General features: G+C 74.6%; 35 protein-coding genes and 3 pseudogenes. 22 read left to right on the top strand and 16 right to left on the bottom strand.

All coding sequences use genetic code 11. The features are described 5' to 3' along the window. The 7 genes from ACIRYZ_RS40175 to ACIRYZ_RS40145 form a co-directional block, all read left to right on the top strand. Window positions 1-441: transposase (locus ACIRYZ_RS40175; protein WP_402953603.1), on the top strand; the 441-nt coding region annotated here is incomplete at its 5' end. A gap of 104 nt (window positions 442-545) precedes the next feature. Then, on the top strand, window positions 546-944 hold the full coding sequence (locus ACIRYZ_RS40170) for a MarR family winged helix-turn-helix transcriptional regulator (protein ID WP_402953604.1): 399 nt from the start codon (window positions 546-548) through the stop codon (window positions 942-944). Next, window positions 941-2395 (top strand): MFS transporter, encoded by a 1455-nt coding sequence (locus ACIRYZ_RS40165; protein ID WP_402953602.1) that lies wholly within the window; start codon window positions 941-943, stop codon window positions 2393-2395. Before ACIRYZ_RS40170 ends, ACIRYZ_RS40165 begins: the two co-directional genes overlap by 4 nt. A gap of 183 nt (window positions 2396-2578) precedes the next feature. Beyond that, window positions 2579-3754, top strand: a complete 1176-nt coding sequence (locus ACIRYZ_RS40160; protein ID WP_402953601.1) for an AAA family ATPase — start codon at window positions 2579-2581, stop codon at window positions 3752-3754. Continuing rightward, on the top strand, window positions 3751-4224 hold the full coding sequence (locus ACIRYZ_RS40155) for a hypothetical protein (RefSeq protein WP_402953600.1): 474 nt from the start codon (window positions 3751-3753) through the stop codon (window positions 4222-4224). The genes ACIRYZ_RS40160 and ACIRYZ_RS40155 overlap by 4 nt, the downstream gene beginning before the upstream one ends. Next, complete coding sequence (locus ACIRYZ_RS40150) at window positions 4221-5888, top strand: hypothetical protein (RefSeq protein ID WP_402953599.1); 1668 nt, start codon at window positions 4221-4223, stop codon at window positions 5886-5888. The genes ACIRYZ_RS40155 and ACIRYZ_RS40150 overlap by 4 nt, the downstream gene beginning before the upstream one ends. Next, a complete protein-coding gene (locus ACIRYZ_RS40145) occupies window positions 5888-8956 on the top strand; it encodes a bpX6 domain-containing protein (RefSeq protein ID WP_402953598.1) in 3069 nt (1022 codons plus the stop codon). Before ACIRYZ_RS40150 ends, ACIRYZ_RS40145 begins: the two co-directional genes overlap by 1 nt. Window positions 8957-8996: 40 nt before the next feature. Here the strand turns inward: ACIRYZ_RS40145 and ACIRYZ_RS40140 are convergent, their stop codons facing one another. Next, on the bottom strand, window positions 8997-9734 hold the full coding sequence (locus ACIRYZ_RS40140; protein ID WP_402953597.1) for a TioE family transcriptional regulator: 738 nt from the start codon (window positions 9732-9734) through the stop codon (window positions 8997-8999). Between the two features lie 92 nt (window positions 9735-9826). Between ACIRYZ_RS40140 and ACIRYZ_RS40135 the strand changes: the two genes are divergently transcribed. Further along, a complete protein-coding gene (locus ACIRYZ_RS40135; RefSeq protein ID WP_402953596.1) occupies window positions 9827-10972 on the top strand; it encodes an erythromycin esterase family protein in 1146 nt (381 codons plus the stop codon). A gap of 38 nt (window positions 10973-11010) precedes the next feature. Here the strand turns inward: ACIRYZ_RS40135 and ACIRYZ_RS40130 are convergent, their stop codons facing one another. After that, complete coding sequence (locus ACIRYZ_RS40130; RefSeq protein WP_402953594.1) at window positions 11011-11955, bottom strand: LysR family transcriptional regulator; 945 nt, start codon at window positions 11953-11955, stop codon at window positions 11011-11013. Window positions 11956-12026: 71 nt separating this feature from the next. Between ACIRYZ_RS40130 and ACIRYZ_RS40125 the strand changes: the two genes are divergently transcribed. The 8 genes from ACIRYZ_RS40125 (at window position 12027) to ACIRYZ_RS40090 (ending at window position 26937) form a co-directional block, all read left to right on the top strand. Beyond that, the gene (locus ACIRYZ_RS40125) at window positions 12027-12680 is read left to right on the top strand and encodes a maleylpyruvate isomerase family mycothiol-dependent enzyme (protein ID WP_402953593.1); all 654 of its coding nucleotides are present in this window, start codon (window positions 12027-12029) and stop codon (window positions 12678-12680) included. A 154-nt stretch (window positions 12681-12834) separates the two neighbouring features. Beyond that, window positions 12835-13923 carry a PP2C family protein-serine/threonine phosphatase gene (locus tag ACIRYZ_RS40120; RefSeq protein ID WP_402953592.1) on the top strand — a complete coding sequence of 363 codons (1089 nt, stop codon included), beginning with the start codon at window positions 12835-12837 and terminating at the stop codon, window positions 13921-13923. Window positions 13924-14333: 410 nt separating this feature from the next. After that, window positions 14334-15638 carry an MFS transporter gene (locus tag ACIRYZ_RS40115; RefSeq protein ID WP_402953591.1) on the top strand — a complete coding sequence of 435 codons (1305 nt, stop codon included), beginning with the start codon at window positions 14334-14336 and terminating at the stop codon, window positions 15636-15638. Between the two features lie 105 nt (window positions 15639-15743). After that, on the top strand, window positions 15744-17003 hold the full coding sequence (locus tag ACIRYZ_RS40110) for a non-ribosomal peptide synthetase (RefSeq protein ID WP_402953590.1): 1260 nt from the start codon (window positions 15744-15746) through the stop codon (window positions 17001-17003). A gap of 205 nt (window positions 17004-17208) precedes the next feature. Beyond that, window positions 17209-20295, top strand: coding sequence for an amino acid adenylation domain-containing protein (locus ACIRYZ_RS40105; protein WP_402953589.1), 3087 nt, complete (start codon window positions 17209-17211; stop codon window positions 20293-20295). Window positions 20296-20339: 44 nt separating this feature from the next. After that, the gene (locus ACIRYZ_RS40100) at window positions 20340-22172 is read left to right on the top strand and encodes a non-ribosomal peptide synthetase (protein WP_402953588.1); all 1833 of its coding nucleotides are present in this window, start codon (window positions 20340-20342) and stop codon (window positions 22170-22172) included. 122 nt (window positions 22173-22294) lie between these two features. After that, window positions 22295-24085 carry a non-ribosomal peptide synthetase gene (locus ACIRYZ_RS40095; protein ID WP_402953587.1) on the top strand — a complete coding sequence of 597 codons (1791 nt, stop codon included), beginning with the start codon at window positions 22295-22297 and terminating at the stop codon, window positions 24083-24085. Then, a complete protein-coding gene (locus ACIRYZ_RS40090; RefSeq protein ID WP_402953586.1) occupies window positions 24082-26937 on the top strand; it encodes a condensation domain-containing protein in 2856 nt (951 codons plus the stop codon). Before ACIRYZ_RS40095 ends, ACIRYZ_RS40090 begins: the two co-directional genes overlap by 4 nt. A 299-nt stretch (window positions 26938-27236) precedes the next feature. On the opposite strand, the gene ACIRYZ_RS40085 is transcribed toward ACIRYZ_RS40090, so the two are convergent. The 3 genes from ACIRYZ_RS40085 to ACIRYZ_RS40075 form a co-directional block, all read right to left on the bottom strand. Then, window positions 27237-28559 (bottom strand): VWA-like domain-containing protein, encoded by a 1323-nt coding sequence (locus ACIRYZ_RS40085; protein ID WP_402953585.1) that lies wholly within the window; start codon window positions 28557-28559, stop codon window positions 27237-27239. After that, window positions 28556-29776: an AAA family ATPase gene (locus tag ACIRYZ_RS40080; protein ID WP_402953584.1), complete on the bottom strand. Its 1221-nt coding sequence runs from the start codon at window positions 29774-29776 to the stop codon at window positions 28556-28558. The genes ACIRYZ_RS40085 and ACIRYZ_RS40080 overlap by 4 nt, the downstream gene beginning before the upstream one ends. Before the next feature lie 138 nt (window positions 29777-29914). Then, window positions 29915-31276, bottom strand: coding sequence for a hypothetical protein (locus tag ACIRYZ_RS40075; RefSeq protein ID WP_402953583.1), 1362 nt, complete (start codon window positions 31274-31276; stop codon window positions 29915-29917). 373 nt (window positions 31277-31649) lie between these two features. On the opposite strand from ACIRYZ_RS40075, the gene ACIRYZ_RS40070 reads away from it, so the two are divergent. After that, window positions 31650-32333, top strand: a complete 684-nt coding sequence (locus ACIRYZ_RS40070; RefSeq protein WP_402953582.1) for a polysaccharide deacetylase family protein — start codon at window positions 31650-31652, stop codon at window positions 32331-32333. Window positions 32334-32382: 49 nt separating this feature from the next. Here the strand turns inward: ACIRYZ_RS40070 and ACIRYZ_RS40065 are convergent, their stop codons facing one another. Further along, window positions 32383-32877, bottom strand: a complete 495-nt coding sequence (locus ACIRYZ_RS40065) for a DUF1772 domain-containing protein (protein ID WP_402953581.1) — start codon at window positions 32875-32877, stop codon at window positions 32383-32385. Window positions 32878-33036: 159 nt separating this feature from the next. Between ACIRYZ_RS40065 and ACIRYZ_RS40060 the strand changes: the two genes are divergently transcribed. After that, the gene (locus ACIRYZ_RS40060) at window positions 33037-33432 is read left to right on the top strand and encodes a hypothetical protein (protein ID WP_402953580.1); all 396 of its coding nucleotides are present in this window, start codon (window positions 33037-33039) and stop codon (window positions 33430-33432) included. Window positions 33433-33621: 189 nt separating this feature from the next. On the opposite strand, the gene ACIRYZ_RS40055 is transcribed toward ACIRYZ_RS40060, so the two are convergent. Continuing rightward, a complete protein-coding gene (locus ACIRYZ_RS40055; protein WP_402953579.1) occupies window positions 33622-34200 on the bottom strand; it encodes a TetR/AcrR family transcriptional regulator in 579 nt (192 codons plus the stop codon). Window positions 34201-34380: 180 nt separating this feature from the next. Between ACIRYZ_RS40055 and ACIRYZ_RS40050 the strand changes: the two genes are divergently transcribed. Then, window positions 34381-34800: a hypothetical protein gene (locus ACIRYZ_RS40050; RefSeq protein ID WP_402953578.1), complete on the top strand. Its 420-nt coding sequence runs from the start codon at window positions 34381-34383 to the stop codon at window positions 34798-34800. A 121-nt stretch (window positions 34801-34921) separates the two neighbouring features. On the opposite strand, the gene ACIRYZ_RS40045 is transcribed toward ACIRYZ_RS40050, so the two are convergent. Further along, window positions 34922-35353, bottom strand: a complete 432-nt coding sequence (locus ACIRYZ_RS40045; protein WP_402953577.1) for an SRPBCC family protein — start codon at window positions 35351-35353, stop codon at window positions 34922-34924. A 135-nt stretch (window positions 35354-35488) separates the two neighbouring features. Between ACIRYZ_RS40045 and ACIRYZ_RS40040 the strand changes: the two are divergent. Next, window positions 35489-35575: pseudogene (locus ACIRYZ_RS40040) on the top strand (IS630 family transposase); the annotation flags it as partial. A 67-nt stretch (window positions 35576-35642) separates the two neighbouring features. Here ACIRYZ_RS40040 and tpx read toward each other — a convergent pair. The 4 genes from tpx to ACIRYZ_RS40020 form a co-directional block, all read right to left on the bottom strand. Beyond that, window positions 35643-36143, bottom strand: coding sequence for a thiol peroxidase (gene tpx, locus ACIRYZ_RS40035; protein ID WP_402953576.1), 501 nt, complete (start codon window positions 36141-36143; stop codon window positions 35643-35645). 404 nt (window positions 36144-36547) lie between these two features. Further along, window positions 36548-36970, bottom strand: coding sequence for a hypothetical protein (locus tag ACIRYZ_RS40030; protein ID WP_402953575.1), 423 nt, complete (start codon window positions 36968-36970; stop codon window positions 36548-36550). Between the two features lie 54 nt (window positions 36971-37024). Next, window positions 37025-37288, bottom strand: a complete 264-nt coding sequence (locus ACIRYZ_RS40025; protein WP_402953574.1) for a hypothetical protein — start codon at window positions 37286-37288, stop codon at window positions 37025-37027. A gap of 164 nt (window positions 37289-37452) precedes the next feature. Then, window positions 37453-37971 (bottom strand): TetR/AcrR family transcriptional regulator C-terminal domain-containing protein, encoded by a 519-nt coding sequence (locus ACIRYZ_RS40020; protein WP_402953573.1) that lies wholly within the window; start codon window positions 37969-37971, stop codon window positions 37453-37455. A gap of 498 nt (window positions 37972-38469) precedes the next feature. Here ACIRYZ_RS40020 and ACIRYZ_RS40015 point away from each other — a divergent pair, with 498 nt between their 5' ends. Next, window positions 38470-38931, top strand: a complete 462-nt coding sequence (locus ACIRYZ_RS40015; RefSeq protein ID WP_402953572.1) for a MarR family winged helix-turn-helix transcriptional regulator — start codon at window positions 38470-38472, stop codon at window positions 38929-38931. Window positions 38932-39043: 112 nt separating this feature from the next. On the opposite strand, the gene ACIRYZ_RS40010 is transcribed toward ACIRYZ_RS40015, so the two are convergent. Next, entirely contained in the window at window positions 39044-39277 is a 234-nt protein-coding gene (locus ACIRYZ_RS40010) for a hypothetical protein (protein ID WP_402953571.1), read from the bottom strand. A gap of 41 nt (window positions 39278-39318) precedes the next feature. Then, window positions 39319-39441 (bottom strand): annotated as a pseudogene (locus ACIRYZ_RS40005) (IS5/IS1182 family transposase); the annotation flags it as partial. 43 nt (window positions 39442-39484) lie between these two features. On the opposite strand from ACIRYZ_RS40005, the pseudogene ACIRYZ_RS40000 reads away from it, so the two are divergent. Continuing rightward, window positions 39485-39961 (top strand): annotated as a pseudogene (locus ACIRYZ_RS40000) (transposase); the annotation flags it as partial. Here the strand turns inward: ACIRYZ_RS40000 and ACIRYZ_RS39995 are convergent. Next, the gene (locus ACIRYZ_RS39995; RefSeq protein ID WP_402953570.1) at window positions 39932-40888 is read right to left on the bottom strand and encodes a phosphotransferase family protein; all 957 of its coding nucleotides are present in this window, start codon (window positions 40886-40888) and stop codon (window positions 39932-39934) included. The pseudogene ACIRYZ_RS40000 and the gene ACIRYZ_RS39995 overlap by 30 nt on opposite strands. A 295-nt stretch (window positions 40889-41183) precedes the next feature. Continuing rightward, complete coding sequence (locus ACIRYZ_RS39990; protein ID WP_402953569.1) at window positions 41184-41531, bottom strand: ArsR/SmtB family transcription factor; 348 nt, start codon at window positions 41529-41531, stop codon at window positions 41184-41186. Between the last annotated feature and the right edge of the window lie 863 nt (window positions 41532-42394).

Raw genomic sequence — 42394 nt, 5'->3', positions numbered from 1 at the left:
CGCCAACCAAGCGACGGCCGAACCGGTGGCCATCGAACCACCCACACCCATCCTGACCAGGTAATCAACACCTCCCGCACAGCGGGGGAAGCTCACTCCCATGCCATGCGCGACCTGATCGACGCGCGGGACTGGCTGACGGTGTTCATCCTGCCCGCATACGCACCCGAGCTGAACGCGGTCGAGTACCTGTGGGCCCACGTCAAACGCAGTCTGGCGAACCTCGCCAATGTCGCCCTTGACCAGCTGGAGGCTGTTGTCCGCAACCGCCTCAGCGATTGCAGTACCGCTCCGACATCCTCGACGGCTTCCTCACCGGGGCCGGACTCTCCCTCGACCTCCCACCGCCATCACCTTGAGCGCCGAGGTCAGTACCGCCGGCGAAAAAATGTACAGCCAGACTGGACAGTCCAGACTGATGAAATTACCGTGGAACCGTGACCGAGAAGCGAACCTCCCCAGCCGCCCTCGAAGCCCCCGCCGACCTAGCCGGCTCCACAGGCCCGGCTGACTCCGCCGACTCCGCGGCACTTGCGGCCCGGGAGCTGCGCGCCGTCTTCAGCCGCCTGCGCCGCACCCTCCAGGAGAAGATCCAGGGCGCCAGCGATCTCACCCCCTCCCAGACCGCCGTCCTCAGTCGGTTGATCGGCGACGGCCCGGCCTCCGCCAGCGTGCTGGCCGCCGCGGAGCGGGTCCGCCCGCAGTCCATGGCTGCCACCCTGGCCGCGTTGGAGGAGCACGGCCTGGTCGGGCGCCGACCCGACCCCGAGGACGGCCGCCGCCAGCTGGTCGGCCTGACCGAGGCGGGGCTCGCGTGGATCGCGGACAGCCGCCGGGCGCGTGAGGAGTGGCTGGCCCGCGCCCTGCAGGAGGAGTTCACCGAGGCCGAGCGCGCCACCGTGCTGGCGGCCCTGCCGTTGATCGATCGGCTGAACCGGCGATGAGCGGCCCGTCGACCCTGCTGGCCCGACTCCGCGTCCGCCGTCAGTCGCCGGGCGGTCAACGGTCCGGGCGCCCGGCTGAACAGCCCACCCCCGGTGGTGAGTTCAACCGCCGACTGCTCGCCCCGATGGTGCTCGGCTCGGTGCTCAACCCGATCAACTCCTCGATGATCGCGGTGGCCCTGGTCCCCGTCGGCACCGCCTTCGGCGCGCCGCCCGCCGAGACCGCCTGGCTGGTCACCGCGCTCTACCTCGCCACCGCTGTCGGCCAGCCGGTGATCGGGCGGCTGGTGGACGACTACGGACCGCGCCGGCTCTACCTGGCCGGAACGGCTCTGGTCGGCCTCGCCGGGCTGCTCGGCGCGCTGGCGCCCTCGCTCGGGCTGCTGGTCGTCGCCCGGGTGCTGCTCGGCCTCGGCACCTCCGCCGCGTACCCGGCCGCGATACACCTCACCCGCAGCGAAGCCGAGCGGACCGGGCAGAGCAGCCCGACCGGCGTGCTGACCGCGCTCGCCGTCGCCGGCCAGACCGTCGCCGTGGTCGGACCGACCCTCGGCGGCCTGCTGATCGGGCTGGGCGGCTGGCGGACGGTCTTCGCCGTCAACGTCCCGCTGTCGCTGACCTGCCTGGCACTCGGGCTCTCCCGTCTGCCCGCCGCCCCGCCGCGCCGGAACCGGGAGGACCGGCTCGACCACGCTGGTATCGCACTGTTCGCCGTCCTCCTGCTGACGCTGATGCTGTTCGTGATGAAGCCCGGCACCGCGCTCTGGTACCTGCCGGTGCTCACTGTCCTGGCCGCCGTCGGCTTCGCCGTGCGCGAGACGCGGACCAGTGACCCCTTCATCGACCTGCGCGCGCTCGCCCGCAACCGTCCGTTGATCGCCACCTACCTGCGCCAGGTCCTCGGCAACACGGGCACCTACGCCTTCCTCTACGGTTACACCCAGTGGCTGGAGGAGGGGCGCGGTCTGGGCGCGGCCTCCGCCGGGCTGGTCCTGCTGCCGCTCTCGCTCGCCGGCCTCGCGGTCTCCGTCGTCACCGGCCGAAGTGCGGCCGTACGCGGCAAGCTGCTGGTCGGATCGGTCTTCCAAATGGTCGCCAGTGCCGCCCTGTTGCTGCTGGGCTCGACCAGCGCGGTCGCCGTGCTCATCGTCGTCGGCCTGCTGGCGGGAGTCCCGCAGGGGCTGATCGGGCTCGGCAACCAGACCGCCCTGTACCACCAGGCCGACCCGGCCGCCATCGCCTCCGCGGCCGGGCTGCTGCGCACCTTCATGTACCTCGGCGCGATGGCCGCCTCGGCGGCGAACGCGGTCTTCTTCCCGCACGGCGCCACCACCGTTGGGCTGCACCACCTCGCACTGTTCATGCTCGGCGGTGCGACCCTGCTCTTCCTCGCCGTCCTCCCCGACCGCTCGCTCGGCCGGATGGGAGCCGCTGTCGTGAAAGCACGCTGACTGATCGTCATTCGATGTGTGCGTCGCCGCCCGCTCCAGGAGTGGACGCCGAGCGGGCGACCCGGAGGGTGACGCCCGAGGTCTGCGCGGGCGGCGGGGCCGGGAACGCGGCCGTGGTCCGGGCCGGACCCAGCGGAAACCCGCTGGTCAGCGCTGCCCGGGCCGCCGTAGACTCCCATGCTCGTGACCGAGACCACCACCGCCGCCCTGCTGCCCGGCCCCGCCGCCGGATCGCCCTCCGACGCCGAGCTGATAGCCACCGCCGTGGCCGCCGCCGGAAGGGGCATGGTCGGGCGCGAGACCGTGGCCGAGGTGGTGGCGCTGTGCGCCGTCGCCGGGGAGCACCTGCTGGTGATCGGCGCCCCCGGAACGGCCAAGTCGGAGGCGGTACGGCGGGTCGCGGCGCAACTCGGCGGCCGCTACTTCGAGTACCTGCTCGGCCGCTTCACCGAGCCCAACGAACTCTTCGGCCCCGTCGACCTGCGCCGACTCCGGGAGGGGCGGGTCGAGTTCGAGACCGCCGGAATGCTGCCCGAGGCCGACATCGCCTTCCTGGACGAGATCTTCCTCGGCTCGACCGCCGTTCTCAACACCCTGCTCGGCCTGCTGAACGAGCGGGTCTTCCGGCGAGGCCGCACCACCCTCGCCAGCCCGCTGCGGATCTGCGTCGGCGCCGCCAACCACCTGCCCGAGGACCCGGCGCTGGCCGCCTTCGCCGACCGGTTCCTCGCCCGGGTCTTCGTCGAACCGGTCCCGGACGCCCGTCTGGAGGAGCTCCTGGAGTCCGGCCGTCGCCCGGCCGCGCCCATCGCCCCCACCGCGACCCGCGACCTGCTCGGCGCGATCGACCGACTGGCCGCCGCCGCCCGCGGCTGCGACCTCGACCCCGTCACCCCGCTGCTGGCCACCGCGCTGCGCCGGCTGCGGGCGGCGGGCGTACCGGTCAGCGACCGACGCGCCGTCCGCTCCCAGAACCTCGTCGCGGCCGCCGCCGTCCTTGACGGCCGCACCAGCGCCTCGGCCCGTGACCTGTGGGTGCTCCCGCTGATCGCCCCCACCGCCGACAGCCAGACCCTGGCCCGCGAGACCCTCGCCGACCTGATCGACCGGGCCGCCAACCGCAGCCTGGCCCACACCTCCGAAGAGCTCTCCCGCAGCACCGCCGCCCGCGCCGAACGGCTCATGCGCACGGGCGCCGCGCTGCTCGCCGAACACGGCGGGCTGCCGGACGGTCAGGACTCCCGGCTGCGGCTGGAGGCCGTGCTGCGGGAGATCGACGCCGGCTTCGACCCCGCGGACCTGCCCGCGCCGCTGGCAGGCGTCCGGGCGGGCCTGGTCACGGTGGTCGCACCCTCGTGACCGGCGTCCCGCTCCGCTGGGAGCGCCGCGAACCCCCGCTGGAGGCGGTGGCCGTGCTCGCCCTCGGGTCTGCGGTTCCGGCCCTCGCGGCCGCGACGCGGTCCCGGATGCGGGCCGGTGGCAGGCTCGCGGTCGCGGCCGACGAGAACGCGCTGCTGGTCCTCGGCGAGGCGGCGGACCTGCCGTGGGCCGACGGCGCCCGCTACCTCGGCCCGGACAGCGGAGTGCTGGTGCCGACCACGGCCCGCCCGCAGCCGTCGGCCTCGCTCTGGCGGGCGGCCCTCGGGGCGACGGAGACGCAGCTGTGCGTGCTGGTCCCCGGCCATGCGCTGGTCACCGATCCTCCGGCTCCGGGTTGCGACCTGGCGGGTCTGGACCCGGTGTCGGCGAACAGCGGCGGCGGGGACAGCGAGACAGCCGGCAGCGGGACCGATGGCAGCGGGACCGATGGCGACGGAGGCCCGGCATGACCGTCGCGCTCGCGCCGTGGGCCGCGACGCTCTCCGCGCTCACGCCCGAACTCGCCACCGTCCTCGGTCCGTTGCTGCGCCGTCTGGACGCGCTGATCGGCGAGCGTGAGTCCGTCGCCGGGGTCGAGGGGGAGCCCGACGGGTACGGCGGGCTCGCCCGCAGTGGGCGGCCGGAGCAACTGCTGCCGTCCGAGTGGCTGCTGGCCGAGGAGTTCCCCGAGGAATTCCTGCGTCGCTGGACGGAGAACGAACTGCTGCACCTGGCGCCCGAGTTGAGCAGTCCTGTCAGCCGCGGCCGGGTCGTCGCGCTGGTGGACTCCGGCCCCGGGCAGGCGGGAGCCGCCCGACTGGTCCAGCTGGCCGCGCTGCTGGTGCTGCACCGGCGAGCGGCCGCCCGCGGCAGTGAGCTGCTGGTCGGCGTGCTCGGGAACCCGCCCGGGCAGCTGATCGGCGGTGACCTCGCCGAGCTGCTGCCGCGCTGGCTCAAGGCCCGGCGGCACGGCGACCCGACCCCGGAGGACGTGCACGACGCGGAGCGGGCGCTGGACGCCGCCGCACAGACCTGGCTGCTCACCTCGCCCCGCCTGGCCGCTCAACTGCCCGCCCGGCAGCGGACGGTGACCAGTGCGGAGGCCGACTGGAGCGCGGACGGGGCCGGGCAGGTCAGGGTCCGGGTGAACGGTGGACCGGCCGTGGAACTCCCGCTGCCTCCCGTGCGGATCGCCGTACGGGCCCTGCGCGGCGCCGAGTTCGGCAACTCGGCGGACCTGCGCGCGCCACTGCCCGGCATCGGGGGAGCGCTGCCCGCCTTCACCGTCTGTGCCGGCACCCTGCTCGCCCGGGGCCGGGAGGCTGGCGTCCTGATCGCCCTGGGACTGGCAGGCGGAGGAGCCGTCGACAGCGCCGCACGGCCGCGTCGCCACGAGCTGCCCGGACCGGCGATCGCGGCCGGACGCCAGGGCAGGCGGCTGCTGGTGCTGTACGCCCAGTACGAGCGGCTGATGCTGCACGTGAGCGGCCGCGGACTGGGCGACCCCGCCCGCTACAAGGTGAGGGCGGCCGAACTCGACCTGCCCCGGGTCGGCTCCGCCGAGTTCGCCGAGCTGATGGCGCAGCCCGTGCTGCCGCTGCTGCGCGAGGGCGAGGACCTGCTGCTGCCGCTGGCCGGCCAGTGGCGGCGGATCTCGCCCGGCGGACGGGTGGCCGGCGACGGGCCGGTGGTCTCCACTGCGGGCGGACGACCGTTCTGCCACGCGCGCGAGCCCAGGCTGTCGGCCGCGCCGGTGCCGAACGGGGCGGCCGATGCCGAGCACCTGGTGCACGGCGCGGGCTTCGTCGGCTGGTCCGCCGACGGGCGGGAGTGGGAGGTGCACGGTCCGGGCGGGAGTCGGCGGATCGTCCTCGGGGACGGTGCGGCCGAGGTGATCGGGTTGGTCGCGGACGGCGCCGAACCCGTACTGATCACCCGTACCACCGCCGCGGGGCTGGTGCGCGCCGTCCGCGCCGCCGGTGTCCGGACGCTCTCCGCCCTGTCCGGCGGCTCGACCGCCCCCGCCGTCCACCCCCGACTGCCGTTGATCGCCGCTGAACCGCGCCCGGGCCGGGTGGTGGTCGCGGACGCGGTCAGCGGGCGGTCGCACGCCGTGATCAGGAGCGCCGACTGATGAGTTCCCCCGTGACGTCCCCCGTCGACGCGGCCGGGTTCGTGCTCGACGTGCCGGTGATCGGCGCCGCCGAGGCGGCCGAGCGCGTCCTCCGGTACTGGCAGGACGGTGCCCGGCTGGCCGAACTGCCGGACGGCCGCTGGCTGTTGGCCCTAACGGAGCCGGTCCGGAGCCGCGCCGACCGCTCGCCCGGCGAGCCGCTGCGGGCCGTCGGCGGGGCGCTGGTGGCAGCCGGGGCCTCGGAGGGCGCCGCAGCAGGAGAACTCGCGCTCACCGTCGGTGGCATGACGTATCGTCATGTCATCGCCGAGCTCGCCGCCCTGGATCCGTCGAACTGGCTGGACCTGAGCGGCCTCACTCTGCACCGGCTCGCACCGGTCGGAACTCCCGCCGTGGCGGAGCCGGTTGAGACGGATCTCCCACGCCCGCCCGCCCTGGACCTACGGGCTGCGGCCGGCATCCCCGAGCCCAGCCAACGGGCCGGCCGGCTGCTGAGCGAGCGCCACCGTAGGGCGAAGGCGAAGGCGACGGGACCGCGCCCGTACCGGCACCTGCTCGTCGCCGGCGTCTTCGTGGGCCTCCTGCTGTGCCTCGCGCTGGGCGGCTACGACAGGTTCACCGACGTCCCGCTCGTCTTCCCGGTGGGCATCGGCCTGCTCGTCGGCCTGTCCGTCGCCCCGTACGCCCGGACGGCCCGGACCGGCCGCGCCGAGGCCCGTCGTGCCCGGCCCGCGGGCGCGACGGCTGGGCGACTCACCGGGCGGCCCCCCGGGCGGAGCGAGTGGTGGTCCCTGTTCCTCCCCGCTCTCCTGCTCGGCCTCGGCGGCCTCGGCGGCCTCGTCGCCAGAGGCTTCTCCGCCGGTCTGCTCCTGCTGACGTTCCTCGGGGCCTGCGGGGTCGCGCTGTCCGTGCTTGCGAGGATCCCCACTGTCGCCGGGCGCGCCCGCGCCGCCCAGGACGCGCAGGCGAAGGCGGTCCGCGCCGCCCGGGAAAGGCAGGCGAAGGCCGCCCGTGCAGCCCGGGAAGCACACGCGGCGGCAGGTCACGGCCCGGGACCTGCCCCGGCCCGGCCGCGCCCGCCCCGGCGTCCGCGCGGGCAGTGGCTGGCCGAGCTCGCCCTGCACAGCCCCGCCCGTGCGCTGTTCCAGGACCGGCACGTCCGCTACCTGGAGCAGCTCATCCGCTCCTTCCGGCGGCGCCACTGGGAGGACGCCCTGCGCGATGCCCTCCCGTTGTCCGAGGGCGGCGGTTCCCGGCAGCGCCTGCTGACGCTGCGCCTGCCCGACAGGTACGCGGGTGAGCTGCGGCCCAGCCCGCAGCAGCCCGGCGGGACTCTGCTGTCCTCGCCGGTCAGCGGGCCGACCGTCCACCAGCTCCTCACCGACCTCTACCGGGAGGCCGCCGAGGCGCTGGAGCGGGACGGCCGGATCGACGAGGCCGCCTACGTCCTCGCCGACCTGCTGGCCGCGCCCGCCGAGGCCGTGGCCCTGCTGGACCGGCAAGGCCGCACCGCGCAGGCAGCCGAACTCGCCGAGGGCCGCGGGCTTGCCGCGGAACTCGTGGTCCGGCTCTGGTGGCGGGCCGGGCAGCGCGAGCGGGCGGTGCGGATCGCCCAGCGGCGCGGCGCCTTCGCCGCCGCCGTCGAGCGCCTCACCGCGACCGACCCGGCGGCCGCCCGCGAACTGCGCGCCGCCTGGGCGGAGCACCGCCGCCGGGCGGGCGACCGGCTCGGCGCGGTCGAGGCCGCCTGGCCGGACGAGACGCTGCGCCCGGGTCTGGTCGGTGACCTGCGGGAGGCGCTGGAGCTGGGCGGGGCGGCGCGCGGACGCGCCCTGGTCCACCTGCTGGCACTCGGCGAGGACGCCGCGGAACCCGCGCGGGCGCTGCTGACCGCTGACGGACCGGGCTCCGAGCGGGCCGCCGCCCTCACCGCGCTCGCCGAGCTGCGGTGCGCCGACCCGGTTCTGGACCGCGAACTCGCCACCGCCGCCGTGCGCTCGTTCGTCCGTACCGACGGGCTCGCCGGGCACCGCGAGGCGCGCGGCGCGGGCTCTGTCCACGCCCGGCTGCTGAAGCGCGCCGACCCGCTGGTCGCCGCCGACCTGGCGCAGCCGCGACCCGCCCGACCCGGTGGCGGCCCGCTCCTGGTCACCGCCGCCGACCGGGTCGGCACCCTGCCCGTCCTGGACGCCGCCTACCTGGACTCCGGCGCGGTGCTGGTGGCCTGCGGCCAGGCCGGCGTCCGGCTGCTCGGCCCGGACGGTCGCACCCGCGCCCGCTGGGACGTGCCCGCCGACCAGCTGGTCCTCGCCGACCACGGCGGCACCGTGCTGCTGGCAGCCCGCTACGGGGAGGTCCGCGAGCTGTTCCGGCTCGACCTCGCCACCCGCAAGGTCGAGCGCTGGACAACCCTGCGGGTGCGCCAGCTGGTATCCTCCTACGACGGCCGCCACCTGCTCACCGTCGACCAGGACGGCATCGCCGTGCTCGACACGCTCACCGCCCGCCCGACCGTCGTCCACCGCGAACTCGGCGACGACCAACGGCTCTTGGGACGGATCGCCCGCACCCCCGACAGCTGCGCGGCCCTCGTCCGCACCCGGATCGGCTACCGCACGGACGAACTGACCGAACTGTGGCGCTGGGACCAGCCGGGCTGGGAGCTGCGCGCCCGTACGGAGGTCGACCCGACCGACGCCGTCGGCGCCGTGGCACTCACCGACGGACGCGTGCTCGCAGCCGCACCGGGCGGCACCCCCGGGCGGAGCGTGCTCCGCTGGAGCGGCAGCGGCAAGTCCGAACAGACCGTCCCCGGCCGGGTCGTCCTCGCCGGGGACGGTGCCCACTGGCTGTTCGCGTCCTCGTCCGAGGACGGCCTGCGCGTCACCGTCGGAGCGGCGACGGGCGCCGCCTTCACCGCCGTCGTGCCGGGTGCGGTGGCCACCCCGGTGGGCCTGCGGGCGCACGCCGGTGCGATCACCTGCTGGCACCGAACCGGCCGGGTGCTCGCCGTGAGCGCCGACGGTACCGACCTGCTCGCCAACCTGCGGGTCACGGCGGGGAGTTGACCCCGCCGCCCCAAGGTGTCGGCCGCGCATGCCCGACACCTCAAGACCGGGGCGCACCGCTCCCGAGGGCGAGGTAGGCGTCGAGCCGGGTGGCCGCGGTGAGCATCGAGCGGCCGCGGGTGGTGAGGCGGTGGTGCCAGGCGTCGAGGGCCTCGGCCAGGGTGTCCGTACCGCCCGCCGTGCGGATCTGTCGGACCACGGTGGCGATATGGGTCAGGGGGTAGCCGCCGCGGCGTAGCAGGTGGGCGAGTTCGGCGTCGCGGACGTCGTCGGGGTGGTAGCGGCGGTGGTCGGTGGCGCGGTCGCGCGGCGGGGTGAGGATGCCGGCGGCCTCCCAGGTGCGCAGGGTGGCGGGGGTGAGGCCGAGGCGGTGGGCGAGGTCGCCGATGCCGAGCGGGCCGGGGAGACGGAGGAGGCGCTCGGCGGGTTCTGCGGGTTCGGTGGGGGTGGCCGGTCCGGCCGTGAGGTGGTCGACGGCCTCGCGGACGGCGGCGAGGGTCTCCCGGTCGCGCAGCAGCTGGGCGTGGCCACGGTCGATGGCGGCCAGCGCCTGGTCGAGGCGGTCGGCGTGGACGGCGGTCATGATCCGGCCGCCGGTGGCGTGACCGTACCCGGAGACCAGGGCGAGGTAGGTACGCAGGGCGGCGGCGTGCCGCTCGGTGTAGATCCGGTAGCCGCTGGGGGTGCGGTCGGCGGGCGGGAGGAAGCTGTCGCGCTCGTAGTTGCGTACGGCCTGGGTCGAGAGGCCGTGCTCGCGCGCGAGGTCGGCGGGGCGCATGGCGTTGGACTCCCTTTGAGACTTGTCCCGGTGGTTGAGCGGCCCTGCTACTGAAAGTCTCAACCGAGCTTTCAAGGATACGCTTGAGGTCCATGAGTCAGGACATCCGAGACTTCCTCACCCCCTCCTGCGAACTCCTGGCGCTCGGCGAGCCGACGCACCAGGAACCGGCCTTCGGCCGGGTCCGCAACCAACTCTTCGCCCAACTGGTCGAGCGGGGCTACCGTTCGATCGCCCTGGAGACGGACCGGGTGGCCGCGCTCGCCGTGGACGACTACGTCCAGGGCGGCGCGGGCACCCTCGACACGGTGCTGGCCGAAGGCTTCACCCACGGCTTCGGCGCCCAGCCCGGCAACCGCCGACTCATCGCCTGGATGCGCGAGTTCAACCGCGATCGGGGAACCGGGGAGCGGCTGGCCTTCCACGGCTTCGACACTCCGACCGAGAACACCATGGCCCCCAGCCCGCGCGGCTACCTCGAACACGCCCGGGACTACCTCCAACTCGAAGTCGACATCGCCGCGTTGACGGGCGGGGACGAACGCTGGAGCAGCGAGCAGGCGGTGCTGGACGCGGCGAGCTCGCCCGGCGCCACGCCCGAGGCCGCGATGCTGCGCCGCATCGCCGACGATCTGATGACCCAACTGTATCTCCGGGCACCCGAGTTGATCGCATCCAGCTCGCGCGCCGAGTGGCTCCGGGCCGGGATGCACCTGCGGGCCGGGCTCGGACTGCTGCGCTACCACGCGCAGGCGGCGGTCCAGGGCCTCGGGCTGAGCGATCGGGTGTCCGGGCTGCTCGGGCTGCGGGACGCGCTGATGGCGCAGAACCTGCTGGACATCCGGGCCGAGGAGGCCGAGCGCGGTCCGACCCTGGTGTTCTCCCACAACCTGCACCTCCAGCAGGCCCCGAGCACCTGGGCCGGGGGAGAGCTGGACTGCCGCTGGAACGGCGCGGGCCGGATCGTCGGCCCGCTGCTGGGTGAGCGGTACGTCTTCGTGGCCGGGAGCCTCGGGCGAAGCGAGGCGCTGGGGCTCGGCGAGCCGGCGCCGGGGACGTACGAGGCCCTGCTGCAGCGGCCGGACACCGACTGGGAGTTGGTGGCGACGCCGACGCCCGGTGAAGCCCGCGCCCGGACGGACACGGCCCCGCAGCAGGGCTACTTCTTCGACCGGGCCGCCTTCGAAGGGGCGGCCGCGGTGCTGCACATCGGCGACGGCGCGGCGGCCGCCGCGTAGGCGCCGGTCAGGGGCCCGCGTCGTGGCCGGCGCTCCGGTCAGGGCCCCGGGTAGGTGGTGCGCAGGTGGTCCAGCAGGGCGACGGTCGGCGGTGCCGGCCGCCGCCCGGCGGGCCAGGCCAGGGTGATCCGTACGCGCGGGACGGGGTCGGTCAGTCGTCGGATCCGCAGGCCGGGGGCGGGCCCCGGGTCCGGCAGCACCGCCACGCCCAGGCCGTGCACGGCGAGTTCGGCCAACTGGGGTGGGGCGGCGGCCTCCACGGCTACGGTCGCGCTCACGCCCGCCTCGGCGAGGGCGCGCTCCAGGGCCGTCCGCAGACCGGTGCCGCGTGGCGTGCCCACCAGAGTGTGCCCGGCGAGCGCGGCGACGGGCAGCAGGCCGTCGGGGGCGGCCGTCAGCGGATGGTCCTCGGGGCAGACCGCGACCAGCGGGACCTCCAGGACGGTGTGCAGGGCGAGTCCGGCGAGCGCGGTCCAGCCGTCGTCGCCCTCGCGCCCCCCTTCGGCGGTGGGCAGGCCGATCACGGCGAGGTCCAGCCGTCCTTCGCGCAGGGCGGCCAGCATCCGTGCGGTGGTGTCCTCGGCGAGCGAGAAGTCGATGCCGGGATGCTCCTGACGGAAGGCGGCGAGCGTGGTGGCGAGCCCGGGGAAGGTGCCCAGGGCGGGCGGCGGGGTGAGCGCCGCCCCGGCGACCATGCCGAGCCGGACGTGCCCGCGCCGTAGCCCGCCGAACTCCTGCGCGGTCTGCCGGGCCGCCGCCGCGGCGGCGAGGGCGGCCTGGGCGTGCGGCAGCACCGCCTCGCCGACCCGGGTCAGTCGGACGGTGCGGCTCGATCGATCGAGCAACGGGTGCCCCAACTCCCGTTCCAGCTGCCGGATCTGGGCGCTCACTCCGGGCTGGCTCAGGTGCAGCAGCTCGGCCGCCCGGGTGAAGCTGCCGTGCTGGGCGACGGTGACGAAGTACTGGAGCTGCCGGAGTTCCATAACTGTTGATCATAGGTGGCAGAACTGCCCGGTCTTGGACGTGCGGACGGTTCCGGCCGCAGGCTGGGGGCATGGAGAGCGTGCGGCAGGAACAGGGTGTGGAGTGGATCCGCGAGCAGATCGCGGCGGAGCGTCGGGAACTCGCCGAGGTGTTCGCCGGCTTCACTGCGGAGCAGTGGGAATCGCCGTCACTGTGCGAGGGCTGGCGGGTGCGTGAGGTGGCCGCCCACCAGAGCACCGGATTCCGGCACTCGACGGCCCGGACGGTCTGGGAGCTCGCCCGCTCCGGCGGCAGCATCCACCGGATGGCCGACCGCGTCGCCCGCCGCGACGCCGCCCTCCTCACCGACCGTGAGCTGTCCGCCGCCATGGCCGACCACGCCGACCACCCCTGGCGGCCCCCGGTCGGCGGCCGGATCGCGGCCCTCGCCCACGACGCGGTCCACGGCCTCGACATCACCGTGGCCCTCGGGCTGGCGCCGCGACTCCCGCTGCCCCGCGCCGCCGCGCTGCTGGGCGCTGTCTCGGCGCGTAGCGTGCGCTTCTTCGGGGCCCGGCTGGACGGAGTGCGGATGCGGGCGACGGATCTGGAGTGGTCCTACGGGCAGGGGCGGTCGGTGGTGGAGGGCCGGGCGGAGCACCTGCTGCTGGTGGCGTACGGGCGGCGGGTGCCGCGCGGGCTGCTGACGGGGGAGGGGGCGGCGCTGTTCGCGTGGGGTGGGTAGGTGGGGTGGGTAAGGGGTGTCGGTTGCCGGTGGCGGCCCGTCGCGCGAGATCCGTCAGCTCCTCCCGCCGCCGGACCTGCGCTCCGGCGCCCCCGTGCCTACGATCGGAACGCACCCCTTCCGAGTGCAGGGCGAGACGGAAGCCAGGTCGCAGATGGCCCAGAGGTCCGTGCAGTGGCCGCCGTACGTGCGGGTCGCGCCGTGGTTGCTGATCGTCGGCGGGCTGGTGTGGAACTCGCTGGATACGACCAACTACTGGGGCGATCCGATGCTGGCGGCGGCCGCCGTGCTGGCCGGTGCGCTGCTGACACTGCGGGACACGGTGGCCGTCGGGGTGGCGACCGTGGCCGGGATCCTGGTGCTGTCCTCGCAGGACGGGTCGCTCGGGACCAGGGCGGGGTACCTGGAACTGGCGAACACGGTGTTCGCGGCGCTGCTCGGGGTCGGGGTGAACCGGGTGGTGGCGCGGCACGGGCGGAGGCTGGCGCGGGTGCGGTCGGTGGCGGAGGCGGCGCAGCGGGCAGTGCTGCCGGAGCCGCCGGGGCGGGTGGGGGAGCTGGAGGTCGCGGCCTGTTACCGGGCCGCCCAGGACGAGGCGCTGATCGGCGGGGACGCGTACGCGCTGCAGGCCACTCCGTACGGGGTGCGGGTGCTGATCGCCGATGTGCGGGGCAAGGGGCTGCAGGCGGTGGGGGCGGTGTCGATCCTGCTGGGCGCGTTCCGGGAGGACTCGCACCGTGCGCCGGACCTCGCCGCTCTCGCGGACGAGCTGGAGCGCTCGTTGACCTGGGAGAGCGCCCGGATGAGCGAGGAGGTGCAGCTGGAGGGGTTCATCACGGCGCTGCTGGTGGAGTTCCCGCCGGGGGAGGGGGCCGCGCGCACGCTGGACTGCGGCCACCCCGGGCCGTACCTGCTGGGCGGTGATCCCCCGGTGCGTCGGTGGGACGCGACCGACCCGGGGCTGCCGCTCGGGATGGGCGCGCTGGGGGTGGGACGGCCGGAGCCGGAGACCCGGCCGTTCCCGCCGGGGTGCACGCTGCTGCTGGTGACCGACGGGGTGACCGAGGCGCGGAACGCGGCCGGGGAGTTCTACGACCCGGTGCTCGGGCTGGCCCCGCTCGGCCCGTTCGCGGGCTCCCGGGAGGCGCTGGACGCGCTGGTGGCAGACGTGACGCGGTGGACCGGCGGGCCGCGCGACGACGACATGGCGGTGCTCGCGGTGACCCGCCGCGGAGCCGGCTAGAGCGCTGGGTGGAGCGCCGGCCGGAGCACGGGTGGAGCGGTCGGCCGGCCCTGTGGTCCACGGTCCGGCCCGGTCACGCCGATATCACGGAGAGGTTGCGGACGGTGATCGCTCCGTGGAATCCGGCCAAGTTGACCGAGGTGCTCCGGTGGCCGGAAAGGTGGTGTCCGGATATCGGATGGTGATCTGGACCGCTGGGCTCGCCGGCGGCGTGGGTCCCTCGTCGGGCCGCGCTGCCTTGGCCGACGGGCGGGTGCGGCGTCGCGGCGGATCGGCTCCGGGGCATAAGGGGCCGTAGGGGAGGTGCAAGGACAGGTCGCGGCAGTGGCGGGATCCGGCCGACCCGTGGTTCGTCCGGAAACGGTTCCGGCGGTTGCCGCGTATCGAAGGGGTGACCGAGAGTCGCACCAATGAACGAGACGCTTCGCCCACGCCAAGCCCGTCTGCTCGGTCACCGCGACTTCCGGCTGCTGTTGACCGGAGCCGCGGTGGCCCAGACGGGCAGTCAGGTCACCCTGGTCGCCCTGCCGTTGGTGGCGGTGGTGGTGCTCGATGCCACACCGTTCGAGGTGGGCCTGCTGACCGCCGCCGAGACCGCGGCGTTCCTGCTGGTCGGCCTGCCGGCCGGCGCCTGGCTGGACCGGATGCGTAAGCTCCCGGTGCTGATCCGCGCCGACGTGGTGCGCTGCATCGCCGTCGGCTCGATCCCGCCGGCGGCGGCCCTCGGCGTGCTGACCATGCCCCAGCTCTACCTGGTGGCGCTGGTCACCGGCGTGGCCACGGTCTTCTTCGACGTGGCCCACCAGTCCTTCCTGCCCGTCGTCCTGCCCCGCGAGCAACTGGTCGCCGGCAACGGGGCGTTGGAGACCGTACGGTCCTCGGCGCAGATCGCCGGGCCGGGCCTGGGCGGAGGGCTGGTCCAGCTGCTCGGCGCGCCGCTCGCCATCGTGGCGGACGCCTGTGGCTACCTCGCCTCCGCCCTGCTGCTCGCCCGGATCCGGGTCGAGGAGGCGCGGCCGGAGCCCGAGCCCGGGCGCTCGCTGCGCGCCGAGGTCGCCGAGGGCGTGCGCTTCGTCCTCGGACATCCGCTGCTGCGGGCGATCGCCACCGCCACCGCCACCGCCAACCTGTTCGCCGCCGTACTGATGGCCGTGCAGACGGTCTTCTGGGTACGGGTGCTCGACCTGCCGCCCGGCGCCATCGGCGCGCTGCTGTCGATCTCCGCCGTCGGCGGGCTGGCCGGCGCGCTGTGCGCGGGGCGGCTCGCCCGCTGGGTCGGGCAGGCCCGGCTGATCTGGCTGTCCACCCTGGTGAGCGCGCCGTTCGCGCTGCTGTGGCCGTTGTCCCGGGGCGGCGCGGGGGTGTGGTTGTTCGGCCTGGCCTCGGGCGTGGTGCTGTTCGGTGCGGTGGCCTACAACGTCGCGCAGGTCAGCTTCCGGCAGAGCGTCTGCCCGCCCGAGCTGCTCGGCCGGATGAACGCCACCATGCGCTTCCTGGTCTGGGGCACCATGCCGCTCGGCGCCCTCGGCGGCGGACTCGTCGCCGACTGGTCCGGGCCGCGCACCGCCCTGTGGCTCTGCGCGGCGGGCTTCCTGCTGGTGCCCGTGCCGCTGCTGCTCTCGCCGCTCCGGCGGATGCGCGACCTGCCCGAGACACGGACCCCGGACGACACCCCGGCCGCCGAGCAGCCCGCCGCGAGCCCGACCACTCCCTGACCCCATGACCCCATGACCCTTTGAACCTCTGACCCGAGCACCCGAGCACCCGAACATCCGAGTACCCGAACACCTGAGCCGAACCCGGAAACCGGAGACCGTTCCGTGCACGCCAGCATCACCGCCGCCTACCTCGCCCGGTACCGCTCCGCCGCCGCCGACTCCCCGGTGGAGCTGCTCCCGCTGACCGGCGCCCAGCGGCGGTTCCTGATCACCCGCCGACTCAATCCGCTGACCCGCTCCGACATCGTCCCGCTGTTCCTGGCCTACCCCCGCGGCACCGTCGACCTGGCCCGGCTGGGCCGCGCGGCCGCCGCGGTCGCCGTCCGCCACCCCGCGCTGTGCGGCGGCTTCACGACCGTACGAGGCACGCCCGTGCTGCGGGCCGGCGGGCCCTCCGTCGAGGCCGCCCGGATCGCCGTGGCCGGCCACGGAGCCGCCGAGACGGCACTGCGCGCGGCCCTGCTGGACTGGCCCCTCGACGGTCCCGCGCTGCGCCTGCTGGTCGCCCAGGACCCGGACGGGGACGAGGAGTTGCTCGCCCTCGCGCTGGACCACGCGGCTTGTGACGAGCAGTCCCTCGGGACGCTCGTCGGCGAGCTCGCCGAGGCCTACCGGCGGGGCGAGTCGCCCGCGCCCGGCCCCGACCGGCGGGCCCTGGCCGACTTCCGGGAAGCCGTCGAACTCCAGCTCGTCGCCGAGGAGGCCGCCGCGGGCCCGGCCGCCCAGGCCCACTGGGGGCGCCGGCTCGGCGGCCTGACCGGGGCGGGCGGCGGCGCGGCCACGGCCACCGGCATGCTCACCGAACGGCTGCCCGCCGCCGAGGGCGCCGCTCGCAGCGCCGTCTTCCCCGCCCTGCTGGACGCCGTCGGCGCCGCCGCCCAGCGACTGCACCGCGCGGACGGCCCGCTCGCCCTCGGCTACCCCTGGGGCGGCCGCCCGCCCGGCGCGCCCGCCGCGCTCGGCTGCTTCCTCAACACCCTGGTGCATGCCGTGCCGACGCAACCCGCCGCCGACCTGGAGACGCTCTGCGACGCCTGGTGGGACGACCTCGACCACGCCGGCACCCCCTTCGACGAGGTGGTCCGCGCCGCCCGCTCCGCCGGCTCCCCGTGGTCGGGCGCGCTGGACGCGATGCTCACCATGGAAGACCTGCGCCGCCGCCCGCCGCTGGAGCTCGACGGCGTCCCCGGCCGGGAGGTCCACATCGCCGGGCGGCCGCTCGCGGCGCCGCTCGCCGTCGCCGCCGCGCACGGCGACGAGCTGCTGGTCCGCCTGGCCTGGGACAGCGAGCGCTTCCCGGCCGCCGACGCCGAGGCCGCCTTCGAGCAACTGCTCACCGTCCTGCGTCGGCACCTCTTCTAGACCGACAGACCGACAGACCGCAAGACCGCAATGCCTCAAGGCCGTACGACCGCTGGACGGCTCGACCGCTAGACCGCAGCCCCCAGGCCCAGGGCCGCACCCTCACCCCGGTGCGGTCCGGCCCCCACCGGCCGCACCGGGACCACCCCACGCCCGCGCCCGGCCACAGCGGTGCCAACACGCCCACCACACAAGGGAATCACCCATGTTCGCACTCTCTCCCTCGCAGGAGATCGTCTGGCTGCACGAGCAGATGCTGCCAGGCAGCCGCGCCTACAACTTCACCGCCGTGCTCGACCTGTGGGGCACCCTCGACCGGGACGCGCTGCACACGGGCCTCGCCGCCGTCCTCGGCCACCACCCGGGCCTGCGGCTGGAGTTGGTGGCCCGGCCGGAAGGCCTGCCCGGCCAGCGGGTCGCCGCGAACTGCCAACCGGAGCTTCGCCACAGCGACTTCACCGCCGAGACCGACCCGGAGGCGGCCTTCCGCCGGCTGCTCGCCGCCGAGGCCGAGGAGCCGCTGGACACCTCCCGGGCGCCGCTGCTGCGCTGGCACCTGGTCCGCCTCGGCGAGGACCGCCACCGGCTGATCCACGTCGAGCACCACCTCGTCCACGACGGCCACTCCTTCGCCATCCTGCTGCGCGACCTGTTCACCGTCTACCGTGCCCGCGTCCTCGGCCGGCCGTACGAGCTGCCCACCGCCCCCTCGTACGAGCAGCACGCCCGCCGCTCCGTCGACCCTGCCACCCGCGAGCGCGACCTCGCCTTCTGGGCCCGTGAGTTGGCCGACGCCCCGCGTGAGGTCACGCTGCCCGGGCTGGCCAGGCCCGGCGTCGAGCGGCGCCACCGCGGTGGCCAGCTGCGCCAGTCGATCGGCGCCGACCTCGCCGAGCGGCTGCGCGAGCGCAGCAAGGCCGACGGCCACACCCCGTTCAGCACCCTGCTCGCCCTGTTCGCCGAACTGCTGCGCCGCCACAGCGGCCACCGCGAACTCGTGGTGGGCACCGCCGTCGGCAATCGGCCGGAGGGCTTCGAGAGCACCGTCGGCATGTTCGTCAACACCGTGCCGCTGCGCCTTGGGCTCGACCCGGCCGCCTCCGGCACCGAGGCCGTGGACGAGACCACCGACGTCCTGCTGCGCGCCCTGCCGCACCAGGACCTGCCGGTGCAGGAGCTGACCCGCCGCCTCGGGCTGCACACCGGCGGCGCCGACAACCCGCTGTTCAACGTGATGTTCAGCGCGCACGACGCCGCCCTGCCCGACGTCCAGGCACCCGACCTGGAGGTCTCGCTCTACGAGGGCTTCAACACCGGCACCACCCGCTTCGACCTCGACCTGGTGCTGCTGCCCGACGACCGCCGGGTGGTCGGCGAGAAGCACGGCGCCGCCGGGATGACCCTGGTCTGGGACTACGACGCCGACCTCTTCGGCGAGGCCGAGGCTGTGCTGCTGGCCGACCGCCTGCTGGAACTGCTGCGCCGCTACCTCGACCGGCCGGAGGCGCCGCTCGCCGAGCTCGCCCCCGCACCCGAGGCCGCGCCGGCCGCCCCCGTCACCCCGGTCGGGCTCGACCCGGCCGCCGCCCACGACCCCGGCGCGCTCGCCCTGCTGGCCGGCGCCGAGCGCCTCAGCTACGGCGAACTCGACCGACGTGTGAGCGAGTTGGTCGAGCGGCTGCGCGCCGCCGGGGTCACCCCCGGCCAGCCGGTGGCTGCCGTCCTGCCGCGGGGCACCGACAGCGTGGTCGCGTTGCTCGCCTGTCTGCGCCTCGGCGCCGTCTACGCGCCGCTGTCCACCGAGGACCCGGCCGCCCGGCTCGGCCTGCTGCTGGAACGGCTCGCCCCCGCGCTCGTCCTGGCCACCCGGCAGAGCGCGCTCGCGCTGCCCGCCGAGGGCGTCACCCCGGCGCTGCTGGACGGCCCCGCCTTTCCGAAGGCCGAGCCCGCCGCCGTGCTGGAAGGCGCCGCCTACGTCATCCACACCTCCGGCTCCACCGGCGTGCCCAAGCCCGTCCTGGTCGGCCGGAAGGCGCTGGCCGGGTACGTCGCCGCGATCGCCGCCCGCTACGAACTCAACTCCGCCGACCGGGTGTTGCTGTTCGCCCGGCCGTCCTTCGACGTGGCGCTGGAGGAGGTGCTGCCCGGCCTCGCGGTCGGCGCCGCACTCGTGGTGCCACAGCGCGAGGTGCCCACCGGCCCGGAGCTGGTGGCCGTACTCGCCGCCCGCGGCGTCACCGTCGCCAACCTGCCGACCAGCTACCTGCTCGGCGTGCGCGAGGACCTGCGCGAGGCGCTGCGCGACGGCCGCTGGACGCCCCGGCTGCTCGTCCTCGGCGGCGAGCGCCTGCCCGCCCGGGCGCTGGCCGGCCTGACCGGGGCCACCACCGTGCTCAACGCGTACGGCGTCACCGAGGCCACCGTCACCTCCACCGTCCACCGGATCACCGAGGCCGACGTCGCCGAGGGCGGCGAGATCCCGCTCGGCACCGAGGTCGACGGCGTGCGGATCCACGTCCTGGACGAGACGCTGCAGCCGCTCCCGGACGGCTGCGTCGGCGAACTCGTCGTCGGCGGAGCCCTGTTGGCCGAGGGCTACGTCGGCCTGCCGGAGCCCACCGCCGCCCGCTTCACCACCGTCCCCGCGCTCGGCGGCGAACGGGTCTACCGCACCGGCGACCGCGGCTACCGCGACACCGAGGGACGACTGCGGTTCCTCGGCCGCGCCGACAACCAGGTCAAGCTGCGCGGGCACCGGATCGAGCTGGAGGAGATCGAGGCCGCCGCCTCCGCCGAACTCGGCGGCCGCTCCTGCGCGGTACTGCTGCACACCGACCCGCAGACCGGTCCGCGTCTGGTCGGCTTCCTGGAGGGCACCGTCCGCCCCGACCAGGCCGCCCTGCACACGGCACTGGCCCGCCGACTGCCCGGCGGACTCGTCCCGGCCACCTGGACGGCCGTCCCCGAGATGCCCACCCTGCCCGGTGGCAAGCCCGACCGGGCCGCCCTGGCCCGGCTCGCCGACGAGGCCCCCGTGCAGCGGGAGAGCGCGCCCAGTGCCTTCGCCGACGCCGGCCAGGAGCTGATCGCCGCCGCCTGGCGCGAGGTGCTCGGCCACGACCGCTTCACCGCGGACTCGCACTTCTTCGAGGTCGGCGGCCACTCGCTGCTCGCCGCCCAGCTCGCCGCCCACCTGGAGCCGCACCTCGGCAGCCGCCCGCCGCTGCGAGTCCTGTTCCGCCATGCGGTGCTCGCCGACCAGGCTCGCGCCCTCGCCGGCGGGACGAAGTGACCGCCCGCACGACCGTCCGCGCCGACCAGAATCCGGAGACTTTGATGGAATCCCTGAGCATCGGGTACGGCCGTCCGCACCAGGACGGCGGGGTCCTCGACCTGTTCACCAGCTGGGCGCACCGTACCCCGCACGCGCCCGCCCTGATCGACGGCGAACAGAGCTACAGCTACGCCGAGCTCGACCGCCTCGCCGACGCCGTCGCCGCGTCCCTGCGCGGCCGGGTCGGCAAGGGCGACCTGGTCGGCGTCTGCCTCGGCCACTCGGTGGCGCTGGTCGCCGTCACCCTGGCCGCCGCCAAACTGGGCGCCGTCCACCTGCCGCTCGGCCCGCGCCCCGGCGAGCGGCGGCTGCAGGCCGTCGCCGAGCAGCTGCGGCCCGCCTGCCTGGTCGGCGAACCGGCCGTCCTGCCGCCGGGCGGCGAGCGGCTGGAGCTGGACCTGCCGTCCGCCGGTGAGGTGCTCGCCGTCCTGACGCCCGGCGAGCAGGCGGCCGTACCGGTCGGCACCCACTACGCGGTGCTGACCTCCGGCTCCACCGGCACACCCAAGGCCGTCGCCGTCACCGGACCGGCGCTCGGCGCGCTGCTGCACTGGTACCGCGAGCTGACCGGCCTCGGCCCCGGCGCCCGGCACAGCCTGCTGATCGGGGTGGCCTTCGACCCGCACCTGCTGGAGCTGTGGGCCAGCCTCACCTCCGGCGCGGCGCTCGTCGTCGCCCCCGAGGCCGTGCGCTGGGACTCCGGCGCGCTCACCGACTGGTTCCGCGAGGCCCGGATCACCGCCACCGTGCTGCCCACCCCGCTGGCCGAGCCCGTTCTCGGCCGGCCCTGGCCCGCCGGACTGGCGCTGCGCCACCTGATGGTCGGCGGCGACCGGCTGCGCCGCGCCCCCGGGCCGGACGTCACGGCGACCGTCCACAACGCCTACGGCCCCGCCGAGGCCACCGTCGCCACCACCGTGCACACCATGGCCCCCGGCTGCGACCACGGCGACGGCGCGCCGCCGATCGGGCTGCCCGTCCCGGGAGCGGTGGTCCTGGTCACCGACGAGCAGGGCCGCCCCGTCCCGAGAGGAGAGGCCGGCGAGCTGCGGATCGGCGGCCGGAGCCTGGCCGCCGGGTACCTCGACCCCGAGCTGACCGCCCGCCGCTTCGTCGAGGTGCCGCACGGCGTGGAGGGCATCGACCGGGTCTACCGCAGCGGCGACCGGGTGGTGATGCGCGCCGACGGCGTGCTGGAGTTCCACGGGCGCCTGGACGACCAGGTCAAGGTCAGCGGGGTGCGGATCGAACCGGCCGAGGTCGAGGCCGCCTTCGAGCGCGACCCGCGGGTGCGCCGGGCCGTGGTCGCCGCCCAGGCCGCGCTGACGGGCGGCGTACGGCTGCTCGCCTTCGTCCAGGCCGAGGACGGCCTTGCGGGCGGCGTCGAGCCCGCCGGCCTGCTGGACGCGGTGCGGCCCTGGCTGCCCGAGCAGGCCGTGCCCTCGGTCGTCCGGCTGGTCGAGCGCTACCCGCTGGACGCCAACGGCAAGGTGGACCGCGCGGCGCTGCTCGCCGCCGAGGAGTCGTTCCCCGTGGGCTCGGAGACCTCGGAGGCCTCGGAGGCCTCGGAGACCGACGTGACCGACGAGGGTGACACCCCGGTCGAGCGCACCGTGCTGAAGCTCTGCCGCGAGCTGATCGGCCGCGCGGACCTCGGCCTGGGTGACAACTTCCTGGCGTCGGGCGGCAATTCGCTCGCCGCCGCCCGACTGCTGGAATCCCTGGAGGGGGAGTTCGCCGTCCGGCTGCGCGCCGCCCTGCTGCTGCGCCAGCCCGACCTGCGGGCGATCGCGCGGCTGGTCGAGGAGCGGATGCCCAGCACCTCCATCGCCTAAGGCCTGTCTCGCGGGTCCTCGCCGGGCCCGCCCAACCCGAGAGACGGGCCCTCGGCCCCGACCGTCCACCTGACCACCGGCGCCCCGGCCCTGCCGCCGGGGCGCCCGGAAGGGAAGCAGCCATGACGCCCACCCTCCCCAGCCTTGCCACCCTCCCCGCCCTGATCGCCCGGCAGGCCGAGCAGCACCCGAGCGCGCTCGCCGTGACCGACGGCTCCACCTACCTCACCTACCGCGAACTCCTGGACGCCTCAGGCCGGTTGGCCGCCGTCCTGGCCGCGCGCGGGATCGGCCCCGGCAGCGCCGTCGGTCTGCTCTGCGCCCGCTCGGCCCGCCTGGCCGTCGCCCAGCTCGCCGTCTGGCGGGCCGGCGGACACATCGTCCCGCTCGACCCGGCATACCCGCGCCCGCGCATCGCCGAGATGACCGCCGACGCGGACGCGCGCCTCGTCCTCGGCGACAAGGCGCTGCTCGCCGAGGCCGGACTGCCCGATGAGCGCACCCTGGTGCTGACCGAGCACGGCACCGAGGCCGCAGCCACGGCGGTGCCCGACGCCGCCGAGGCGGGCGCACCCGCCCTCGTCTACTACACCTCCGGCTCCACCGGCCGTCCCAAGGGCGTGCTCGTCCCGCACGGCGCCGTCGCCGACCTGGTCACCGCCCCCGACGCGGTCGCCCTCGGCCCGCGCGACCGGATGCTCGTCCACTCCACCGTCTCCTTCGACGGCGCCACCTTCGAACTGTGGGCCCCGCTCGCCCGGGGCGCCGCCGTCGCGATCTCCCCGGCCGAGCGGCCCTCCACCGAGGAACTCGTGCGCGACGTCGAGCGGTTCGGCGTCACCACCCTCTTCCTCACCACCGCGCTCTTCCACCACCTGGCCGCCAAGCAGTCGCGGATCTTCGGCGTGCTGCGCACCGTGGTCGTGGGCGGCGAGACGATGTCCGCCGAGCACGCCGGGGCCGTGCTGCGGGCCTTCCCGTGGCTGGAGCTCTACAACGGGTACGGGCCCACCGAGGCCACCACCTTCACCACCCTGCACAGGGTCACCCCGGCCGACTGCGAGCTCGGCGCGGTCCCGATCGGACGGTCCTTCGGCGGCGCCCGCACCCTCGTCCTGGACGAGCTGCTCGCGCCGGTGGAGCCCGGCACGGTCGGTGAGCTCTGGATCGCCGGCGGGCGGCTCGCCCAGGGCTACCTCAACCGGCCCGAGCTGACCGCCGAGCGCTTCCGCGAGCTGCCGGGCCACGGCCGCGCCTACCGCAGCGGCGACCTGGTGCGCCAACGGCCTGACGGCGTCCTGGAGTTCCACGGCCGCACCGACGACCAGGTCAAGGTCCGGGGCTTCCGGATCGAGCCCGGCGAGGTCGAGCACGCGCTGCTGCGGATCCCCGAGGTCGCCGAGGCGGCCGTGGTGGTCCGCCGGGCCGGGCAAGGCGACGCCGCGCTCACCGCCTGCGTGGTCCTCGCCGAGGGCGCGAGGCCGGCCGCCGAGACCCTGCGCGGCCTGCTCGCCGAGCGGCTGCCCGCCCACCTGGTACCCACCGCCTGGACCGTCCTCGACGCGCTGCCGCTCACCGGCAGCGGCAAGGTCGACCGGCGGGCGCTCGCCACCGCCCCGGACCCGGCCGTCGCCCCCGGGCCGGTCGAGGCCGCGCTCACCCCGATCCAGCAGGCCGTCGCCGAGGCCTGGAGCCGCGCCCTGGAACGCCGGATCACCGACCCCGCCGCCGACTTCCTCGCCGAGGGCGGCCACTCGCTGCTCGCCATGTGGGTCGTCGACGACCTGCGCGAGGACCTCGGCGTCGAACTCTCCCTCGCCGACTTCCTCGGCCACCCCACCGTGGCCGGCCAGGCCGAACTGCTGGAACTCGCCCTGCGGGCCGCCGACGACACCCCGGGAGCCGACCGATGAGCAGCACCGACCAGAGCGACCTGCTGCGCCGCGCCCGCCACCGCCGCGCCACCACCGCGCCCGACCGTCCGGCGGCCGACACCCTCGGCCCGGCCCCGCTCTCCCACGCCCAGCAGCGGATGTGGCTGATGGACCACCTCGGCCAGGGCGGCGCGCTCTACAACGTCCCGATCGCCACCCGGCTGCGCGGCCCGCTCGACCCGGACGCCCTGGCCGCCGCGCTCACCGCCCTCACCGAACGGCACGCCGCACTGCGCACCCGCTACCCGCGCCGGGGCGACCAGCCGTACCAGCAGGTCGAGCCGGCCGGCCCGGTGCCGCTGCCGATCGTGGACGCGGACGGCACCGACCGGCTCGCCGCCGAGGCCGCCCGGCCCTTCGACCTCGCCGCCGGCCCGGTGCTGCGCGCCCTGCTGCTCCGACACGGGCCCGAGGACCACAGCCTGCTGCTGACGATCCATCACATCGCCGTCGACGGCGGCTCCCTGCCCGTCCTCGCGGCCGACCTCGCCGAGCTCTACACCGCCGCCCGCGACGGCGTCGAGCCGGGGCTTCCGTCGCCGGGACTGCCGTACGCCGAGTACGCCCGGCAGGAGCGCGCCCGCGACGCCGAACTCACCGCCGCCGCCGACGCCCGCGCCGCCCACCTGGCCGGCGCCCGGCCGCTGGCGCTGCTGCGGCCCGTCCCGCCCGGAGCCCGCGAACGCCGCGCCGCCCTGCACGCCGCACCACTCGACCCCGCCACGGTCGAGGGCCTGCGGCAGCTCGGTGCCCGGCACGGCGCCACACTGTTCGCCGTCGTGCTCGCCGCCGCCTTCGCCACCCTGCGCACCGCCTCAGGACAGGACGACCTCACCCTGGGCTGCGCCAGCGGCCACCGCGCCCGGCCCGAACTGCGCCGGACCGTCGGCCTCGGCGTCAACACCCTCGCGGTGCGGGCGGAGTTGGCCGGGGAGGCGTCCTTCGCCGAGGTGCTCGCCCTGGTGCGCGGCGCGCTGCTCGACGCGCAGCAGAACCACCAGGTGCCCTTCGACCTGGTGGTCGAGCGGCTCGGCGCCGCCGCGCGCGGCGCCGACGGCACTCCGCTGCTCTCGGTCAGCTGCGACCTCGTCCAGCCCGTCACGCCGCTGGCGCTGCCCGGGCTCGACGCCGAGGACATCGAACTCAACCTCGGGCTGGCCAAGTTCGGCCTCACCCTGCTGCTGGAGGACGGGCCGCAGCCGCGCTGCCTGGTCCAGCACGACCGGGACGCGCTGGACGAGACGACCGCCGCGCGGCTGCTCGAAGCCTTCGCCGCCGTGCTCGGCGCGGTGGCCGAGGACGCGGACCTGCCGCTGTCGGAACTGCCCGGCAGCCGCCTGGTCGCCGCCCGGCACCCGGTGGCCGAAGCGCTGTCGGCCGACCCGAGGGTGGCCGAGGCGGCCGTGGTCGAGGCCGCCGACGGCCGGCCGCTCGCGTACGCGGTGGTGCGCGGCCCGGTCGCCCCCAGCGGCAGTGACCTGCGCGCCGCCCTGCGGCGCAGCATCGCCCCGGCCGAACTCCCGCTCGCCGTCACCCTGGTGGACCGGATCCCGCGCGCCGCGGACGGCACCGTCGAAGGCGACCGCCTGCCCGGCGCCACCCGGACCAGCGCCCCGGTGAGCGCCCCGACCACCGACCCGGCCACCGCCCCCGGGCGGACCGGCCCGCTCGACCTGGTCCGAACGGCCTTCGGTGAGCTGCTCGGCAGCGTCCCGCCCGCCGACGGCGACTTCTTCGCCCTCGGCGGCCACTCGCTGATCGCCGTCCAGCTCGCCGAACGCCTGCGCACCCGGGTCGGACTGCCGCTCACCGGCCTCGACATCCTGGAACAGCGCACGCCCCACGCCCTCGCCACCCTGCTCGCCACCCGCGAGGAGGAGCGCCGCGCCGCCCTCGCCCGGACCGGCGCCCGCCCCCGCACCGAGCCGCGCACCGGGACCGTGCTGCTCACCGGCGCCACCGGCGGCGTCGGCGCGGCCGTGCTGCAGGAGCTGATGGCCCAGGGCCGTCCGGTCCGGGTCCTGGTCCGCCCGGAGTCGGCGTACCTGCCGGCCCTGCACGGCGCTGAGATCGCCGAGGGCGACCTGGCCGACCTGGACAGCCTGTACCGCGCGGTCAAGGGCGTGGACGCCGTGATCCACGCCGCCTGCACCTTCACCGAGCACGCCACCGACGTCGCCGCGATGCGCGTCCTGCTGGACGGCTGGTCCGGCGGGCCGTTCGTCTTCGTCAGCAGCATCGACGCCTACGGGCGGCCGCCCGGCACCGACGTCGCCGAGGGTGGCCCCAGCGGCGCGCCGGTCACCCCGTACGGGCAGGCCAAGCTGGACTGCGAGCGACTGCTCTTCGAGGCGGCGGCCGAGGCCGGCGGGCGCGGCCCGGTCACCGCCGTGCGCGCCCCGATCGTCTGGGGCTCGCACCAGCGCCTGCGCGACCAACTCCGCTGGGGCTCCACCGGCGAGCTCTACCAGGCCGCCCTGGCCGGCCGCCCCGTCGCCCTGCCCGCCCCGGCCCCCGGCGGCCGGCCGAGCTGGACCGGCGCCGCCTGGGTGCACTCGGCGGCCCTCGCCCGCGCCCTGGCCGTCTGCGCCCTGCCCGACCACCCCGCCGCCGGGCGGGTCGTCAACGCGATCAGCGGGCACGTCTCCTGGGCGGAGTTCACCACCGAGCTGATCCGCCTGCTCGGTTCGGAGAGCTCCGTGGACCTGCGGCCCGACGCCGATGCCGACCTGCGCCGCCCCTGGCACTACCGGGCGGAGGCCCTGGCGGCCGCGCTGCGGCCGGAGCCGGGGGAGGACTGGCGCAGCGTCCTGGCGGCCATGGTCGGCTGAGGCCGGTACGTGAGGCGGAGGGGGGTCGGCACCGGACCCCTCCGCCCGCTACCGGAGCTGCCGCAACCGGGACGCGGCGATGCTGCGGATCCGCCCGGTCCGCCCGCGCTCGGCCCGGCGGTAGCGGGCGAACCACACGTGCTCGTCGGGATCCGGTCCGGGATGTCGGCCGACCCGCTCGCGCTCGCGTGGGAGGCAGCACCCGCTGCTCCGTACGACCGCCCCTGCGGGCCACGGTGTACCGGGACCGGACTCCGCCGCCGCGCCGCTCGCATCGGCCGGGAGCCCTCCCGACCGCCTCAGCCGATGGTCACCACCCGCGCCCACGCGGGCGGCGCGTCCGGGCGGTAGTCGGGGTTGCCCTCGTTGTACCGGACCGGTCTCCGGAACAGGCCGACCACCGTACGGCAGGACGGTGCGACCGCGGGCCAGGGAGTCTGCCCGTCCGTCAGCACCACCACCACGTCCGGCTGCGGCCGGGTGCGCAGCGCCGCCGCGAAGCCCGTGCGCAGATCGGTGCCCCCGCCGCCGATCAGGCTGATGCCCGCCGCCCGGCAGATCGGCTGGACGGTCTGCGCGGCCGCGTCGCAGGACAGGACGGTGACCTGGTCGTGGCGGCCGCCGACGGCCCGGCCGATCGCCGCGACCTCCAGCAGCGCGCTGCCCAGCTCGTCGTCGGAGACCGAGCCCGAGGTGTCGATCACCACCGAGACCCGGGGCGGGCGCCGCCGCAGGCTCGGCAGCACCACGCCCGGCAGCCCGGTCGAGCGGCGGGCGGGCCGGCCGTAGCTGTAGTCCCCGCCCGAGCCGGGCCCGGAGACCGCCGAGCGCAGCGCCGCGCCCAGCAGCTGGCGCCAGGGCTGCGGCGGGTGGAACGCCTCCTCGGCCCAGCGCCGCCAGCCCGCAGGAGCGTCGCCGGGGCGGGCCCGGATGCCCTCGGCGACCCGGAAGCGGACGGCGTCCCGCTCCTGCGGGGTCAGCCCGTCCGCGCCCTCCGGCCCCAGCTCCCAGGGGCGGTCCACGCCGTCGGCGCCGCTGCCGCAGTCCAGCCAGGCCAGGCCCGGCTTGCGCGGGTCGAAGGCGAAGCCGCGGAGGTAGTCCTCCATCAGCTGGCCCTCCGGCAGGTGGAGGCGCTTGGGCGTCAGGGCGCCCACAGGAGTGACCAGCCCGTCCCCGAACGCGTCGTCGTTGATCTCGCAGTCGGCGGCGATGTTCATCCGCAGCCGGTCGTCCCGGCCCGTCAGCCCGAGGTCGCGGGCCAGCCGGTCGCTGCGTCCGTGATGGTCGCGCAGCAGGTGCGAGACCTCGTGCACCCACACCGAGGCCAGGTCCTCCACCGGGGTGCGGTCGACGAAGAGCGGTGAGGCGTAGCAGCGCCAGTAGCGGTCCACGGCCATCGTCGGCACCTGCCAGGACTCCACCAGGTGCAGGGCGAACAGCGCGGTCGCCAGGTAGGGGCGGGCCCGGACGGCCTGCAGCCGGGCGGCGTACAGCTTCTCCAGGTCCAGCCGGCCGTCCTGCGGCTCGATCTGCCAGGCGGCGTCCCCGGGTTCGGGGGCCGCCCTGGCGACCTTCGGCCTGACGCGCTTGCCGACGTCCAGCGGCGTCACGCCCGCGCTCATCGGCGGGTCCTCGCGTCGGCCCGGGCGGCGGCGTGGTCGGCCCGCCGGGACAGGGCCACCGTCGAGGCCAGGTGCTCGATCGACTCCGGTACCTCCCAGTCCTCCCGGCGCAGGGAGGCCAGCGTGGTGGCCGGCACGACCACCACATCCGGCGCGCCGGTCTCCATCGCCCGCACCAGCAGCGCCCAGGCCGAGTCCCATCGCGCCCGCTCCGGCCGGTTGCGCACCGCGGCCACCACCCCGTCCAGCACCACCTGGCGCAGGTCCCCGCGCTCGGGCAGCACCGCGTTCGCCGGGTCGGCCAGCAACTCCTCCGGGTCCGGCAGGTCCATCCGGTCCATGCTCGCCATCAGCTCCAGCCCCGGACCGTCCCCGACCGTCCCCCGGACCAGCAGCGACAGCACCTCCCTGGAGGAGCCCGCCGCGGTGGCGAAGGCGATCAGCCGCAGCGTCATGTCCCAGCTGCGCGGGGACGGCCAGGCGCCGCCGCGCCGGGTCTCGGTGGTGGGCAGCCGGTGCACCAACTCCGGCCGGGCAGCGAGCAGTTCACACACCGCCCGGCGGGCGAGCGCGACCGCCGCCGACAGCTCCTGCGGGTCGAGCCGGGGGAGGGTGGCGACCGGCCACACCCCGCCGAGGCCGCGCACCACCACCTCGTGGTCGTGCACCCACTGCAGATGGACGAACCGGTTGGCCAGCGGCGGGCTCAGCTCCCACCCGTCGGCCGCCGAGGAACGCGGGTTGGCGGCGGCCACGATCCGTACGCCGGGCGGCAGTTGGAGCGCACCGATGCGCCGCTCCAGGACCAGCCGGAGCAGTGCGGCCTGGACGGCGGGCGGCGCGGTGGACAACTCGTCCAGGAACAGCAGCCCGCGCCCGGCCCGGACCAGCCGCACCGCCCAGTCCGGCGGGGCCAGCGGGACGCCCTGCTGCGCCGGGTCGTCGCCGACGATGGGCAGGCCGGAGAAGTCCGAGGGCTCGTGGACGCTGGCGATGACCGTGGTCAGCGGCAGCTCCAGCGCCTCGGCGAGCTGGTTGAGGGCGGCGGTCTTGCCGATTCCGGGCTCGCCCCAGAGCAGGACGGGCAGGTCGGCGGCGACGGCCAGGGTGAGGGCCTCCAGCTGGGTGTCGGCGCGGGGTTCGGTGCCGGTGTCGTTCAGCAGGTCGAGCAGCTCGTGGGCGACGTCGAGCCGGGCGGCGGGGGCGTGCGTGGGCATGGGTGATCACCTCGGGAAGTCGGAAGATCGGGAAGTCGGAGGCCCCGGGAGTCAGAGGCTCCCGGAGTCTGAAGCTCCGGGAGTGGGAAGCTCCGGGATTCGGAAGTGGACGGTCTCAGCAGGGATTTCGGCAGGGCTTCAGCGCGTGCCGGTGCGCGGGTTGCAGCGAGGCCTGCAGCGCGGGCCGCAGTGGGCGGAGGTGTACCTGTGGGAACTGTGCAGGCACGGGCGCCGCCGGAACGGGAAGCCGCCCGGCCCAAGGTCGGTCAGGCCCGCCCGGTAGAGGCCGTAGGCGATCCGGCGCTGCGCGGCCGCCGCCAGTTCGTCCCGCAGCGGGCCCGGGCGCAGGACCGCCTGCGGACCGAGCAGGTCCTCGACCGCGGCCAGCGCCCCGGCGGTGTCACCGTGGTCCAACCGCTCGCGCACACCGACCAGTTCGGTCGGATCGCGGTGCGCCTGGTCGACGGCCCGCAGACAGGGCAGCGGGGTGCCGGACAGCGCGGCCAGCAACTCCTCGCGGCGCAGCTGGGCCGGGTCGTGGTCGATCGGGGTCAGCACCCCGTTGACCACGGCGATCCGGTGCCGGGCGCCACGACATTCCACCAGCCTTTGCGCGGCCGGAGGTTGGAGCGTCCGTCGCGTCTGGTGCCCGGGCGCCAGCGCGGCCGCGACCAGCGGATGCAGCCGGTCAGGATCGATCGCGCCGCTGCGCAGCAGGGCGAGGTCGGGCGGCACCCAGGTCGCCGCGTCGGGCAGCAGGGGCAGCGCCCGGACGTTCCCGGCGGCCTCCGCCACGGGCTCGCCGGGCCTGAGCAGCAGCCGCCGTCGACGCCCGAGCCGTACCACGACGGGCCCGGCGGGGAGTCCTTCGGCGTGCAGCAGCAGCTCGGCCTCGGCGGCCCACCGGTCGACGGCGCAACGCGGTTCGGGTGCACCGAATTCCGTCGATTCCGGGGAGCCTGGCGGGCCTGATCCGGCGCGCGCGGCCAGCTCCTCGCTCCGGTCCGCGTCCCACAGGTGCCGGTGCAGGTCGTAGCGGAACCGCCGGCTGGGATGCGGGTGCGGGTGCGGGGGCCCGCCGTCGTCGTAGCCGTCCCAGAGCGCGAGGCTGACGTGCTGCCCGTACGCTGCCCAGGCGGGTGGCGTACGGACCACCAGGGACACCGGTCGCTCGCCCGGGTAGCGGGCCAGCGCCATGGTGAGCCCAGGCCGCAGCAGTCCGTCGGGCGCGGTCCTGGGCAGGTGCCAGCGCAGCAAGTCCGGTGCCAGTCGGCGCAGATCGCCGCGTACCCGGTCAGCGAGCTGGTGCCCGTGGTCGCGCACGACGTCCCGCAGCCGGAACTCGATGTCGACGTTGGCGGCGGCGCAGGCCCCGGCCCAGTCGCCGGCCAGGCGACGCGCGGTGGCGGTTTCGATCATGGAGGGCGGTACGGCGTACTCGCGTACGCGCCGCCAGAAGGAGAGCTGGGAGTCGTGCCCGTTCGCGGTGTGAGTGTTCATCAGCACTCACCTTGCGCGGACGGGACCTCCGATCTGTGAACAGCGAAAGTGGTCATCGCCGGGGAGCATAGCGCCCGCCGCCGTCATCCGCCACACCCGTTGGCCCCGCGACGGCCCGCCGGCGCTCAAGGACCGCTGGAGGGCAGGTCGAGGGAGCGGTTCAGGCCGACCTGGCCGACGCGACCGGTCGATCGCTTAGCAGCGCGAGCCGCCCGCCGTCCGCGCTCGGCCGTACGAACTCGTCCTCGGCTGCGGTCAACCCGTCGTCCGGCTGGCCGATTTCACCCCCTTTCGCCCACGGGGCGGTCGCGGCAGCGGTGCGCCTCGACGCAGAATGGTCGGTACACGGGACTTCCGATCGCAGGGGGCTGGCATGGTCGTACAACCGTTTGGGTGCAAGGCAGTTGGGCGGGCCCGGACCGCGATCGGTGCCCTCGCCGTCGCGCTGGTGGCGGGCGTGGCGGTCGGCGTGCCGGCCGCACCGGCGGAGGCGGCCGGGGGCAAGGTCGTGTACCTGACCTTCGACGACGGCCCCAGCCCCACCTACACGCCGCGGATCCTCTCCGTCCTCGACCGCTACGGGGTGCACGCCACCTTCTTCGAGATCGGCGAGAACGTCGCGGCCCACCCCTCGCTCACCCAGCAGGTCGCCCGCCATGGCCACAGCGTGCAGAACCACTCCTGGTCGCACCCGGACCTGCGCCGGCTCTCCGCTTCCTCCTTCAACGCCCAGGTGGGCAACACCGATCGGGCCATCAGCGCCCAGACCGGCCGCACCCCGAAGTGTCTGCGCCCGCCGTACGGCGCGGTCAACGCCACGGTGCGCGCCCGGGCGGCGGGGCTGGGCAAGCAGGTGGTGCTCTGGTCGGTCGATCCGACGGACTGGTCCCGACCGGGGACGGGAGCGATCCAGTCGCGGGTGCTGAAGAACATCCGCCCGGGCTCGGTGATCCTGCTGCACGACGGCGGCGGGGACCGCAGCCAGACCGCCGCCGCGCTGCCGACGATCCTGTCCACCCTCAAGGCGCGCGGCTACAGCTTCGGGATCCTGTGCTGACCTGGTGTGCGTAGCCGAGTTGGGGGGCTGGTTGGGGATCTCGAGGGCGTCAGCCCCGCCCGTCGAGGACCAGCGCCCAGGTGAGGCACCCGAGCGCGGCGGTGCACAGCAGGGCGCGCAGCACGTTGAAGCGCACCCACCGCGCCTCGAAACGCCCGCGCACCGCCGCCGGGTCGGTGATCTCCTTCGGCGCGCCGGCGGCCGCGAGCTCGTCGTTCAGCGGGACGTTGACCGACCGGGTGACCCCGATCGCCGCCACGTACAGCACCAGCGCGGCCACGGTCGCGGGCAGCGCGTCATGGCCGTCCGAGGGCAGGTGCAGGACGACCGAGGCCGCCGTGGTGAGCAGGGCGCCGACGAAGCCGAGCACGAACCAGCCGTTCAGGATCGCCACGTTGACGCGCTGCATGACCTCGATGAACATCCGGTCCTCGACCCGGGCGAGCGCGGGCATCACCGAGCAGGCGTAGGCGTAGAACAGTCCGGCGCTCAGTCCGCAGGTCACGGTGGCCGCCACCAGGACGAGTGTGCGTGCCGTCTCCATCTTCGCGGCCCCTCTGTCTGTTCGGCGTCCGTCGGGTATCGGTCCGTTCTCCGTGGACCGATCATCCGACATCCGGGTCGCCCGGGCCACCTCGATCGCTCAAGATCTTCTCGCGTGACGAGTCGTCAAATCTCGGCCCCGATGTCCGTACTCGGCGGCATGGACACTCTGACGGGGCTCCTCGACGGCCCCAGGGCCCGCGGTCAACCAGTTGAGACCGCCGAGCTGGCTGATCACGACCGGGACGCGCGGGTGGCGGCGGGCGAGGTCGGCCAGCGTCGCCAGGTCACCGGCGGTGGTCGGCGCGAACCCGTGCACCACCGCCTGAAGGCCGCGGAGAGGGCGAAGGCGTTGCCGCAGCCCACCTTGCGGGCGGCGAAGGCGACGCTGCACTCGGGCGCGCGCAGCAGGAACGTCGAGCTGGCCCGGGAGACCCCGAACGTGTACCTGGACCTGTCGACGGCGAACGTCGTGTTCGCCGCCCGCCTGGCCATCCAGGAGGTGCCCGACCGTACGATCTTCGGCTCGGACGCCCCTATGGCGACCCGGTCCTGACCCGCTCCTTCGTCGAGCGCGTCACCTCCCCGGGCGAGCTGCGTGACCGCGTCCTCGGCGGCACCTTTGCCGAACTCCTGGGCCTCTGAGCCGACTTGAGGAGCCAGCCCCCGGGGGGCGGCTCGCCCCCGACGGGGGTGGGGGCGAGCGGTCACCGTCCGGTGGTGGCGGTGGTGGTGATGGCCGTGCTCAGCCGGGATACCGGTGTGCGACCAAGGATTTCGCTGTGCGCGCCACCTGTTCGAAGGGTTCGAGATCGCCGGCGGCCCGGCACAGTACGTGCGCGCCCTGCAGCAGCGTGATCAGGGTCGCAGCGAGGCCGCGGGTGGCGTCGGAGCCGAGCCCCGCAGCGGTCAGTCGCTCCGCGAGCTGGTCCACCCATGACGCGAACGCCGTCGACGCGACCTGGCGAAGCATCGCGTCATCGGCCTCCGCGCCCGCCCCGACCGTGACCGCCGCCACCGCGCACCCTCCGCCCGCGGCAGAGGCCGCGAGTACGGGCCTGACCAGTTCCAGGAAGGCCTCGACGACCTCCGACGGCCCGTCCTCCACTGGCAGCGCGGCGAGGCGGGCGCGGACCTCGCAGCCGTTGCGTTCCGCGGCCTCGGCGACGAGTTGCGCCTTCCCGCCGGGGAAGTGGTGGTAGATCGCGCCGCGGGCGGCGCCACTGCTCGCCAGGATGTCGGTGAACGACATGCCCGCCACGCCCCGGTGCTGGAGCGCCGCGACGGTCGCCTCGATCATGCGCTCGCGGGTCTCGCCGGCCAAGGTCGCCTCCGATCGTGAGCCTGGTGGTTGTGCGTGGTCGTCGTGCGTCGTGGTCGAGCGTCGTGGTCGTGCCCGGCGATCGACCGGGCCGCGCCTTCGCGCCCGCTTGACTAGTACGCCCATCCTAGCCCAAGCTGGACTAGCTAGGACGTCCGTACTAGTCACTCCCGGGAGGGCCTCATGCCCATCACCGTCACCGCGCCGCGCGGCGTCCTCACCCCCGCCGGCGAGCGCGAGATCCTGCCGCAGTTGACCGTCGCCCTGACCGAGGCCAGCGGCCTTGCCGGAAACCCCGGCTTCACGTCGATGGTCGGCGGCACCGTCCACATCCTCGCCCCGGAACACGTCTACGCCGGAGGTGCGAACCGCCCCGTCGTCATGGTCGAGCTGAAACTCCCCGACATCGGCCTCCCGACCGCCGAGGCCCGCGCCACGTTCATCCGGGCCGCCACGGACATCGTCGAACGCCTGACCGTCGACGGGCACCACAACGACGACACGTGGATCAACATCCTGAACGCCCGGGACGGAGCCTGGGGCATCGGCGGGAAGGCCCTCGCCAACGCCGACCTCGCCGCCGCCATCACCGCCGCTGCCTGACCCACCAGCCGCACGGTCCGGCCGACCCGGGAGACCCCGGACCGGCCGGACCGTGCCGGGGATGTCATGAGCCGGTCTTCCGGTCGGGGCCTTCGGTGTTCTCCGGCTTCACACCGGACAGCTACCGCTCCGACTCCACCAGGTTCTTGAACTGCTCCAGGCCGCCCCGGACGGTGTTCTCGATCCGGTGGACCTGGGCCATGCCCCGCGGGCCGCCGAAGGCGTCGTGGATCGACTCCGGCTCGTACTCCAATTGCACTTGCACCTGGCTGTGCTCTCGGTCCAGCGACCGCACGGAGAGGGTGCCCTTCAGCTCCGGACTGCCCTGCGTCTCCCAGGCCAGGACCTGCTCGTTGCCACGGTCGGTGAGAACGGCATCGAACTCCCGCTGCACCTCGCCGGCCCGCACGTCCAGATGGGCACGGTCGCTGCTGGGCGCATAAGCACGTTCGACGTTGTCCATGAACGTCGAATAGGCCTCGATGTCGTGCAGCCGACCCCAGACCTCCTGCGCGGGGGCGTCGATGGTGATCTGTTCCCTAAGCCTGCTCATCGCGAACCTCGCCTCCTGGCCCGGAACACCGGTCCTCTTGGGTTCTTCCAGCCTGCGCCGCCGACACATGCCCGGCAACCAGGGGCGGGAAGCGGCTCCGCGTGCGTCGGTGTCCCGACCACTGCGTCGGCCGGCGCATCCTTCGGACCGCTGAGGCGGTTCACGATGGCGAACTCGAACCGCCCGGTCCGGACCCGAGCCCTCCACGGCTACCTGCGGTGGGGGCCTGCCCCGCACTCCCTGTGTTCTGGTGTGGGGGTGTGGGGCGGGCTGTGGGTGTGTCGTGGGGTTAGTTGAGGGCGGCGAGGGCGGCGTGGTAGTTCGGTTCGTCGGCGATTTCGGGGACGAGTTCGGTGTGCAGGACGGTGTCGTTCTCGTCGAGGACGATGACGGCGCGGGCGGTGAGGCCGGCGAGGGGGCCGTCGTTGATGGAGACGCCGTAGGTGTTGTGGAAGTCGCGTCCGCGCAGGGTGGAGAGGGTCTTGACGTTGTCCAGGCCTTCGGCGCCGCAGAAGCGGGCCTGGGCGAAGGGCAGGTCGGCGGAGATGCACAGCACGACGGTGTTCTCCAGTGCGCCGGCCTGGGCGTTGAAGGTACGGACCGAGGTCGCGCAGGTCGGGGTGTCGATGCTCGGGAAGATGTTGAGGACCTTGCGCCGGCCGGCGAAGTCCTTCAGCGAGGTGTCTGCGAGTCCGGCGTCGACCAGGGTGAACGCGGGGGCCTGGCTGCCGGTGGCGGGCAGCGTGCCGCCGACCTGGACCGGGTTCCCCTTCAGCGTGACCTGAGCCATGAAAAGCCTCCTACCAGCGGTATACGGGTGACAACGCCGTTGATCCTACTGCCCGCCCCTGCCCCCGCACGCCCTGTGACCGAGGGCCGGACAGGAGCGGGGCCGCACCGGCTGCGGCCTGTGCCCGGGTGCGGTTCCGGGTCCGTGTATGGGGCAGGTGTTTGGGGTTCAGGCGCGGGGTGACCGTGGTAACGGCGGTCTCTCGCCGCTGCCGGATGGCCCGTGCCCGCTCGGCGGCCCTGAGTCACTGGCGGTCCGCCACGCGCTGTCGCGCCCTGGATTGCTGGTACGGCACTGTTCGCCTTCGAGACGGTCGCCTCTGGCTGAGGCGGCCGTCAGCTTGCGCAGGGAACACCGGTTCGCGTCCTGGCCCGGGGCGTTGGCCTGGCCTGGCCTGGCCTGGGTTAGGGGCGGGTGGCTTGGAATACCAGTTCGCGTCCGGGTCTGTCGGGCGCGTCGTGTACGGCGTGCACGGTGAAGCCGGCTGCGGCGAGGTCGGCCTCGACTTCGGCGCGGGTGCGGAAACGCAGGGGGGAGGTGGAGGTGAGTAGCTGTCCGTCGTGGTGGTGGAGGCGGTAGGTGTGGCGGAAGGTGACGAGTGGGAGGTCGACGGTGAGTAGGTCGAGCCAGTGTTCCACCCGCCTGCCGCCCGGTAGTTGGGTGAAGGTGAGGGTGGCCTCGGGATGCCAGTTCTGCCAGGCGCGGTAGGCGGGGTCGCGGGTTTCGAAGGCCGGCCGGCCGCCGGGGCGCAGCGCGTCGAGGGCTGAGGCCAGGGTGGTGTGCCAGGCGTGGTCGGTGGTGATCTCCTGCGCGGTGTTGTCGGCCATCACGGCCAGGTCGGCGCCCGGAGTGTCGGGCAGTACCGTGGCGTCTCCGTGCAGTCAGTGCACCGTGTCCGCGCCGGGTTTGGCGCGCGTCACCGCCAGACTGGCCCGTGTCGGGTCCACTGCCCACACCCGTAGCCCGCGTTCGGCCAGGGCCAGGGCGAGTACGCCGGTGCCGTACCCGAGGTCGACCGCACACTGCGCATCCGTTTCGCGGGCCAGGTGCAGGTAGGGTGCGAGGTCGGTGCGTGTACCCGTGACGTGGTCGTGCAGCGCGGCCGGACGCGGGTCGGTGAACGACTCACCGGCCGTTGCACACACCGCGGTTCACCAAATCGCCGAATCACCGATCATGCGTGTGACGGTACGTCAGTTCGCCGATTTGTTCAGCTGCGTTCGCACCGCCTGGACGCAGGTCCTGTGCCGGGGCGTCCCTCGCCGCCGTCCGTCGCCCACCTGTCGGGCCGGGCCGGGGCGAGGGTGGGTCAGTGGGTGGTTGGGAGGGCGGCGGCGATGCAGTCGAGGACGCGTTCGAGTCCGTGGTGGAACTGTTCCTCGCGGCTCAGGCGCGGTTGGCGTGCCTCCGGTGCGATCTTCGCGAAGACGGGGTGCCGGCCGCTGTCCAGCAGGTGCTGGATGTAGGGGTAGTGGCGCGCGGTCCATTCGGGCTCGCCGAGGCCGTTGCGGCGCATCTCCTCGGCCTGGGCGACCTCGTCGCGGGCGGCGGACTCGACGTAACCGTTGAGTACGGCCATCAGGGCGAGGTTCTCGTCGATGGGCACGTGGGCGTCGAGTACCCCCATCACGTGCTCGATCAGTCGCAGCTGGTGGGGGCCCAGGCCGGGCAGTGAGCGGTTGACGGTGGCGATCCAGGGGTGGCGCAGCCACATCGCGCGCAGTCCGTGGGCGTAGCGGGTCAGGTCGGCGCGCCAGTGGCCGGAGGGCATGCCCTCGACGTCGATCTCGCCCGTCAGGTGGTCGGCCATCAGCTGGAGCCCGCTCACCCGCCGACCACCTCCTGACACTGCGCCACCTCCGGCTCAGCCCGGCCCGGCCAAGGCGGCGCGGCTCGCCGAGGTGCTGGCCGCACTGGTCGAGGCGACGGGGGAGGACTCGGAGGGCGAGCCGGTGTGCGGCCTTCTGGTGACGCTCTATCAGCAGGCCGGGGCGCTGCCGTCTCGACCTGGAGATCGAGGAGGACCTGGATCCCGACACGGCCTTGGCGCGGCTTTGGGGCGTGCGTACGTGACGGCGTGGGGCCCCTTGTCGGTCGCCGGGAGCCGGCCGGGCCGGCTCTGCCCGGCCCGGCAACTGTCCGCGGCGGGGCGGCGGATGCGGAGCGGGCCGAACTGGGGTCTGCCGCGAAAGTGCTGGCTGCAGCCGCTCGTTGAGGACTGCGACCGGCATGGTCGTCACGCGGGGCACGGCAAGTTCCTCGTATCTCGTGGCGGCAGCGCTGCGGCCTTGACCTCAACCGCACTTGAGGTCCTAGCTTGGCGATCATGACGACTGTGAACACCCCGAAGAACGGCACCGCCACGCCCGGCCAGCGGCCCATCGCCCTGGTCGCCTGGAGCGCCACCGAGGCGATCCTGCGGCACTCGCAGGCCGCCCTGGCGCGCATCGACGTGACCCAGCCCCAGTGGTGGGCGCTCAACAACATCGTCCGGGCCGAGCAGGGCCTCACCAGGGAGGAGATCCGCGCGGTGGCCGTACCCTACGGCATGGGCGCCCAGGTGATGGTCCACGCCGTCGACGCCCTCGTGCACCGGGGCTGGCTCGGCATCGGCGCGGACGGCCGGCTGACCCTCGCGGAACAGGGCCGCGGGGGCCTGGTGACGGCGAAGGAGCACATGGACCGGGTGCGCGCGCAGATTCTCGGCGACATCACGGAGGAGGAGTACGCGACTGCGGTCTCCGTGCTCCAACGCGTCACCGACAACCTCGCCCAGGGGCTGTTGTGAAGGTGCTGGTCGCAGCCACTTCGCGTCGCCGGCCTGGCCGGGTGTGAGGACGAACGCCAGCGGGTAGCAGCGGCAGTCCGCGGCATGGTGGATCTTCGTTGGATCTTGATGGTCAGCCCGCCGCGGGAGCGTCCGAGGGCGTGGTCGTGCGGCTCGCCGGCCGGGGCCCCTTTCGACGGGCCCCGGCCGCGTGCTGGTGGGCGCGCACGATCGTGGAGTCGACTGCGACGACCCGGTCCAGGTCGCCCTCGGCGCCGGCTTGCGCCAGGAGCTCGGTGGACACGCGCTCCCAGGTGCCGTCCGCAGCCCACGTCCGCAGCCGGTTGTGGACTGGACGTCCTTCCATGACCCGAACCCCGGGGGCGGCGCCATCCACGGAGCCTCCGTGCGGTACTTCCACGCGATCGCGTCGATCACCTGCCGGTGATCACGTCGGCGCCCGCTCCGTTTGCGCGTCCGGTCCGGCAGCAACGGCTCTGTCCGTGCCCGCCGCGCGTCAGTCAATGGCACACGCCCAGACCAGCGATCCGATGATCCGCAGGAAACGGCCTAGACCCGCCCGCACGGGGTCAGGCACCTGTTCGCCGCCTACGACCTGGGCACGGACAGGCTCTACGGCCACATCAAGGCGAGGAAGCACCGCGCGAGATTCCTGGAGTTCTGCCGCTACCTGCGCAGCCTCTACCTGCCCGAGATCCGCATCGCGATCGTGCTCGACAACTACTCCCCGCATCTGAGCACGGAGAAGGACACGCGGGTCGGCGACTGGGCCGCGGACAACAACGTCGAGTTCGCCTACACCCCGACCAACAGCTCCTGGCTCAACCGCATCGAGGCCCGGCTCGCCGCCCTGCGCTACTTCACCCTCGACGGCACCGACCACGCCAGCCACAAGGAACAGGGCAGCATGATCCGCCGCTGCATCATCTGGCGGAACAAGCACGCCGCCGATGAACGCCTACGCGCAGTCGTCGCCAGGGCAAACGTTGCTGATACGGCACTAGGTGTAGCGGTCGAGGAGGGCGTGTAGGTAGTTTTCCAGGCGGTTGGTCAGTATGTCGGGGGTTAGGTCGGTGCGGCCGAGTTCGCGCCAGGGTTCGGCGACTTTCTGTGCGTCGGGGGCGAAGGCGAGGGCGTCCAGCAGTCGCCAGTACAGGTGGTCGGGGCCGTGTGTGGTGAGGTGTCCGCCGGCGTGTTCGTAGGCGTCGGCGAAGGCCATGCCGGTCTGGGGGCCGTGGAGCAGGGCCAGGGTGGTGGAGCAGTGGGCCACGTCGAGGTCGGCCGGGCCCCAGGAGGTTTCCACCCAGTCGACTACCGCGCTGACCGCGAGCTCTGCTCCGGTGCCGGTGAACAGTACGTTGCCGGGGTGGAAGTCGCGGTGCAGGAAGCAGGAGCGGTGTGCGGGTGCTTCGCGGCGGATCGCGTCCACGGCGCGTTCCCACAGGGCGCCTCGGGCGGTGGTGGCGGGCACCTGGACCCGTTCCGGGGCCGTCCATGCCTGCCAGGCGCGTTCACGCCCGGCCTCGGGTACTTCGACGGCGTGTATCGCGGCCAGTTGTCCGGCCAGCAGCGCGATGCGTCGCTGCACGTCTTCGTCCTGCCCGACCCGTACCTCGCCCGGCAGGTGGGTCATCACCAGTGACGGATCGTCACACCAGGCCCCCTGCTCGTCCACGGCCCGCAACGCGGGCGCCGGTACGGCACCGGTCTCCAGCAGACGCAGCACCCGCGCCTCCCGGGCCAGCAGGCCGGGCGCGTGGCGGCGGTAGAACGGTTTGACGAAGGAACGCAGCACCAGCGCGTACGGGGCGCCGGGGCCCTCGACGTCCAGGCGGCGCATCCGCGAGGTCCACCCGCCCTTCAGGGGCGTCACCCGCGCGATCCGCTCACCGGGCGCGAGCGCGCCCTCCACCCACCGGCGCGTGCCGGCCCACCCCCAGGCGTCGTCCTCGATCACGCGCGGCAGCCTACGCCCCGCCCCGACCGGCCCACCCGCGGCCCCCGCACCAGCTCGCCCGTGGCCCCCCGCGGCGGTGGGACCGTGGTCCTTCGGCGAAGGATCTGCGGCGTGATCACATCCGTGCGAGGCGCGCCGGATTCCCCTTGTTCCGATCCGGATCGATGTTTGACGCCGGGTCCGGCCGGGGCTTGGGTGGTGAGCGGCGGTCCCCGCGGCGGCCGGCCCGTGGCCCGAGGAGGATGTTGTCGCCTGGGTTCTGGAGATTGCCGGGAGTGGGTGGGTGTGTGGCTGGTCAGGGTGTTTGTCGGGCTTCGGCGTCGGCGGCGGCGACCACGGCCTGTAGCAGGCCTGGGAAGCGTCCTTCCAGTTCCTGTGTGCGCAGGGCGTTCATTTTGGTGGTGCCGACGTAGTACTGGCGTAGTACCCCTGCTGCGCGTAGGACCGAGAAGTGGTGGCTGGAGGTGGAGCGTCCGACGGGTAGGTCGAAGGAGCCGCAGCTCAGGTCGCAGGGTGCGTGCGCGAGGGTGCGTACCACTGTCCTGCGGGCCGGATCGGCGAGGGCCTCCAGTACCTGTTGGACGCTCACGTCTTCCACGCCGGGGTGCGCGATCACCCGTTGTGCCGTGCGTGTCCGTCCCACACTCACCACCTCTTCCCAAGCCCGGACCCCCGTCTGTCGTCACCAACAGCCGCGTACCGTGCGCGACTTCACGCCAGACGCTACTACGGCGGCGGGCCCCGTCACGCCTGCTCCGTCATGCCTGCCGTGATACCTGCGTGACGCCCGCGCGGCTTTGCGCCCGTTCCTCGCGCGGCTTTGCGCCCGTTCCTCGCGTGTGTGCGAGCACCCCGTACGGCATCCCACCGGCGCACCTGTCGGCACGCACACGGGGGAGGGCGGTGTCAGGCCGCCGTCCTGGCTGCCGCGGTCCTGCTGGCCGCTGCCGTCCTTGTTCGTCTGGTCATTCGTGTTCTCGGCCTTGATCTGCCCCTCCTTGGTCGGGATCGTCGCTGGACGTGACCTCGATCGCCCGTCGCGTGTCGGCGGGTGTGTCATCGCTGTCGGCGACGAGGACGTCCGCAGCCGTGAACGTGGCCCGGGGCGGCCTGTTGTGCAGCCTGCGCCTGCGCTTGCGCCCTGCTGGCCGTCCTGTGCGTGGCTGGCGGTCGCGCCCTGGTCTGGGCCTTTGCCGTCACCGGTCCCGTGGGCGCCGTCCGTCTCCTCGACGCGGCGGGCGTCGGATCCGTCGTTGCGTGCGGTGGTGGCGAGCGGCTGCCGGGCGGCGGCGGGGGGAGGGCCGGGGCCGGGTCGTCGGGGTCGTGGACCGCAGGGGCTGCAGGGGCGGGAGGATGCTGTATGGCGAGGGGCGGGCTCTCGACAGATATCTCTCACTGAGAGCTAAAATCGGGCTCTTCTGCTCCATCCGTGGGCGTCCTCGGGGTGCCTGACGCAGTGCACGCCGTCCCCCGTGCAGATCTTGAGGTGCTGAAGCCTGAGATCGA

It is taken from the genome of Kitasatospora sp. NPDC101155, assembly GCF_044768305.1.
Classification (GTDB): Bacteria; Actinomycetota; Actinomycetes; order Streptomycetales; family Streptomycetaceae; genus Kitasatospora.
This window is presented reverse-complemented; position numbering and strand designations above follow the sequence as displayed.

Bases quoted from the DNA above. Each gene is read 5' to 3' on its own strand.
- ACIRYZ_RS40015 (WP_402953572.1), top strand. From the start codon at position 38,470: ATGACGACTGTGAACACCCCGAAGAACGGCACCGCCACGCCCGGCCAG.
- ACIRYZ_RS40135 (WP_402953596.1), top strand. From the start codon at position 9,827: ATGAGTCAGGACATCCGAGACTTCCTCACCCCCTCCTGCGAACTCCTG.
- ACIRYZ_RS40080 (WP_402953584.1), bottom strand. From the start codon at position 29,776: ATGCCCACGCACGCCCCCGCCGCCCGGCTCGACGTCGCCCACGAGCTG.
- ACIRYZ_RS40070 (WP_402953582.1), top strand. From the start codon at position 31,650: ATGGTCGTACAACCGTTTGGGTGCAAGGCAGTTGGGCGGGCCCGGACC.
- ACIRYZ_RS40120 (WP_402953592.1), top strand. From the start codon at position 12,835: ATGGCCCAGAGGTCCGTGCAGTGGCCGCCGTACGTGCGGGTCGCGCCG.
- ACIRYZ_RS40150 (WP_402953599.1), top strand. From the start codon at position 4,221: ATGACCGTCGCGCTCGCGCCGTGGGCCGCGACGCTCTCCGCGCTCACG.
- ACIRYZ_RS40075 (WP_402953583.1), bottom strand. From the start codon at position 31,276: ATGAACACTCACACCGCGAACGGGCACGACTCCCAGCTCTCCTTCTGG.
- ACIRYZ_RS40145 (WP_402953598.1), top strand. From the start codon at position 5,888: ATGAGTTCCCCCGTGACGTCCCCCGTCGACGCGGCCGGGTTCGTGCTC.
- ACIRYZ_RS40050 (WP_402953578.1), top strand. From the start codon at position 34,381: ATGCCCATCACCGTCACCGCGCCGCGCGGCGTCCTCACCCCCGCCGGC.
- ACIRYZ_RS40095 (WP_402953587.1), top strand. From the start codon at position 22,295: ATGACGCCCACCCTCCCCAGCCTTGCCACCCTCCCCGCCCTGATCGCC.
- tpx (WP_402953576.1), bottom strand. From the start codon at position 36,143: ATGGCTCAGGTCACGCTGAAGGGGAACCCGGTCCAGGTCGGCGGCACG.
- ACIRYZ_RS40115 (WP_402953591.1), top strand. From the start codon at position 14,334: ATGAACGAGACGCTTCGCCCACGCCAAGCCCGTCTGCTCGGTCACCGC.
- ACIRYZ_RS40105 (WP_402953589.1), top strand. From the start codon at position 17,209: ATGTTCGCACTCTCTCCCTCGCAGGAGATCGTCTGGCTGCACGAGCAG.
- ACIRYZ_RS40090 (WP_402953586.1), top strand. From the start codon at position 24,082: ATGAGCAGCACCGACCAGAGCGACCTGCTGCGCCGCGCCCGCCACCGC.
- ACIRYZ_RS40130 (WP_402953594.1), bottom strand. From the start codon at position 11,955: ATGGAACTCCGGCAGCTCCAGTACTTCGTCACCGTCGCCCAGCACGGC.
- ACIRYZ_RS40125 (WP_402953593.1), top strand. From the start codon at position 12,027: ATGGAGAGCGTGCGGCAGGAACAGGGTGTGGAGTGGATCCGCGAGCAG.
- ACIRYZ_RS40140 (WP_402953597.1), bottom strand. From the start codon at position 9,734: ATGCGCCCCGCCGACCTCGCGCGCGAGCACGGCCTCTCGACCCAGGCC.
- ACIRYZ_RS40045 (WP_402953577.1), bottom strand. From the start codon at position 35,353: ATGAGCAGGCTTAGGGAACAGATCACCATCGACGCCCCCGCGCAGGAG.
- ACIRYZ_RS40010 (WP_402953571.1), bottom strand. From the start codon at position 39,277: ATGGAAGGACGTCCAGTCCACAACCGGCTGCGGACGTGGGCTGCGGAC.
- ACIRYZ_RS40165 (WP_402953602.1), top strand. From the start codon at position 941: ATGAGCGGCCCGTCGACCCTGCTGGCCCGACTCCGCGTCCGCCGTCAG.
- ACIRYZ_RS40060 (WP_402953580.1), top strand. From the start codon at position 33,037: ATGGACACTCTGACGGGGCTCCTCGACGGCCCCAGGGCCCGCGGTCAA.
- ACIRYZ_RS40085 (WP_402953585.1), bottom strand. From the start codon at position 28,559: ATGAGCGCGGGCGTGACGCCGCTGGACGTCGGCAAGCGCGTCAGGCCG.
- ACIRYZ_RS40065 (WP_402953581.1), bottom strand. From the start codon at position 32,877: ATGGAGACGGCACGCACACTCGTCCTGGTGGCGGCCACCGTGACCTGC.
- ACIRYZ_RS40030 (WP_402953575.1), bottom strand. From the start codon at position 36,970: ATGGCCGACAACACCGCGCAGGAGATCACCACCGACCACGCCTGGCAC.
- ACIRYZ_RS40100 (WP_402953588.1), top strand. From the start codon at position 20,340: ATGGAATCCCTGAGCATCGGGTACGGCCGTCCGCACCAGGACGGCGGG.